Annotated in this window: 44 protein-coding genes, 3 tRNA genes, 1 rRNA gene, 1 pseudogene and 1 CRISPR repeat array (1 of these 50 cut by a window edge); of the genes and pseudogenes, 7 read left to right on the top strand and 42 right to left on the bottom strand. The window is 53.9% G+C overall.

The features are described from left to right. Positions 1-250: 250 nt before the first annotated feature. Both DW089_RS07485 and DW089_RS07490 read right to left on the bottom strand, forming a co-directional pair. Positions 251-1,099 (bottom strand): aldo/keto reductase, encoded by an 849-nt coding sequence (locus DW089_RS07485; protein ID WP_105327056.1) that lies wholly within the window; start codon positions 1,097-1,099, stop codon positions 251-253. Between the two features lie 14 nt (positions 1,100-1,113). Beyond that, entirely contained in the window at positions 1,114-1,965 is an 852-nt protein-coding gene (locus DW089_RS07490; protein ID WP_105327055.1) for an aldo/keto reductase, read from the bottom strand. A 207-nt stretch (positions 1,966-2,172) separates the two neighbouring features. Between DW089_RS07490 and DW089_RS07495 the strand changes: the two genes are divergently transcribed. From DW089_RS07495 to DW089_RS07505, 3 genes are all read left to right on the top strand, one after another. Continuing rightward, a complete protein-coding gene (locus DW089_RS07495; RefSeq protein ID WP_105327054.1) occupies positions 2,173-3,033 on the top strand; it encodes a LysR family transcriptional regulator in 861 nt (286 codons plus the stop codon). 261 nt (positions 3,034-3,294) lie between these two features. Then, entirely contained in the window at positions 3,295-5,202 is a 1,908-nt protein-coding gene (locus DW089_RS11640) for an acyl-CoA dehydrogenase family protein (RefSeq protein ID WP_105327053.1), read from the top strand. An 82-nt stretch (positions 5,203-5,284) separates the two neighbouring features. Beyond that, entirely contained in the window at positions 5,285-6,499 is a 1,215-nt protein-coding gene (locus DW089_RS07505; protein ID WP_105327052.1) for an FprA family A-type flavoprotein, read from the top strand. A gap of 152 nt (positions 6,500-6,651) precedes the next feature. On the opposite strand, the gene DW089_RS07510 is transcribed toward DW089_RS07505, so the two are convergent. The 5 genes from DW089_RS07510 to alr all read right to left on the bottom strand — a co-directional run bounded on the left by DW089_RS07510 (position 6,652) and on the right by alr (position 12,133). Next, entirely contained in the window at positions 6,652-8,076 is a 1,425-nt protein-coding gene (locus DW089_RS07510; protein ID WP_105327051.1) for an MmgE/PrpD family protein, read from the bottom strand. A 2-nt stretch (positions 8,077-8,078) separates the two neighbouring features. Continuing rightward, the gene (locus tag DW089_RS07515) at positions 8,079-8,447 is read right to left on the bottom strand and encodes a RidA family protein (RefSeq protein ID WP_105327050.1); all 369 of its coding nucleotides are present in this window, start codon (positions 8,445-8,447) and stop codon (positions 8,079-8,081) included. Between the two features lie 100 nt (positions 8,448-8,547). Continuing rightward, positions 8,548-9,789: a dicarboxylate/amino acid:cation symporter gene (locus DW089_RS07520; protein WP_118287027.1), complete on the bottom strand. Its 1,242-nt coding sequence runs from the start codon at positions 9,787-9,789 to the stop codon at positions 8,548-8,550. A gap of 11 nt (positions 9,790-9,800) precedes the next feature. Next, positions 9,801-10,940 carry a 2-methylaconitate cis-trans isomerase PrpF family protein gene (locus DW089_RS07525; RefSeq protein WP_105327048.1) on the bottom strand — a complete coding sequence of 380 codons (1,140 nt, stop codon included), beginning with the start codon at positions 10,938-10,940 and terminating at the stop codon, positions 9,801-9,803. Next, positions 10,937-12,133, bottom strand: coding sequence for an alanine racemase (alr, locus tag DW089_RS07530; RefSeq protein WP_105327047.1), 1,197 nt, complete (start codon positions 12,131-12,133; stop codon positions 10,937-10,939). Before alr ends, DW089_RS07525 begins: the two co-directional genes overlap by 4 nt. Before the next feature lie 151 nt (positions 12,134-12,284). On the opposite strand from alr, the gene DW089_RS07535 reads away from it, so the two are divergent. After that, entirely contained in the window at positions 12,285-13,238 is a 954-nt protein-coding gene (locus DW089_RS07535; protein ID WP_105327046.1) for a LysR family transcriptional regulator, read from the top strand. Positions 13,239-13,750: 512 nt separating this feature from the next. On the opposite strand, the gene DW089_RS07540 is transcribed toward DW089_RS07535, so the two are convergent. Genes DW089_RS07540 through DW089_RS07550 form a run of 3 tightly spaced genes read right to left on the bottom strand, consistent with a single transcriptional unit; the run spans position 13,751 to position 16,753 of the window. Continuing rightward, positions 13,751-14,380, bottom strand: a complete 630-nt coding sequence (locus DW089_RS07540) for a DUF1847 domain-containing protein (protein WP_105327045.1) — start codon at positions 14,378-14,380, stop codon at positions 13,751-13,753. A 9-nt stretch (positions 14,381-14,389) separates the two neighbouring features. Beyond that, positions 14,390-15,547, bottom strand: coding sequence for an aminotransferase class V-fold PLP-dependent enzyme (locus DW089_RS07545; protein ID WP_118287028.1), 1,158 nt, complete (start codon positions 15,545-15,547; stop codon positions 14,390-14,392). A 12-nt stretch (positions 15,548-15,559) separates the two neighbouring features. Next, positions 15,560-16,753, bottom strand: coding sequence for an aminotransferase class V-fold PLP-dependent enzyme (locus DW089_RS07550; RefSeq protein ID WP_105327043.1), 1,194 nt, complete (start codon positions 16,751-16,753; stop codon positions 15,560-15,562). Positions 16,754-16,920: 167 nt separating this feature from the next. On the opposite strand from DW089_RS07550, the gene DW089_RS07555 reads away from it, so the two are divergent. The 3 genes from DW089_RS07555 to DW089_RS07565 all read left to right on the top strand — a co-directional run bounded on the left by DW089_RS07555 (position 16,921) and on the right by DW089_RS07565 (position 19,492). Beyond that, positions 16,921-17,883, top strand: a complete 963-nt coding sequence (locus DW089_RS07555) for a LysR family transcriptional regulator (protein ID WP_105327042.1) — start codon at positions 16,921-16,923, stop codon at positions 17,881-17,883. A 66-nt stretch (positions 17,884-17,949) separates the two neighbouring features. Then, the gene (locus DW089_RS07560) at positions 17,950-18,480 is read left to right on the top strand and encodes a GNAT family N-acetyltransferase (protein ID WP_105327041.1); all 531 of its coding nucleotides are present in this window, start codon (positions 17,950-17,952) and stop codon (positions 18,478-18,480) included. Between the two features lie 427 nt (positions 18,481-18,907). Further along, on the top strand, positions 18,908-19,492 hold the full coding sequence (locus tag DW089_RS07565) for an HIRAN domain-containing protein (RefSeq protein ID WP_118287029.1): 585 nt from the start codon (positions 18,908-18,910) through the stop codon (positions 19,490-19,492). Between the two features lie 168 nt (positions 19,493-19,660). Here the strand turns inward: DW089_RS07565 and DW089_RS07570 are convergent, their stop codons facing one another. From DW089_RS07570 to rrf, 32 genes and pseudogenes are all read right to left on the bottom strand, one after another. Further along, the gene (locus DW089_RS07570; RefSeq protein WP_105327040.1) at positions 19,661-19,978 is read right to left on the bottom strand and encodes a transposase; all 318 of its coding nucleotides are present in this window, start codon (positions 19,976-19,978) and stop codon (positions 19,661-19,663) included. 80 nt (positions 19,979-20,058) lie between these two features. After that, positions 20,059-26,919: direct repeats of the CRISPR family, unit length 33 nt; unit sequence ATTTCAATCCACGCTCCCCTTGCGGGGAGCGAC. A 167-nt stretch (positions 26,920-27,086) separates the two neighbouring features. Next, positions 27,087-27,173, bottom strand: a pseudogene (locus DW089_RS11810) (CRISPR-associated protein Cas4); the annotation flags it as partial. 26 nt (positions 27,174-27,199) lie between these two features. Further along, on the bottom strand, positions 27,200-27,547 hold the full coding sequence (locus DW089_RS07580; RefSeq protein WP_105327039.1) for a type I CRISPR-associated protein Cas7: 348 nt from the start codon (positions 27,545-27,547) through the stop codon (positions 27,200-27,202). A gap of 747 nt (positions 27,548-28,294) precedes the next feature. Next, positions 28,295-28,370 (bottom strand) — tRNA-Val (locus tag DW089_RS07585). Between the two features lie 4 nt (positions 28,371-28,374). Then, positions 28,375-28,449 (bottom strand) — tRNA-Glu (locus DW089_RS07590). 9 nt (positions 28,450-28,458) lie between these two features. After that, positions 28,459-28,534, bottom strand: a tRNA-Lys gene (locus DW089_RS07595). A 97-nt stretch (positions 28,535-28,631) separates the two neighbouring features. Beyond that, positions 28,632-29,663 (bottom strand): glycosyltransferase family 9 protein, encoded by a 1,032-nt coding sequence (locus DW089_RS07600; protein ID WP_105327038.1) that lies wholly within the window; start codon positions 29,661-29,663, stop codon positions 28,632-28,634. Continuing rightward, positions 29,647-30,720 carry a lipopolysaccharide heptosyltransferase II gene (gene waaF / locus DW089_RS07605; protein ID WP_231086394.1) on the bottom strand — a complete coding sequence of 358 codons (1,074 nt, stop codon included), beginning with the start codon at positions 30,718-30,720 and terminating at the stop codon, positions 29,647-29,649. Before waaF ends, DW089_RS07600 begins: the two co-directional genes overlap by 17 nt. After that, on the bottom strand, positions 30,710-31,246 hold the full coding sequence (locus DW089_RS07610) for a D-glycero-beta-D-manno-heptose 1,7-bisphosphate 7-phosphatase (RefSeq protein ID WP_105327037.1): 537 nt from the start codon (positions 31,244-31,246) through the stop codon (positions 30,710-30,712). The genes waaF and DW089_RS07610 overlap by 11 nt, the downstream gene beginning before the upstream one ends. After that, the gene (gene rfaD / locus DW089_RS07615) at positions 31,243-32,211 is read right to left on the bottom strand and encodes an ADP-glyceromanno-heptose 6-epimerase (protein ID WP_105327036.1); all 969 of its coding nucleotides are present in this window, start codon (positions 32,209-32,211) and stop codon (positions 31,243-31,245) included. The genes DW089_RS07610 and rfaD overlap by 4 nt, the downstream gene beginning before the upstream one ends. Further along, a complete protein-coding gene (gene rfaE1 / locus DW089_RS07620; protein ID WP_105327035.1) occupies positions 32,208-33,686 on the bottom strand; it encodes a D-glycero-beta-D-manno-heptose-7-phosphate kinase in 1,479 nt (492 codons plus the stop codon). The genes rfaD and rfaE1 overlap by 4 nt, the downstream gene beginning before the upstream one ends. Next, positions 33,679-34,269 (bottom strand): D-sedoheptulose 7-phosphate isomerase, encoded by a 591-nt coding sequence (gene gmhA, locus DW089_RS07625; protein ID WP_105327034.1) that lies wholly within the window; start codon positions 34,267-34,269, stop codon positions 33,679-33,681. The genes rfaE1 and gmhA overlap by 8 nt, the downstream gene beginning before the upstream one ends. Further along, positions 34,250-35,869 (bottom strand): organic solvent tolerance protein OstA, encoded by a 1,620-nt coding sequence (locus DW089_RS07630; protein WP_105327033.1) that lies wholly within the window; start codon positions 35,867-35,869, stop codon positions 34,250-34,252. The genes gmhA and DW089_RS07630 overlap by 20 nt, the downstream gene beginning before the upstream one ends. Before the next feature lie 176 nt (positions 35,870-36,045). After that, positions 36,046-37,431, bottom strand: coding sequence for a hypothetical protein (locus tag DW089_RS07635; RefSeq protein WP_231086396.1), 1,386 nt, complete (start codon positions 37,429-37,431; stop codon positions 36,046-36,048). A gap of 48 nt (positions 37,432-37,479) precedes the next feature. Next, positions 37,480-38,406: a VirK/YbjX family protein gene (locus DW089_RS07640; protein WP_105327031.1), complete on the bottom strand. Its 927-nt coding sequence runs from the start codon at positions 38,404-38,406 to the stop codon at positions 37,480-37,482. A gap of 59 nt (positions 38,407-38,465) precedes the next feature. Beyond that, positions 38,466-39,116, bottom strand: a complete 651-nt coding sequence (locus DW089_RS07645) for a hypothetical protein (RefSeq protein WP_105327030.1) — start codon at positions 39,114-39,116, stop codon at positions 38,466-38,468. A 57-nt stretch (positions 39,117-39,173) separates the two neighbouring features. Next, positions 39,174-39,692: an SH3 domain-containing protein gene (locus DW089_RS07650; protein ID WP_105327029.1), complete on the bottom strand. Its 519-nt coding sequence runs from the start codon at positions 39,690-39,692 to the stop codon at positions 39,174-39,176. A gap of 74 nt (positions 39,693-39,766) precedes the next feature. Further along, on the bottom strand, positions 39,767-41,350 hold the full coding sequence (locus DW089_RS07655) for an SH3 domain-containing protein (RefSeq protein WP_105327028.1): 1,584 nt from the start codon (positions 41,348-41,350) through the stop codon (positions 39,767-39,769). 23 nt (positions 41,351-41,373) lie between these two features. Further along, complete coding sequence (locus tag DW089_RS07660) at positions 41,374-42,027, bottom strand: YigZ family protein (protein WP_105327027.1); 654 nt, start codon at positions 42,025-42,027, stop codon at positions 41,374-41,376. 145 nt (positions 42,028-42,172) lie between these two features. After that, on the bottom strand, positions 42,173-43,453 hold the full coding sequence (locus DW089_RS07665; protein ID WP_118287030.1) for an SH3 domain-containing protein: 1,281 nt from the start codon (positions 43,451-43,453) through the stop codon (positions 42,173-42,175). A gap of 149 nt (positions 43,454-43,602) precedes the next feature. Then, positions 43,603-44,811: a dicarboxylate/amino acid:cation symporter gene (locus DW089_RS07670; protein WP_105327025.1), complete on the bottom strand. Its 1,209-nt coding sequence runs from the start codon at positions 44,809-44,811 to the stop codon at positions 43,603-43,605. 193 nt (positions 44,812-45,004) lie between these two features. Continuing rightward, positions 45,005-46,279 (bottom strand): S-layer homology domain-containing protein, encoded by a 1,275-nt coding sequence (locus DW089_RS07675; protein WP_118287031.1) that lies wholly within the window; start codon positions 46,277-46,279, stop codon positions 45,005-45,007. A 256-nt stretch (positions 46,280-46,535) separates the two neighbouring features. Continuing rightward, a complete protein-coding gene (sufU, locus tag DW089_RS07680) occupies positions 46,536-46,967 on the bottom strand; it encodes a Fe-S cluster assembly sulfur transfer protein SufU (protein ID WP_370450906.1) in 432 nt (143 codons plus the stop codon). Between the two features lie 24 nt (positions 46,968-46,991). Further along, a complete protein-coding gene (locus tag DW089_RS07685) occupies positions 46,992-48,212 on the bottom strand; it encodes an aminotransferase class V-fold PLP-dependent enzyme (RefSeq protein ID WP_105327022.1) in 1,221 nt (406 codons plus the stop codon). After that, positions 48,175-49,299, bottom strand: coding sequence for a SufD family Fe-S cluster assembly protein (locus tag DW089_RS07690; protein WP_105327021.1), 1,125 nt, complete (start codon positions 49,297-49,299; stop codon positions 48,175-48,177). The genes DW089_RS07685 and DW089_RS07690 overlap by 38 nt, the downstream gene beginning before the upstream one ends. 13 nt (positions 49,300-49,312) lie before the next feature. Beyond that, positions 49,313-50,752, bottom strand: a complete 1,440-nt coding sequence (gene sufB, locus DW089_RS07695; RefSeq protein WP_105327020.1) for a Fe-S cluster assembly protein SufB — start codon at positions 50,750-50,752, stop codon at positions 49,313-49,315. 15 nt (positions 50,753-50,767) lie between these two features. Further along, complete coding sequence (gene sufC, locus DW089_RS07700; protein WP_105327019.1) at positions 50,768-51,505, bottom strand: Fe-S cluster assembly ATPase SufC; 738 nt, start codon at positions 51,503-51,505, stop codon at positions 50,768-50,770. A 372-nt stretch (positions 51,506-51,877) separates the two neighbouring features. After that, a complete protein-coding gene (locus tag DW089_RS07705) occupies positions 51,878-53,281 on the bottom strand; it encodes a GntP family permease (RefSeq protein WP_199614677.1) in 1,404 nt (467 codons plus the stop codon). Positions 53,282-53,493: 212 nt separating this feature from the next. Beyond that, positions 53,494-53,988, bottom strand: coding sequence for a nitroreductase family protein (locus tag DW089_RS07710; protein WP_105327018.1), 495 nt, complete (start codon positions 53,986-53,988; stop codon positions 53,494-53,496). Positions 53,989-54,052: 64 nt separating this feature from the next. Next, a complete protein-coding gene (locus tag DW089_RS07715) occupies positions 54,053-54,406 on the bottom strand; it encodes a VOC family protein (RefSeq protein WP_105327017.1) in 354 nt (117 codons plus the stop codon). A gap of 129 nt (positions 54,407-54,535) precedes the next feature. Then, on the bottom strand, positions 54,536-54,889 hold the full coding sequence (locus tag DW089_RS07720; RefSeq protein WP_105327016.1) for a glyoxalase/bleomycin resistance/dioxygenase family protein: 354 nt from the start codon (positions 54,887-54,889) through the stop codon (positions 54,536-54,538). Positions 54,890-55,943: 1,054 nt separating this feature from the next. Then, positions 55,944-56,044 (bottom strand): 5S ribosomal RNA (gene rrf, locus DW089_RS07725) (it continues 54 nt past the right edge of the window).

The raw sequence follows: 56,044 nt of genomic DNA on the forward strand, positions 1-56,044 counted from the left end.
GGCGTAGAGGTTTATATTATTAGGAACTGTCTACTTGACGGGGAGCACACCACAATGGGGAAGGCATTCATAACAATTGCTGGTCATCTTCTTATCTGCACTATACATTAGATTTTACTTGACCAGTAGGGGGCTGCGGACGCTTCCAGCAAAGCGTTGCGATCACGTCCAAATATCTTCACAAGTTACCAAGAAAGGGTACCTGCGGCTCTCGTGCCGCAGGTACCCTTTCTTTTTGCTGCCCTTTCCATCAGTCGTGGATGGTGACCTTCCCAATGTACAGAGCATTCTTGGGATCCATTTCGTCGTAGATGGTGCTCTTGCCGGTATCCAGGGCTTTAATCTGGGCCATGTCTTCATCGCTCAGGGCAAAGTCGAAGACCTGGAGGTTCTCCTGCATCCGTTCCAGATGCACGGATTTGGGAATCACCACAATATCCCGCTGGAGCAGCCAGCGCAGCATGACCTGGCCGGTGGTCTTGCCGTATTTGGCCCCGATGGCTTTCAATACGGGATTGGCAAAGACCTGGTTGTTGCCTTCGGCAAAGGGTGCCCAGGCTTCATGCTGGATGCCATTGGCCGCCATAAAGTCATGCTCGGCCCATTTCTGGTCCCACACGTTGGTTTCAATCTGGTTCACCTGGGGCTTTACGGCATTGCAGTTGAACAGGTCAGCCAGCCGTTCGTTCCAGAAACTGGTCACGCCGATGGCCCGGATGCGGCCTTCCTGGTACAGCCGTTCCATGGCTCTCCAGGCCCCATAGTAGTCCCCATAGGGCTTATGGATCAGGTACAGGTCCAAATAGTCCAGGCCCAGTTTCTTCAGGGAGGTGTCAAAGGCTTTCAGGGTGTTGTCGTACCCATGGTCCTGTACCCACAGTTTGGTGGTGATGAACAGGTCTTCCCGCTTTTTGCCGCTGTGCTTTAAGGCGGCGCCCACCTGCTCCTCGTTGCTATAGGCGGCTGCGGTATCGATCAATTGGTACCCGGCGCCCAGGGCTTCTTCCACAGCCTTTTGGGTAATTTCCGGCGGGGTCTGGTACACGCCATACCCCAGTTTCGGCATTTTGACTCCATTATTTAACGTAACAAATTCCATGTTTCTCGCTCCTTTCAGCGTTCAAACGGCAGGTGCATCTGCGCATATTTTTCTTCCGTGGCATTGTCCGGCTCGTAATAGCTCTTTTTCCCGTTCAGGGCAGCCATAGCTTCCAGTTCCTCCGGGGTCAGGGCAAAATCGAAAAGGGCGAAATTGTCCCGGATGTGGTCGGGATTCTTGGACCCGGGAATGGTGATGAAGCCCTTTTGGACCGCCCAGCGGAGAATGACCTGGGCAGCGCTTTTGTGCACCCGGTCGGCAATGGCCGTGATGACCGGTTCCTGCAAAAGCTCCGGGTCCCCGTGGCCCAGGGGATACCAGCCCATGAGTTTGGTACCCAGGGGCGCCAATACGTCCAGCACGTCCTGGCGGATTCTATAGGGATGGGTCTCTAACTGCACCACCTGGGGCTTCACCGCAGCCGCCTCCAACAGGCGCGTCAGCTTCTCCCCGTGGAAATTGGAAATGCCCAGGCTCCGGGCCTTCCCTTCCTGGTACGCCCGCTCCAGCTGCCGGTAGCCGGCAAGAAAATCCCCGGCGGGCTGATGGATGAACAGCAGGTCCACATAGGTGGTGCCCAGCCGTTTCAGGGTATCCTCTACCGCAGTGGGGCTATTGTACACAGTGGGCCACAATTTGGTGGAAAGAAACACGTCCTCCCGGCGGCAGATACCTTCCGCATAGGCTCTTTGGAGCCCCTCCCCCACTGCTTTTTCGTTCAAATAGGCGTTGGCCGTATCAATCAGCCGGTACCCGTTCTTTAAGGCGGTGTACACGGCCTGGGCGGTAACTTCCGGGGCCACCATAAAGGTCCCCAGGCCCAAAAGGGGCACCTTGACCCCATTGGACAATTCCGTATATTCCATAGCAATTTCTCCTTTCCCGGTTCTTCTGAAAATTCCTCTAAAATCCATCAGAAAAACAAATACATGTTATATTTTAGTAAACAACTGTAACATTCTTCTCACTTTTCTTATTTTAAAAGAAAAACTAAAAAAAATAAAATGTCAAAAAAAGGATTCCACTATATCATCGCTGAATAGTATCACTATCAAGGGGGAAAGGAGGACTATATGCTTGAGAGTTTTCTATTGGAACAATTCCTAGCCTTTGCCGATTGCGGAACCTTATCAGCTGCGGCAGAGAAGCTGCATACGTCCCAGCCGGCACTGTCCCGCTCCATGAAGAAGCTGGAACAGGAACTGGGTGTAGCCTTGTTTATCCGCCGCAAGAACCAGCTGCAGCTTAACGAAACCGGCCAATATGCCTTACTGTACGCCCGTGAGCTTCTTCGTGCCAACGAGGAATTTACCCATCGGGTGCAGCTGTATGACCGAAGCCTGCGGACTATAAATATTGGTTATGGCGCTCCGGTGCCACAAATGGTGCTGACGCCCTTGATCAACAGCCTGTTCGGAGGTATGCGCCTGTCAGCGGATATGAAGGATGACCGGGATTTTCTTAAACGGTTGTCGGACCATACGTACCAATTGGTAGTAACCCACAAGGCTTCGCCGGACAGCGGTGCTTTCCTTGCCAAGAAGTGCGGTCACGAAGATTTGTTCCTGTCGCTTCCGCCGGGGCATCCCCTGGCCTTTTCGCCGGAAATCCATTTGAAGGATCTGGATGGCCTGAACATCCTGCTCCTGTACCAAATTGGTTTCTGGGCTGCCATGACCAAGGATAAGACGCCCCACACCCATTACCTGCTGCAGGTCCAGCGGGAAGCCTTTCAGGAGCTGGCCCGTAATTCCGGCTACCCCAGCTTCAGTTCCAGCTACTATTTGAACCGAGGCGAAAAGCTCCCCGGGCAGATCAATATCCCCATCGCCGATCCAGAGTGCCATGTGGATTATTACCTGGTCTGCCTGAAAAAAGACCAGCACCGTTTTGAGCCACTGTTTGCGGAGGTTAACGAAAAAACCGTGTGGTAGCAGGCTGCTGCAGAGGTTCACTCCATTGTTTCCTGCGTTTTAGGAGTCCCTTGGGGGATACTTTACCAACAGCAAAATTGCCGCCTGATTTGTGGACAATTTTCTGATTATAGCCGTTGACAAATGTATTCAGCAAGTGTACTATTAAAGCGTAGAATAATTATTAATAAGTTTTAATTTTCGATTACTAGGTTGAGTTCATACCAAACCGCAAGGTTGGCAGGGACGGAGGATGTTTCCACTACAGAGGAGGTTACAGAGATGTTATTCACCACAACGAACGACCATGAAGAATTTCGTGCCCAAGTACGTGGTTTTGCTGAGGCAAAGATTAAACCCATTGCCTTCATGCTGGACAAGGAAAACAAATTCCCTGACGAAGAAGTTGCCGAAATGGGCAAACTGGGCTGGCTGGGTATTCCTTATCCGAAAGAATACGGCGGCATGGGCCTGGATTACATTGACTACGCCATTGCTGTTGAAGAATTGGCCAGAGTCGACGGCGGTGCCGGCGTAATCCTGTCCGCTCACGTTTCCCTGGGTTCCTACCCCATCTTCGCCTATGGCACGGAAGAACAAAAGAAAAAATATTTGACCCCGCTGGCATCCGGCAAGAAACTGGCTGCTTTCGGCCTGACCGAACCCAATGCCGGGTCCGATGCTGGTGAAACCGAAACCACTGCCGTATTCGATGGCCAGAACTGGATTTTGAACGGCAACAAGATTTTCATCACCAACGCCGGCAAAGCAGATACCTATGTAGTATTTGCCGTAACGGAACCTGGCAAAGGCACCAAGGGCATCAGCGCCTTCATCGTAGAAAAAGGCATGCCCGGTTTCACCTTCGGCGATCACTATGACAAACTGGGGATTCGTTCCTCCGCTACGGCAGAACTGATCTTCAACAATGTGAAACTGCCGAAAGAAAACCTGCTGGGCCGTCAGGGCAAAGGCTTCAACATTGCCATGGCTACCCTGGACGGCGGCCGTATCGGCATTGCTGCCCAGGCTTTGGGTATTGCCCAGGGCGCTTACGAAGCTGCTTTGAACTACTCCAAAGAAAGAATCCAATTCGGCGCTCCTATTTGCCAACAGGAAGGCGTATCCTTCAAGCTGGCTGACATGGCCACCAAGATCCGGGCTGCCCGTTTCCTGGTTTACAGCGCTGCTGAACTGAAGACCAACCACGAATCCTACGGCATGGAAGCTGCCATGGCCAAGATGTACGCTTCTGATGTGGCTGAACAAGTGACCACGGAAGCCCTGCAAATCTTCGGCGGCACTGGCTACCTGAAGGGCATGGACGTGGAACGCTTCTACAGAGATTCCAAGATTACCCAAATTTACGAAGGCACCAACGAAATTCAAAGAGTGGTTATTGCCTCCTACATTACGGACCGTATGTCCAACACCAAACACGCCGGCACCACCAAGGCCAACAACACCATTACCGGTGCCCGCAAGAAACAAATCTTCAAGGATGGTACTCCTGAAGAACAGGTCAATGCTTTGGTAGAAGCCCTGAAGGGCGACGGCTACGACTTCACCGTGGGCATTCCCATGGACACCCCCATTGTGGATGCAGAACGGGTAGTCAGCGCTGGTAAAGGCATTGGCTCCAAAGAAAACATGAAACTGATTTATGACCTGGCCAAAGCTGCCGGTGCTGCCGTAGGGTCCTCCCGGCCTGTAGCAGAAACCCTGCAATATGTTCCTATTGAACGGTATGTGGGCATGTCCGGCCAGAAGTTCAACGGCAACCTGTACATTGCCTGCGGTATTTCCGGTGCCGTACAGCATCTGAAAGGCATCAAGAATGCCACCACCATCGTAGCCATCAACACCAACGCCGGTGCTCCTATCTTCAAGAACTGCGACTATGGTATTGTAGGCGACGTGAATGTGATCCTGCCGCTGCTGGCCAAGGCTCTGGACAATGGTCAACCCAAGAAACCCGCTCCTCCTATGGTTAAGATGAAGAGACCTCTGATTATCAAAGAAGTTCCGGAAGGGCATTATGTCTGCAACGGCTGCGGCTACGAATATGATCCGGATCTGGGCGATCCTGATGCCGATATCAAACCGGGCACCAAGTTTGCAGATCTGCCGGAAGATTGGGTATGCCCGCTGTGCAACTCCGAAAAAGACAAGTTCGTGCCGGTAAAATAAGGCGTGTCAGCCCTTAACGATCAACTAGACGTGTCTGAGGAGGAGGGGCCTCTCCTCCCCACACCTGTGAAGGAGAATCAATATGGAATGTGTTAGAAAATTAACGAATGACTTATATTGGGTAGGTGCAGATGATCGCCGGCTGGAATTGTTTGAAAACATCCATCCCATTCCCCGGGGCGTCTCCTACAACTCTTATCTGCTGCTGGACGAAAAAACCGTCCTGTTCGATACGGCTGACTGGTCCGTATGCCGTCAGTTCCTGGACAACATTGAAGGCGTGCTAAAGGGCCGTCCTTTGGACTTCATGGTTGTCAACCACGTGGAACCCGACCATGCCGCTTCCCTCCAGGAAGTGCTGCTGCGTCACCCGGAAACCGTAGTCGTCAGCACCGAGCAAGCCTTTACCCTGCTGCACCAATTTGGCTACAAGGTTGAAAAACAAGATATCGTCAAGGAAGGCGATACCCGTACCTTCGGCAAACATACCATTGCCTTCGTAGAAGCTCCTATGGTCCACTGGCCGGAAGTTATGGTATCCTTCGATACCAAAGACGGCGTCCTGTTCTCCGCCGATGCCTTCGGTTCCTTCGGGGCCCTGGGCGGCCGGATTTTCAACGACGAAGTGAACTTCGACCGTGACTGGCTGGACGATGCCCGCCGCTACTACACCAACATTGTTGGCAAGTACGGCCCTCATGTACTGGACCTCTTGGGCAAAGCCAAGGCCCTGAAGCTGGACATCAAGATGATTGCCCCGCTGCATGGTCCGGTGTGGAGAAGCAACCTGGGCTACATCCTGGACAAATACGTACATTGGGCTTCCTATGAACCCGAAGAAAAAGGCGTTCTGCTGGTCTATGCTTCCATGTACGGCAACACTGAAAGCACCGCTTCCATTTTGGCCGCCAAACTGGCTGAAAAGGGCATGACAAACATTGCCATGTACGATGTGTCCAAGACCAATGTTTCCTACCTGATTTCCGACGCCTTCAAATACAGCCACATTGTACTGGCTTCCGTAACCTACAACCTGGGTATTTATCCCAAGATGCTGAACTTTCTGGAAGACATGAAGGCCCTGAACGTACAAAAACGGATCGTGGGCATCATCGAAAACGGTTCCTGGGCTTGTACTGTAGGCGGCTTGATGCAGGACTTCCTGGAAAACCAGATGAAAGCCATGACCGTGCTGCAAGATGGCGTAACCATCAACTCCAGCATGACCGCTGGCCAAAACCGTTCCATGGACGACCTGGTAAGTGCCCTGGTAAACTCCATCAACGGCAAAGAATAAATTCATTCACCCTCCCGTCAGACGGGGCCTCCTCCCCCGCTGACAGCCAAAGGACGCAGGCATTAAGCCTGCGTCCTTATATTTTTAAAGACCGTGTCCCTGCTTTGGCGAGGGCACGGTCTTTTGCGTCTATATTTTGTTTGGCTGTATATCTACAACAAAGGCAGCCGCTCCAGCTTGGGCAGGGCAAGAAGTTTCTCCGCCAACACCTGCGCCTGCGCCCCATACCGGACTGCCAACAGGCCGGAAGCTTTGGCCAGGGCGTCTTCTTGGGAAAGCGGATGCTGGAAGGAGCCTGCCGGGTCCTGGACCAACTGGCGAAAGGTCCTACCAGCTTCCAGGGTTACCTGCACCCAAGCGCTCCAATGGGCAGGATAAGCCGCTGTCAGCTCCGGATCCTCTTTTACCTGGATTTTGGTCATAAGCTGCTGCACCAAAGGCATTCTGATTTCTCTTTGCGTAAACAGGCTTTGGTCCACCCTTCCATACAATAAGGCACAGGCCACCGTATACGGCAGGGAAAACCGGGCTTCCAGCGGAGTTTGCGGCCGAAGGCAGCCCTCGCTGTAAGCGCATTGAGCATACCCGATTTGGTAAATCCCTACTTGCAGATCCCGGAGCTTTTGGCTCAGCACCTTGGGAGACACCGTTTCCGGCAGGTTTAGGGCCTGTAGGATTTCCCGGCGCAGGAGCTTAGCCGCATCAATACTGCTGTGGGCCGACCGGCAGCAGGGATAGGGTTTCATATCCATGTGCAGAATTTCCCAGGTTTCCCCCAGGTTTGCCGCCACCTGTTCCAAGCAACCTCCATCGCTCATGGCCTTGAGCAGCCCTCCATCCTGGGCCTCCAAGATATGGACAGGACCTGTCATCCCAGCCCGGGCAAAAAGGGCGCTGCGCAGGCCAGCTGCGGCCGCCTGTCCCGGGTTCAGCACTTTGGAATTGGTTCCATCACCCAAAAAAGCCCATACTCCGGTAGCCTGGGAACCAGCAAGTCCCAGAGCATTTGCGGTCTGCTCCGGGTTCAACTGAAGCAGGTGGGCACAAGCCGCGGCTGCGCCAAATACCCCGCAGGTCGAAGTGGCGTGCCAGCCCCTTTTCCGGTGTTCCGTGACGCCAAAGGCCCGGCCAATCCGAAAAGCAGTCTCATAACCTGCCACCACCGCAGTCAAAAGCTCCTTTCCCGAGCTTTGCAGCCGTTCGCCCAAGCTCCAGGCAGCCGGAATCAAACAGGCGGAACCATGGCATTTGGACGCCGGGTGTACGTCGTCCAGTTCAAGGGTGTGGGCCAGCATGGCATTCAGCAATGACGCAGACTCTACTGACCAGGTACGTCCTTCCGGTTCACCCCATAGATGCACCCCCTGGGCAGGGGGGCCCCCAGAAAGCATTTCCACAGCCTCTTTCAGGTGTTCCACCAAAGGGTCCCCGCTGGCCCCCACACTGACGCTGACCAGGTCCAAAACCCGGTACACCACGGCCTGCTGCACGTTTTGAGGCAGCTGCTCCCAGGTCAGCGCTGCGGTAAAGGCAGCCAACTGCGCCAGGGGCGCTTGCCTTTTCTCGTTTTCAGTCATCCTCAGACCTCTGCAATGGCTTCCACTTCAATCTGGGCCATATGATGGGTACGCCGCACTTCGTAGATGGCCCGGGCGGGCTTGTGTTCACCAAAAAATTCGGCATAGGCTGCATTGGCTTCGTCCCATTTGCTCATGTCGGTAATGAAAACCCGGCACATGACAATGTGGCTGCGGTCGGCTCCTGCTTCCTGCAAAATATGTTCGATACGCTCCAGGCTCATTTTCATTTCCGGACCCATGCCGCCTTCCGGCACCTGATGGGTAAAGGGGTCCACCGAGCTTTGGCCGGAAACATAGATCATGCCGTTGGAAATGATGGCGGCGGAATAATGGCCGCTGGAAGGATGCGGGGCTTTTACAATTTTCATGATTTCTCCTCCTTGGGATACTGCCCGGAAAAGGCTTAGCCCGTCATTCCGTCAGCTAAGCCTTTTTCAGGGTTGTTGGTTTATTGTTAAGGGTTGTTAGTTAAGCTTCTTCTCTAGCCATTTTGGCTGCCATGGCCTTTTCGTGTCTCTTTTCCACCCGGTCAATAAGTACCGTAGCAGAAACGTCGCCCAGGCAGTTCATGGAGGTGGTTCCCATATCAAAGAACCGGTAGAAACCGCCTACCATGACAACCAGATCCAGGGGCATACCAATGGCCGTGGCTACAATCATCAGGTTCATCAGGCCGCCGCCAGGAACACCGGAACCAGCACTGGTAACCAAAGCGGTCACAAATACCAGGTTCACAATCTGGCTGGTGGACAGGGGAATCCCCATGGCATTGGCACTAAACAGCAGCACTACGCCGCACAGGATACCTACCCCATCCTTGTTCACCGTTGCCCCCAAAGGAATCCCCAGGGAAGCCACCGGCTCTGCTACATTGAAATTCTTTGTGCACACGTCCAGGCTGACGGGAATTACCGCATTGCTGGAGCAGGTGCTGGCAGCGGTAGCAAAGGTAGGAAAGGCTTTGCGCAAAAAAGTAATGGGAGAAATACCCGTAAAGGCAAACAGCAGCAGGCAGTAGATCAAAATCAGATGGATAAAGCAGGCCGCATAGAAGGCTCCCAAAATCTGGGAAATGGTGACCAAAAGACCGGAACCATATTTGCCCAGGGCAGCAGCCATCAGGCAGAACACCCCAATGGGAGCCAGTTTCAAGGCGATGGTAATCAGGGACGTCATCAAATCCGCCATGGAGCAGAACCAGCTGCGGATGGGGTCCCGTTTTTCCGGCGGCAGCAGCACAATGGCCACCCCAATGAAGCAGGAAATAATCAGGACCTGCATCATATCCCCGCTAGTGAAGGACTTGAAAATATTGGTGGAGAACATATCCGTAAAGAATTTGTCCAACCCGGGCAGTTCGTTGATTTTCACCGAAGCAGCCATGGCTTCATAATGAACGCCGTTGCCCAGATTCAGGAATTTGGTTACGCCGATACCAATTACGGAAGCGCAAACCGTTGTAAATAAGTAAAATACCAGAAACCGCAGTCCCAAGCGCCCCAGCATTTCCGGGCTGTCCATGCTGCTGATGCCCTTAACCAGCATACAGACCACAATGGGAACCAGGAACATTTTCATCAGATTTAGCCAAATATCCCCGACAAAACCGATGGCAGCTGCGGGCTTGCCTACAATAATCCCCACAACGGAGCCCAGCAGCATTGCGATGACAATTTTGGTAATGTCATTCATTTTCTTTTTCTTTTCCATGATGCTCTCCTCTACTCTTCCCGAATATAGATATTGCCGTCCATAATCCGGCGGGCTGTGCGAATTACCCCGACCCGCTGGATTGTCTTGCCATCACTTTGGGCGCTGACTTCCATCACCCCAGAAGCGTGACCCAGCCGGATTTTTTCCGGTTTGGGCACGGCTACCAGTTCGCTGGCCAGGGTCCCGGGCAGCATCAGCGCCGTTGCCGTGGCCACTGTGACGGTAATGGGATAGGCCTTATGAATCTTGCCCAGGGAAATGGCCCGCACGCACAGGTCCATCTCGTCTTTGGCCACCGCTTTGCCGTCCAAGGAAATATAAGCCTGCGCCTCGCTTAAAATGCCGATATCCGGTGCCGCCGGGGTTTCCTTACGAGCGTCCTCCCAACGGCTGACCAGACCTAAGCGGACTGCCGCTTCTCCCCGGATGCGCTCCAATTGGTTCATAACGCCTGTATTGCTGTTGAGTTCCTGCTGTTCACTGCCGGTAAGTCCCAAATCCCTGGCCCGAACAAAAACCACCAAAGTGCCGCTATCCACGATGCTGACCGGAACTTGGCCGCAGCCGGGCACTGCAATTACATCTTTGGTCTGACCGGTGGGAAACAGTTTTCCCGTACAGGCCCCTGCTGGGTCCAGGAAAATTTCGTCCACCCGGGAGCCCGTTCCCGGCACGCCCTGAATTTCCGTGTCTCCATACATACAGGCATGGCCATTCTTGACCCGCACCCGTTCTTCCAGATACTTTTGGGTATTGGTATTGTAGATGCGGACGATGGTAATGGGTTCCACGGCAGGCACCAGGCCCTCGTCTACTGCATAGGGCCCCACCGCTGAGCCAATGTTGCCGCAGCTTACATTGTGGGCCACCTTGGGCTGGTCGATATCCACCTGGAAAAAGGTAAAATCCACGTCAGCCGCGGGCCGCTTGGAAGGGCTGATTACGGCAATTTTGGAAGTGGAAGATACCGTACCGCCCATGCCGTCGATCTGTTTCACATCTGGCGTGCCCATAACTTTCAGGAAGATTTCATCCCAGGTGCTTTCGTCCTGGGGCAGGTCCTCCCTGCGGAAAAATACCGCCTTGGACGTGCCACCCCGCATATAAACGCAGGGAATTTTGCGCTGTTCTTGGTTTAACGCTGTCATTTAGGGTCTCCTTGTACGTAAATGAGCTTATTTTCCCGGCCTACCGCCCACAGCTTCCCATGCCGGTAGTACTGCCGGTCAATATGGCGGGAAATGGTGACCCAGACCTTAGGAATATTGAGGTTCCAGTCTTTCATGTGCTGTTCCAGGGTAATTTCTTCTTCTCCCTGCCGGCCCAGGATAACAATTTCGTCCCCCGGTTTGGCCTCAGGAAAGTCTGTCAAATCCAAAATGGTATGTTCCAGGGACAGGCTGCTGGCCACCGGGCATTTTCTCCCATTTAACAGCACATAGCCCTGGGAAAGAGGCGCCTGGAAGCCATCTCCAATGCCCCCTGCCATAATCCCAATGCGCTTGGGAGCTGTCAACTGCACGGCACTGAAATTGGGTCCGAACTTGCCGCCCCACACCTCGTTTACATGAATCAGCCGGCTTTTCCAAGCCTTCAAGGGAGCGGTAAACTCCGGATGTCCCGGCCGTTTTTCCAAAGGCGAATAGCCCCACATGGCCCGCCCAGGACAAACCCCTGTAAACCGCAGTTCTGGCAGGGCAATGCCTGCCGGGGTATTGGCCAGCTGCCGGAAGGGAATGGCCTCAGCAGCCTTACCGATGGCATCCATAGCCTTTTGGAAGCGATCCCGCTGCCACAGGGCATACTGGTTATCTGCGTCAGGCCAGCCTACCTTGGCCATATGACTGTAGACCCCTTCTACGTGCAGCTGGGGCAGCTGCTGGATGCTGCGAAACAGTTCTGGGAATTTTTCCGCATTGACGCCCAGCCGGCCCCGGCCGGTATCCATGCCGATGAAGATATCCTGCTTCTTTTGGCCTGCGGCCTGGGCTACGGCCTTGGCTCCTTCCAAGGACAGTACTGTAGGAATCAGCCGATGCTCCACATATAAAGGGGCGGTTTCCTCCAGCAGGTTGCTGGCGAAAATCAAAATGGGCATTTTCACCCCCTGCTCCCGGAGCAAAATACCTTCTTCCACCGTACCCACGCCCAGATAATCAGCCCCGGCTTCTTCCAGCACCTTGGCACAGGCAATGATGCCGTGCCCATAGGCGTTTACCTTAATGGCCGGCATGATTTTGATATCCGGTCCCACCATGGCCTTATAATTTTTGAAATTTTGTTCCAAAGCATCTAAGTCGATTTCCAGCCAATTAACCCGTCTAGGTTCCCATTCTTCCATATCCGCTGCCTCCTTCAAGCTTTGTTTTCTGTTAATTCAATTTAATATCTTTTTGGTAATATAATCCAATACATATGTAATGCATAACCGATAACATTTATGTTATAATGTACGCAAATCAAGGGTTTTCGCCACTTAGGAGGCAGAAAAAATGTTTCGTCACAAAGATTATGTGGAGTGTATCTACAAAGAACGCAGCTTTGGCAAGGCCGCAGAAAAGCTCCATGTTTCTCAGCCTGCACTCAGTGCCATGATCAAGCGGTTGGAAAAGGAATTGGGGGCGCCCCTTTTTAACCGAAAAACCACACTCCTTACCTTGACTCCGTTTGGAGCAGAATATCTGAAAAGCGCCCGGGTAGTCACGGACCTGGAAAACCGTCTGCGCAATTTGGCCTATGGGCTCAACACCCTCCAGTACGGGGAACTGACCATCTGTGCATTCAGCCTCAGCATCCAGTACCGGGTTTCCCTATTGATAGCGGCGTTTAAGGCAAAATTTCCCCGGATTCAAGTCCGCCTTCTAAACAGCAATACCTTATATGGGAAGCAAATGGTAGATGCCTACGAAAGCGACCTGATGGTTTCCACCAAGCCCATGGATGCCCAAGCTTACGTGGGGGTGCCAGCCTATGAAGAGCACCTGATTCTGGCCGTACCGGCCCAGGACCCCATTAATGCCAAATACCAGGAATACCAGCTGACCCCCGATTCCCTGCGCCAGATTGCTTTACCCGCAGTGAAAGCCCTTTCCCTGGAAAAATTCTCCCAGGTACCGTTTATCCTGGCCAACAAGAACAACTACATCCGCACCTGTGCTAACCAGCTGTTTCAGGAAGTCCGGGTGAACCCAATCATTACCATGGAAACGGAATCCTCCTCCATCTGCCTGAATTTTGCCCAATTGGGGGTGGGAGCAACCATCTGCAGCGACCTGCTGCTGGAGCATCAGAATTTTCAAAAAGAGCTGTGCCTGTACAAATTAAAAAGTACCCTCTCCAGCCGCAAGGGCATGGTCTACTACCGAAGCGGTGCCTACGTAACCCCTGCCATGGAGCAATTCCTGACCCTGGCCCAAGAACAATACCAACGGGATAAAGGCTTGTAAGAACAAAAAGAGGGTGTGAAATAATATCCCCGAAAGGAAAAAATGGCTTGTGAGCTCAAAAAAGTTCGCAAGCCGTTTTTTGTTCTTTATAACTGTATCTAATAAACTTCCTCAGTCAGTCCTACGGACTGACAGCCCCTCCACGCTTGGATGGGCCAGTCTTAGTCCTATACCAGTCATATGCAAAATGGGTTTTGAGATGAAATCATAGTATGCAAATACTATTACTAACTTTCTCTGTCACTTGACAAGTAGCGCCCTAGAATGCTTCCTGAGTGGTTCGCCGTGCTCCGTTCTCCCTCACCCTCCGGGTTCGGCTCACGGACGGCTATCACATAGGTCGCATATTCCAAATGTCCTCGGGAAACTGATTGACATTTGGATGCGACCGTAAAGCGTGTAGGAAGTGGCGCCGCAGGCGACGATAGAAGTTTCATTATTTCACAGCCCCTTTTTTGTTTATAAAGTTTAGCTGTCTATTGCTTGCCCCACACTCAGCATCAGCAAAATTTTCAGGATTTCTTCCTGTGCGCAGCCTTTTCCTTTTGGGCCCACTGCTGCAAAAACAGCTCAGGGGCGTTATGAAAAGCATGGTCTTTGGCAATCAGGGTTACTACCGGACTGTGGGAATAATGGCTGAACAGGGCATCATGTCCTACGCAGAGCCCCACTATGAGATTCAGCTCTGTGCCAACCCCATTCAGGTATTCTGCCTGGGCTATGGGATTGCACATGGGTTTTTCCCGGGTATCTTCCACTCCTATGCACTTTCGGTCATAATGTCCCACCTTGCAGATTACACTTTCTACCGTAAAGCCTTGTTCCCGCAGATACCGGGCCAAAATACCGGCAGTATCTGCCAGCGAAATGCAAAAGGCAATTCCCAGTTTGGTAAAACCGCAATTCCGGGCAAAGCGTACCGTTTGCTGCACCCGGCTCTCCGTATGGTCCATACTGGAAATGGCTGCTGCCTGGGCCAGTTTTAAAGTTTCCGGATCCTTATATTCTTCTAAATACCCTTCCAGCTCCGGCCGCAGGCTGGGGCAGGAAGAAGGATAGTCCCCTTCCTGGCCTAATTTTTTCGCACAATTTCTGACTCCGCAATAGGCACAAAAGAATTCCTCTGCCATATTTTTGTTCATTTTGGCTCCTTAGGATAACTTGGCAATTTCATGCAGTGCCTGGGAAACCCGATCCATCTGCTCCTGGGTATTATAGAAATGCAGTCCCATGCGAATGTAGCCCTGACGTACGGTAGCACGCACTTTATGGTCCAGCAGCACTTGTTCAACGGCCTTAGGATCTGCGCCTTCAGGATACCAGATGAACAGCAGCCCAGACCGATTCTTCTCTGGAATATCCAGAACCTTCAGCGGCAAATCTGCAAGCTTTCCCCGCAGATAATTTTCCATCGCATGAATATGGGCTTCTACATTTTCGATTCCCAGCTCATTGATCAGGCTGACCCCATTGGCCAGACTTTCAATAATACCAAAGGAATACATACCGCCTTCCAGCCGGCTGGCATCGGGCTGCCACTGGATTTGGTCATAATGCCGCAGGGGGAACGGACGGCCGCCGTTGGTCAAGCTCTGCAGCGATCCCGTATACGGCTTCAGGATTTGGCTTAATTCCTTGGCGCAGTAGACATAGCCCCCTCCTTTGGTGCCTAAGCAACCTTTATGGGCGCCGCCGGCCACGTAGCTGATATGCCACTGCCGAGGCCGCATGGTAAGCCGGCCCATGGACTGGATCGCGTCTATGGCCAGAATAATTCCCCGCTTGTGGCATTCCTCTCCCAAAGTTTTCAGGTCAATGGCATACCCGCTGCAAAAATAGGTAGAAGCAGTGGAAACAATTTTGGTATGTTCATCCATCATAGCCACAATATTGGCAATGGGAACTACCCCATTTTCACTTTTGGCAAAACGGATTTCTACACCCTTTTGTTCAATACCCAACCAAGGGATAGCATTGGAAGCGTGTTCTTCTTCCGTAATGACCACATTATCTTCTTTGGCAAAGGGGAAGGAATTGGCCAGTTTGGTCATTCCATCGCCGGTCCCATGGGTAAAAGCAATCTCAGAAGGCTCCACCTGCATCAGCTGAGCCATTTCTTTCCGGGCCCGTACCAAAATATCGGGGAAATAGGTCCCTGCATTGGTTCCGTAAGGAATCACGTAGCCTTCAATGAATTTTTTCCAGGCTTCCCGTACCCGCATCGGCGGCATGGACGTCAGGGAAATATCCAAATAGGCTACATCTCCCAAAAAGCCGTATTCTTTAGCAATCAGCGCTTGATTCAGCATGGCAATTCCCTCCTAAGCAAGAATCTTTTTTAAGCCGGCCAGCAAAGCATCAATATCTTCCTTGCTGGTAAAATAATGAACAGAACTTCTCACAACGCCATTAACACCCAAAGGCCGAATGGCCAAAAGCGCTCCCTGTGCGCCGGAGGCTACACACACATTGGCTTCTTTACCCAGCCGGGACGCAATTTCCGAGCAGCTGTGGCCCCGTACATTCCAAGAAATTACCCCTGCCAGCTTTTGGGCATCATGGGTTCCGTACAGCTCCACTTCGGGAATCGCCAACAGCCCATCAATCATGTACTGGGTCAATTCAGCAATGCGTTTTTGGATATTGTCCGTGCCAATTTCTGCAAGGGTATCCACTGCCACGCCCAGGCCAATCATCCCAGCCGTATTCAGTACCCCGGCCTCAAATTTATAGGGAGCTTCATTGAGTACCATGGTCTTTTCATCTACCAAGCGTCCGGCCCGGCTGCCAATATCCAACGGCTTCAGCATAGGGGTCAATTCCTTTTTGATATAAAGAGCTCCGGTGCCCTGCGGCCCCATCATACTCTTTCTGCCGCAGATGGACATGAAATCACAGCCGGATTTCTGTACATCCATGGTCAGCCGGCCGCCAGCCTGGGCTGAATCCACCATGTAAAAAGCGCCCGCTTCCCGAGCAATCGCACCAATTTCTTCTACAGGGGTAATAGTGCCAAAAATATTTGACACATAAGTTACGTTAATCAACTTGGTTTTTGGCGTTACCAGGGCCCGGATGGCGTCTGGCTTTACGAAGCCTTCTTTAGTCGCCTGGGCGAATTTGACTACAACGCCCCGATCCTGAACCAGGCGCAGCCAGGGCATGATGTTGGATTGATGCTCCACTGTAGTCAAGATAATTTCGTCCCCTGCTTCCCAGGGTCCGCCATAGGCTACCATATTGATGGCTTCCGTGGTGTTTTTGGTAAAGCAGATTTCTTCGGGGGCCTTGGCATTAATGAATTTGGCCAATTTGGCTCTGGCTTCGTTCACCTTAGCCGCTGCTTCCACAGAGGCAGGAAATTCTCCAACTCCGTAATTCAAAGGGTATTTTTGCCCATATTCTTCCATTGCCGCCCAAACCCGGGTGGAAGAAGGTACGACAGATGCATTGTCCAAATAATGGACCGTGTCCATAAAAGGAATCAATTTCCTCATTTCCTGTGGTGATAACATAACAAAAGCCTCCCTTAACTAAATCAATTTGTATCATATTCTCTGCTTTCATTATAAGAACGAGGAGCAGTTAATTCCAATATAAATTAAAATATCGATTCCATTGATTAGAATCAATAGTATAATAAAGACAACTGCATAAATGAAATACACAAGGAGGGGCTGCCATGTTTCGCAACGCTAATTATATCTACACCGTCTACCAGGAACGGAATTTCAGCCGGGCTGCAGAAAAGCTTTTTATTTCCCAATCCTCCCTCAGCCTGACCATCAAAAAAGCCGAGGAGAGAATCGGTGCGCCGATTTTTAACCGTTCCGTCTCGCCCATTGGACTCACCGAATTTGGCAAAAAGTATATTGCTGCGGTGGAAGAAATGAGGCGCATCCAAAATCGCCTGGAAAATGATATCTACGAAATCAATCATCTAAAACAGGGACACTTGTCAGTAGGCGCCGGCAATTTTCATTCCACCTACCTGCTGCCCCTGGCCCTTTCGCCCTTCCGGGAAGCGTACCCCAAGGTACTGGTAGATATGCATGAAAGTACCACCCAAGAACTGCTAAAAAAGTTGGACCGGGGAGAGATTGATCTATTGTTTTCCAATAAGCATCTGCCAGAAAAACAATATCGCAAGTTTGTCATCTGTCATGAGTTTACGGTACTGGTCGTGCCTGAAAAATACTGTACCTGTCCGGAAATCCGTCAACAGGCCCGTACCCGGGAAGAACTTTCCCGTTATCCCGTGCAGCAACTGGAAAATCACCTGCTGCCGCCAGTCTTCTTAACTAACTTCCAGCAAACTCCCTTTGTGCTACTGCGGCCCGGCAACAACAGCCGGCAGCGGGCAGATACCCTTTTTCTGGAAGCAGGTTTTCAACCCTCTGTGGTACTGGAACTGGACCAGGCTTCCACTGCCTACCGGCTGGCCGCTTCAGGCCTAGGGGCCGCCATCGTCAGCAATCTGATGGTCCGCACCATGGAGCCGCCCCAGCACTGCTGCTTCTTTCCCCTGGAAGTTCCCCATACTGAGCAATACATCAGTGTCTACTTTCCCAAAGAAGCCATTATGACCAAGGCCATGGAAGAATTTATCAAGATTGCTCGAATCGCCATTCCAGCAGTCCTGTAAAAAAGCTTGCGGGGCTTTCCTTCCTCCGCTATACTGGAAAAAATGATGCAAAAGGAGGGCAAAGCTATGATTCGTAAAGCCCTGGAAAAGGATGTTCCGGCGGCAGCTGCGAACTACCGGGAGCTGCTGACCTATGAAAAAGAAAATGGTACCAATTCCAACTGGGTGCTGGACCTGTACCCCACCCGGGAAACGGCAGAGAAGGCCTGGCAGGCTGGTACGCTGTACGTTCTGGAGGAGGACGGGGAGATCTGCGGCAGCGTGATTCTAAACCAGCTCCAGCCGGCAGAATATGGACCTGCGCCTTGGCATATTCCTGCGGCTCCGGAGGAAGTGCTGGTGATCCACACCCTATGCATTCCGCCCAGCCGGGCAGGGCACGGGTATGGAAAGCAGTTCGTCCAGTTTGCCCTCGCCCTTGCGGCCCAACAGGGCTGCAAGGCGGTCCGTCTGGATACCTGGGCGGGCAACAAGCCGGCGGCTGCCCTGTACACCAAAATGGGCTTTGCCTATGTGGGACGGGCCAACGTCCTGCTTCAAGGGGTCATTCCCGAAGAACAGATTTTCTTTGATCATGCAGTGGAAGCAGAAAGCTAGAGGCTTCTGCAAGCAGGGCTGTGAAAAAATGGCGTGCGAACTTGTTTGGGTTCGCATGCCATTTTTTTGTTCATTATAGCCGCATCCAAACATCCCACAAGTTTTCCCATGAAGGTTTGGTCCATAAGGCCCATACGGCAGCTGCTTGGAATACGGCGAACCGCTCGGGGATACCCCGCACCACTTCACTTCAGGTTTGCAGACCGCACGACCTTTTAAAGGCTCCTACCTTTAGGGGGGAGCTGGCAGACACGTTAGTGGCTGACTGAGCGGGGATTCCCGGCACCACTTCACTTCAGGGCCGCTGACCGCACCCACTTTTTTTCCAAAACCGCTCTTCTGGGAGTTTTTCCCCCCACCCTTCCTGCTATACTGAAAGTAGAAAGGAAGAGAAGTATAGAAGAGAAGGCTAAAGGAGGAAGGACCTATGACCAAGTTATATTGTACCCTGACGGGCTTTAACCACTACTTTGGAAACGAGTTTCTCAAGCGGCACATGAAGGTCCAGCTGATCAAGGAGCCGGACAACAAGTACGACAAAGAAGCCATCCGGTGCGAGCTGGAGCCCCTGGGCAAAATCGGCTATGTGGCCAACAGCGTGGGCACCATTCTGGGAAATTGCTGGAGCGGCGGCCGGCTGTACGACAAGATTGGGGACAAGACGGAAGCCACGGTGGAGCTGATACTAGACCGGGGCGCCGTACTGGCGGTAGAAGCTGCTGAGCCGGAAAAGCCAGCAGCTGAACCGAAGCCGGAAGAAACCACTGCACAAACCGCAGCTGCAGAGGAAACCCTGGAAGAAAAGCAGCTTGGGCAAATGCGCCAGCAGCTGCTGCAGGACCGGGAAAAACTGGAGAAGACCCTGCAAAGAGTGCATGAAGAGCAGGAGGAGCAAGCTTCCCGGGAAGAACGGTTCCACCAGGAACTGCACCGCCGGAACCGCCAAATAGCAGAACTCCGGGAGCAGCTCCAACTGTTGGAACGGAAGAACCAGTTGCTGGAGGAGAAGTGACCGTTTGCAGCTTGGGGCATAAAAAATACTGGATGCTAAAGAACATCCAGTATTTTTTATGCCCCAAAATTCGTACAAGGTACAATGGACCCCCGCATGCCAGCCGCTACAGGAAGGCCAGCACACTTTACCCTAGACAGTTCGCTTGGCCGCCAGATAGCCAGACCGTCAGTCCTTGGCATCCTTTTGGGGAATTTTGGGAACGACTTCTCCCGCCTTGCGAAAACAGTCCTGAAGGAAGTCCCGCTCAAGCGTCAGCTGGTCACTCTTTTGCTTCAGCTCCTTCTTCTTTCTTTGAACGTCCTTACGCCCAGAATCTGCCTCAAAAGCACGATGCGCATTTTGCAGAAAAGCCTGCTTCCATTTCCGAACCAGCTCCGAATCCAGATGATTTTCGGAACAAATAACAGCAAAATCCTTGTCACCCTGAAGGATTGATAAGACGATTTTGGCCTTAAATTCAGCAGAATAGTTATGGCTTTCCATGGCAGCGGCCTCCGTTCTTGTTACCTATACTATAGCATATACATTTAAAATTTTCAGGCCTGGTCCGAATTCCTGGGCCCATTGTAATCCACGCTCCCTTTACGGGGAGCGACCCCTCCTGCTGATTCAAGACTTTGTCTATTACATATTTCAATCCACGCTCCCCTTACGGGGAGCGACTCAGGGTCTGGTCTACTTTTCTGACCACGGGGAGATTTCAATCCACGCTCCCCTTACGGGGAGCGACTCAGGGTCTGGTCTACTTTTCTGACCACGGGGAGATTTCAATCCACGCTCCCCTTGTGGGGAGCGACCAGCAGGAAGCATGCAGCAGGAAAAGTGCTACAGATTTCAATCCACGCTCCCCTTGTGGGGAGCGACAGGGTCCTTAAATTGCGCCGTGGTAGGTACCCCGATTTCAATCCACGCTCCCCTTGCGGGGAGCGACCTCGCTCTCAGGCATATGGCTCCAGCTTACCTCATTTCAATCCACGCTCCCCTTGCGGGGAGCGACGGCAGATTGTTACCAATGTTGCCGTTTCCACCAATTTCAATCCACGCTCCCCTTGCGGGGAGCGACTACTGAAGTGATTGCGGACCGGGTGGAACTGATTATTTCAATCCACGCTCCCCTTGCGGGGAGCGACCTGCCTATTGCCACCTTAACGTTCAGCGGGTCCAATTTCAATCCACGCTCCCCTTGCGGGGAGCGACCCCAGCGGGCCCGGGAGATGAACCTGTTCAAGGTATTTCAATCCACGCTCCCCTTGCGGGGAGCGACCTACCACCTGGGAGGCATACGTCCTGCCCAGGCAATTTCAATCCACGCTCCCCTTGCGGGGAGCGACGCCCTGCAAGAAACCGGACCTGGACAACATCCTATTTCAATCCACGCTCCCCTTGCGGGGAGCGACACTACTGGGTGACCCACTATGTCAATGGACTTCCTATTTCAATCCACGCTCCCCTTGCGGGGAGCGACCATGCTAGGCCAGTAGACGCGCCTTTCCAGCCCGTATTTCAATCCACGCTCCCCTTGCGGGGAGCGACAGTCGTAGCTGCTGAATTGGGCACGTGCTACCAATTTCAATCCACGCTCCCCTTGCGGGGAGCGACACGGGAGCAAATATTTTTATTGCGAATGCAGGACATTTCAATCCACGCTCCCCTTGCGGGGAGCGACATGACGGAAATATTCATGGCGTGGTCCAAGTAGATTTCAATCCACGCTCCCCTTGCGGGGAGCGACATAGCTTGCCTGATTGCCATCGTCAGAAACTTAATTTCAATCCACGCTCCCCTTGCGGGGAGCGACCGTATAAAACTGTAACATTAGATACAGAATTTGGATTTCAATCCACGCTCCCCTTGCGGGGAGCGACCGGATACGCCTATGCTGTAGATGCCGCCCATGGGATTTCAATCCACGCTCCCCTTGCGGGGAGCGACGTGCTACGACAGCACCAAGACTGATGCCCTGGTGATTTCAATCCACGCTCCCCTTGCGGGGAGCGACGAGCCTTTCGAGCAGGACTTGATTGGGCAGATGTATTTCAATCCACGCTCCCCTTGCGGGGAGCGACGCCATTGTTTGTTCCTCCCACCCTTGATAATCGGATTTCAATCCACGCTCCCCTTGCGGGGAGCGACGGAAATCGCTTTCGTGTATCCTTCATGTCGGAAATTTCAATCCACGCTCCCCTTGCGGGGAGCGACTCTTGCATACTTTGATGACTATGGCATCGAGCTTATTTCAATCCACGCTCCCCTTGCGGGGAGCGACGGGAGTTGGGACCATTGATTCAGATTACCGTGGAATTTCAATCCACGCTCCCCTTGCGGGGAGCGACTTCACGGCGGTCAAGAAAAAATGGGCGGCAACGGATTTCAATCCACGCTCCCCTTGCGGGGAGCGACGTGGCAATATTGGCACCCCGGTTTAACCTCCTCATTTCAATCCACGCTCCCCTTGCGGGGAGCGACAGCATATAAGATCTGCAATAAAAGATGGCATGATATTTCAATCCACGCTCCCCTTGCGGGGAGCGACATGGATTAAACCCACACCCACGGTCTCCATTAAAATTTCAATCCACGCTCCCCTTGCGGGGAGCGACTCGTGGTCCTGGACGACCAGGCGCACGGCAGCTGATTTCAATCCACGCTCCCCTTGCGGGGAGCGACCCGGAGGCGACATCCAGACGGCAAGCACTGCGCTGATATTTCAATCCACGCTCCCCTTGCGGGGAGCGACCCGAAGGAAACACTTCCGGCGGTGGTATCACCATCGGATTTCAATCCACGCTCCCCTTGCGGGGAGCGACCAGAGCGCGGGAAATCATGAAATCCGGGAAACTATTTCAATCCACGCTCCCCTTGCGGGGAGCGACAAGAGAATCAATGAAAAGGATGAATCTCTTCCTCATTTCAATCCACGCTCCCCTTGCGGGGAGCGACTGCTGAAGCAAGTCAGTAATAGCCTGACGGAGTCGGAATTTCAATCCACGCTCCCCTTGCGGGGAGCGACTCGGCGGAAATCACTTCCACCACGGGAGCATCGGTATTTCAATCCACGCTCCCCTTGCGGGGAGCGACGAGCCGCAACCATTTCCTCCACATCCGACTTGTATTTCAATCCACGCTCCCCTTGCGGGGAGCGACGGGCTTCGTCCAGGGCTTTCGTTTGCTCCATGGTATTTCAATCCACGCTCCCCTTGCGGGGAGCGACGCTTTGGAAGTTCAAGACGGTTCAGGACGAAGGATTTCAATCCACGCTCCCCTTGCGGGGAGCGATTGCTTGACGCGGACGAGGAACGTATCGACGACCTGATTTCAATCCACGCTCCCCTTGCGGGGAGCGACTACCTGGGGCGGCACGACCATGGACAATGGCCCGCATTTCAATCCACGCTCCCCTTGCGGGGAGCGACGAAGCAGAAAGGAGAGGATTTACTTGACATCAGTAATTTCAATCCACGCTCCCCTTGCGGGGAGCGACGCAATGCTATCCAGCAGCGCATCTACCTGATCAAAATTTCAATCCACGCTCCCCTTGCGGGGAGCGACATTCTTGTCCATTTCTTGTTTCCAGATAGTAGAATTTCAATCCACGCTCCCCTTGCGGGGAGCGACGGAACTTTCGAAGCAGATCCAACGTATTCTATGGATTTCAATCCACGCTCCCCTTGCGGGGAGCGACCTAACTCAGATGAAGATGAAGGGAGAAATGGAATATTTCAATCCACGCTCCCCTTGCGGGGAGCGACCACGGGTACGGGATACATTCCTGCGGATGTACCAATTTCAATCCACGCTCCCCTTGCGGGGAGCGACCATGGGGTGCAAGGCTTTAAGCCCTGTAAGACTAATTTCAATCCACGCTCCCCTTGCGGGGAGCGACGGAATAAAACCGCAGAAATAGCCGGCAACAATTTATTTCAATCCACGCTCCCCTTGCGGGGAGCGACTGTTATTGGTCAGCCCTCTTTCGTACATCTCATCATTTCAATCCACGCTCCCCTTGCGGGGAGCGACTTCCCGATCCCGCCATACTTCCTCCGGCACCGGATTTCAATCCACGCTCCCCTTGCGGGGAGCGACCGCCGGTGCCAATGCGTCCGTAGTCGTCAACCAATTTCAATCCACGCTCCCCTTGCGGGGAGCGACCGCTGCCGTCCGTCCTGGACGTCGAGGCGCTGATATTTCAATCCACGCTCCCCTTGCGGGGAGCGACCCCCGATGGACGCGAGGCGTTAAATGCCAGCCTATTTCAATCCACGCTCCCCTTGCGGGGAGCGACAAAGATTTCACAAGATAGGGGGTATGGTTCGTAATTTCAATCCACGCTCCCCTTGCGGGGAGCGACGGCCCTTATTTATTATTATGAGGTGATCGCGTGATTTCAATCCACGCTCCCCTTGCGGGGAGCGACAAGATCATTCCAAAAAGCAGCAGGGGGACAAAAAATTTCAATCCACGCTCCCCTTGCGGGGAGCGACTGTTGACAGCAATTCTTTGTGGCACCGCGACAGATTTCAATCCACGCTCCCCTTGCGGGGAGCGACTCGCCTGTATGGTCATCGATGTAACCGGATATTATTTCAATCCACGCTCCCCTTGCGGGGAGCGACTAATCTGAGCAAAGAGGGAGTGCAGATTGATGGATTTCAATCCACGCTCCCCTTGCGGGGAGCGACTAACGGTCATCGGCGATCACACCTGCTTTTTGCAATTTCAATCCACGCTCCCCTTGCGGGGAGCGACCACGGCTGACAAGGCCGTTGCAGACGGCAACGGATTTCAATCCACGCTCCCCTTGCGGGGAGCGACCGGGAATCCGGAAGACGATGATCTGAGCGCAGAAATTTCAATCCACGCTCCCCTTGCGGGGAGCGACTTCAATACCGGGAATTTCGGTCGGATCTGCTACATTTCAATCCACGCTCCCCTTGCGGGGAGCGACGAGTTCTTTGTTCCAGTCATGTTTTTTATACCTCAATTTCAATCCACGCTCCCCTTGCGGGGAGCGACTCCCTTTATATGAGAACCTGCAATGGTCTTTCATATTTCAATCCACGCTCCCCTTGCGGGGAGCGACCGAAGTTCCCACACACATGGATACCGATTGTATGAATTTCAATCCACGCTCCCCTTGCGGGGAGCGACCTTCTCATTCTGACATCAGCATGATACCCTTCCGATTTCAATCCACGCTCCCCTTGCGGGGAGCGACGAAGCTACAGAAGGGCTTAATGAGTTAGCCGCAATTTCAATCCACGCTCCCCTTGCGGGGAGCGACCTGAAGGGCGTCGGAGGCGTGAGCCTTACCAGGATTTCAATCCACGCTCCCCTTGCGGGGAGCGACCCGGATGATGACCGGGAGTGGAGCCTGAAACCATTTCAATCCACGCTCCCCTTGCGGGGAGCGACGGCTTTGCCTCCGGGGGCTACATCAGCGGACCGGATTTCAATCCACGCTCCCCTTGCGGGGAGCGACTGGACGCCTCCGGCCCTGGACTCTTATCTTGATGATTTCAATCCACGCTCCCCTTGCGGGGAGCGACGATGTTCGCATAGACTACGTTTCGGGTCACCATAAATTTCAATCCACGCTCCCCTTGCGGGGAGCGACTGTACTCATTGATAAGGTGCGCTCCATCAACTTTATTTCAATCCACGCTCCCCTTGCGGGGAGCGACCGGTGCAGTAAATGTTGCCCTCCCGGTAGCCGGAATTTCAATCCACGCTCCCCTTGCGGGGAGCGACAGTCCTGTGACCCCGGCGGCGGCGTACATGGTAATTTCAATCCACGCTCCCCTTGCGGGGAGCGACCATCAAAGGCGGAGGGCGGGGACTGAGATACACCATTTCAATCCACGCTCCCCTTGCGGGGAGCGACGGATGAAAAATTCGGATTGCGTATCGTTCCGTGTATTTCAATCCACGCTCCCCTTGCGGGGAGCGACGATATTGATAACGGCGGCACGATTTACCAGCACGGATTTCAATCCACGCTCCCCTTGCGGGGAGCGACCAGTCCCGGCGTTCCGCGTCGTCCACATGGGCAACATTTCAATCCACGCTCCCCTTGCGGGGAGCGACCTCACTTCCTTGTTTCCTACAAAATTCCTACATTTTATTTCAATCCACGCTCCCCTTGCGGGGAGCGACGGTTAATGCCATCAAACAAAAGGGCACTCTGGATATTTCAATCCACGCTCCCCTTGCGGGGAGCGACGACAGATTGTTATGGATCTGGGAGATGCCTACAAATTTCAATCCACGCTCCCCTTGCGGGGAGCGACATGCGGCGGCCTTCCACCGTCGCAACCGCCGGAGATTTCAATCCACGCTCCCCTTGCGGGGAGCGACGACTCTGAATAGGACAATGGCTTACAACTGCAAGATTTCAATCCACGCTCCCCTTGCGGGGAGCGACTAACTGCATCCCCTTGCGCATTGCCTGCAAACCGATTTCAATCCACGCTCCCCTTGCGGGGAGCGACGACAGCAGCGAAATCTATAATCGTTTTCCGGTGATTTCAATCCACGCTCCCCTTGCGGGGAGCGACTTTGGTTCGGGGCCATCGTCAAGGAGCAGGGCGGATTTCAATCCACGCTCCCCTTGCGGGGAGCGACAAATGGATACATAAAACTTAAAAATTTTTTTTATATTTCAATCCACGCTCCCCTTGCGGGGAGCGACATCTGAGGGCAGACACCATGCCGGGAACGATGGTGATTTCAATCCACGCTCCCCTTGCGGGGAGCGACGCCAGCAGGTTAAAATATCAACGGTCCGAATACGGATTTCAATCCACGCTCCCCTTGCGGGGAGCGACCCTCCGTATCGGGGAAGCCCTTGCCCTCACGTGGATTTCAATCCACGCTCCCCTTGCGGGGAGCGACGATAACATATGACTATTACCGCTGAAGATTTAAAATTTCAATCCACGCTCCCCTTGCGGGGAGCGACGATCTATCCGGGCGGCTTCGGTCACCACCCGGGTATTTCAATCCACGCTCCCCTTGCGGGGAGCGACCGCCGAAAAGGACGCCTCGGTCACTGCCCCCAATTTCAATCCACGCTCCCCTTGCGGGGAGCGACGATGGACTGGACAACTACAGGACTTACTGTCGAATTTCAATCCACGCTCCCCTTGCGGGGAGCGACCAAGCTGGTCACAGTAAGGTAGGTGACCAGCCATATTTCAATCCACGCTCCCCTTGCGGGGAGCGACCTGTTCAAACGTGCACAGCCCGCGGTCTTCCGCGCATTTCAATCCACGCTCCCCTTGCGGGGAGCGACTCGGGGGTGATTCTTACTTCTACGGCCCTGGGGATTTCAATCCACGCTCCCCTTGCGGGGAGCGACCCCTTTATTTGGTCTGCCACATCATGCAGATAGTATTTCAATCCACGCTCCCCTTGCGGGGAGCGACTGTCAAACAAAAAAACACTGAATCCCTGCGGGATTCAACCTACAATTTTGCGAATCTCATAAAGCAAGTCCTTTGGAGCACGCAAAATCATTATTAAAACTTATGGGAGCTTTTGGTTCGCATAACCGGATTAATTTTCCAACTGGATTATATCCAGCCTTAATTCCAATATGGATAAGTGCCCATTGTCGCCTGCAAAATGCAAAGTGCCGAATTCCTGACAATAAGAGATATCTATTTTTATTATATGCCATTTTATCACGTATGGTGATGTGTCGATTTATGCTTTTACTTTTTCTTGCTCAACCATTTCCGTACAGTGTACCCCTGCCGGCCAAGCTGCGGTATCTACTATTACAGCATAATCTTCAAACGCGCGTGCAACTTTCTGGGCATCCTTCTTTTCTACCTGCACACAGTTAAACAGTTTATAGGCTTGTACATTACCCATCACAGAATCATGCTTGAATACATACAATTTCTGCACAGCCATATTGCCTCTGGCAGCAGAATGGTCATTTTCAAACAAATTGACCAAAGCGTCCCAAAGCAGCTTTAAGTCGGCTTCCGAAAAACCGGTAGATTTTTGTGCCAGGTTGGCAGAAATATAGCCATCTAGCCGATACAAACCCTAAGGATTACATGTAGATTTTCTTTGTTCTTTCCAGTTCTAAGTTTAAATCTATTGTAGCATAGACTATGTAGAAAAATACTCCCTCTTAAATTACATCTGCTTAACATTAAAAGAAAACCAAAATTTTGTCTATTACGTCAGGGTGATCCAAGTTTTGCAATACAAATCAGCTCAGTACTTCTACATTGGTCCTAGCTAGATGCATTTTGTTGGTTTGATGGGGTGTTGTATTCCCCTTATAAAAGCAATCTTTTCTTCACTTTGCAGAATCTAATCCACAGGTGCTTATTTACACTAGCAGCCAAGTGATTTATTAATATTATTATCTTATCATAAAGCATATACTATTTCCCCATCAGTTTTCCTGCATTTTTACTTAATGTTTCAGCTGCTGGGATTTGCTTAGCTTCAAACGGTATAGATTGAAAATGACTCTGCCCCTTTTTTGTCCATTAGCCTCTCAGCACCAGAATCCTAAATCTTTCTGTCTCTATACAGCCGCCAGAAAGGAGTGCTGCAGCAGCCCCACATTTCCTTCTAGCGGCTTCTTTTACCTCCGTTAGTACAAATTACTTAGGGTCCAGCTGCGACCGTTCAAACGCCTTTTAAGGGCACACCAGAACGTCAAAAAGGACATGGAAAATTTCCATGTCCTTAGGATATTTCTTGTAAATTTATTAAATACTTTTTTAGGTAAATAAAAAAGACGATACAGCGTTGCGCGTATATCGTCTTCTTTTGTGGTGGGCGATGACAGGATCGAACTGCCGACATTCTGCTTGTAAGGCAGACGCTCTCCCAGCTGAGCTAATCGCCCGTGATGGTGACCGGAGGGGGAATCGAACCCCCGATACCGCCGTGAAAGGGCGGTGTCTTAACCGCTTGACCATCCGGCCAAAAAAAAGTGGTGATCCGCCAGAGGATCGAACTCTGGACACCCTGATTAAGAGTCAGGTGCTCTACCAGCTGAGCTAGCGGACCACGTCCTGCAACCGGTTGTCTCAACCGATTACTTTGATATCTTACACGATTTCAAAGGATTTTGCAAGTACTTTTTTCAACTTTTTTGGTTTTTTCCCTATTTTTTTTCGTCCAGCCAGTGATGGGCCGCCTGGAGCACCTGCTGCACGGTCAAATCCCGCATACAGCGCATATCGTCGCAGTGGTGTTTCATGCCGTTCCGGCACCCGTCGCAGGGCGGGATGGCCCGGACGATGGTGGCCTTATCCGTATAGGGGCCGTACAGTTCCGGGTGGCTGGGGCCGTACATGGCCACAATGGGCACCTTTTGGCTGATGGCCACGTGCATGGGGCCGCTGTCGTTGGTGATGATCAGGCTGCACCGGCTCATAGCTGCGGCCAGGGCTCCCAGGGAGAATTTCCCCGTCGCCACCATGGGGCGGCTGTGCATAAAGGAAATGGCTTCCTGGACCATGGTTTCGTCCATGGGGCCGCCGAAGAATACCGTCCGGTACCCTTCCTGGGCCAGGGTATCCGCCACCTGGGCAAACCGTTCCGGTGCCCAGCGTTTGGTGACCACGGCGCTGCCGATGTTAAAGCCCACTACCTTTTCTTTCGGCTTCAGGTCCTGCTGGTCCCAAAACTCTGCCGCCCTGGCCTGCTGCTCCGGACCGGGGAAGACTTCCAGGCCGTTATGGACCAGGGGTTTCACCCCCAGCCGGGTCAGCACGTCCAGATACATATCTGCGGCGTGGAGGGTCCGGTTCAGCTTCAGATAGGGGTGAAAGAAGGGCCGGAACAAAAAGTGGGAGGCCCCCACCTTCACCGGCACCGACGCCATGGCATCAATAAAGGAGCACCGCTCGTTGGGGTGCAGGTTGATCAGGATATCGAAGTGGGCGGCCGAGATTTTTCTGCTCATGGCCCACAGGGCGGACAAATGGTCGTCCTTCCCTTTTTTGTCGATGGTCCAGACCTGGTCGATATTGGGGTTATGGTCCACCACTTCCCGCAGCTTCTGGTCCACCAGGTAGGTGATTTCCGCTCCGGGAGCGGCCTGCCGCAGGGCATGGAGGAAGGGCGTGGTCAGCACCAGGTCTCCCAGGTGCATCAGGAAGGTCACGATAATTTTTTTATTGGCGAGTTCCATGGTCTCCTCCCTTCAGCTTGTCTTCAAACAGGGCATACACCTGCTCCGGCGTAACGGCCGCCATGCATTCCCAATGATTGCACTGCTTTTTCAGGCAGCCGGCACAGGAAACCGGGCTGACCAGCACTGTGGCGTCCGGGTCCCCATAGGGGCCCGTCCGGTCCGGCCGGGTAGGTCCGTAGACTGCCACCAGTTTTTTTCCGTAGGCGGCAGCAATGTGCAGAGGCCCCGTATCCCCGCTCATGTAGAACAGGGCGCCCTTGATCAGGGCTCCCAGCTCCCGAAGGCCCGTACTGCCAATCAGATTGATGACCTTGGGGTTATAGCGGGTTTCTTCCTGGATCCGTTCTCCCAGGGCTGCATCTCCCTGGCCGCCGGCCAGCACCACCCAATAGCCGTGGTCCATAAACAGCTGGGCCAGCTTCCCGTAGGATTCCGCCGGCCAGCGTTTGGTGACCCAGCGGGCACCAGGCACCAGCACCACATAGGGCAGCTGGGTTTCCGCCCGGACACCGGCCCGGATCAGCCGGTTCCGCATCAGCAGGCATTCTTCCTTGAGTTCCGGCATGGGATAGCGGACCTGGTCCACCTTGGCTCCCAGGTACCGGGCTACGTCCAGGTACCGCTCAATCACGTGGTCGTGGGCATGGGGCCCGGTAATGGCCCGGGACACCAGGCCGCTGCCTTCGCGCATTTCGCAGTAGCCGATTTTTTCCGGGGCCCCGGTCAGGTATGCCATCACGGCGCTTTTAAACAGGCCCTGAAGGTCAATCACCAGGTCAAAATGCCTGGCCTGGAGCATGGCCCGGGTTTCCTTCAGGCACTGCCATTTGGCGTGCCAGCTCATACGGCCAAAAGCCGCCTTGTCAAAGTAGAGAATCTCGTCAATGACAGGCGGTTCTGGGATAAAGGCTCCGAACTGGGGGTGGACCAGCCAGGTAATCTTGGCCTCGGGGTACGCAGACCGCAGGGCCGCCGCAAAGGGCAGGGCATGGATTACGTCCCCCAGGGAGCTCATTTTGATGATCAAAATATTTTTATAGTCTTTAACAGTCACAGTGCACCTTCTGTCTGCGCAGCACCAGCCGGACAAAGGTCAGCAGATTTTTCCCGGTAAACCGGTAGCCGGGCACTCCCGCCGCCAGGGCCGCTTCCACATCGGAGGCCTTGTCCCCGATCAAAAAGGAGGCGTGCCGGTCAATGGGATGCTCTTCCATGGCCTGGAGCAGCATACCCGGTTCGGGCTTCCTACAGCCGCAGGCCACGGTCAGCTCCGGAATCACCCCTTTGGTGGGATGATGGGGACAGTGGTAGAAGCCGTCGATTTTCCCACCGGCCTTGGCCAGTTCCGCGTTCATATGGGCATGGAACTGGTCCATCTGCTCCTTGGTATAAAAGCCCCGGGCAATGCCGCTTTGGTTGGTCACCACGTAGATGGCGTACCCCAGGCTGCGGAGCAAGGCCACGGCTTCCCGTGCCCCCTCCACCCATTCCAGCTCTTCCGGCCGGTAGATATAGCCCTTGTCCACGTCCAGGACTCCGTCCCGGTCAAAGAACACTGCTTTTTCCAGTTCCGTACTCATGCCTTATAATACCCATCCGATTCTTCCAGCAGCTGGCAGTATTCCTTTACGGCAGTGTTGAAGTCCGTAAAGCCGCCATCGTAGCCGGCCGCCAAAAGGCGGGTGTCGTCGGCCTGGGTGTAGCTCTGGTATTTGCCCTTCAGGCCTTCGGGGAACGGAATGTATTCCAGCTCGCCGCTGCCGAAGAATTCCAGTACGGCATGGGCCATATCGTTAAAGGTATGGGCATGGCCCGTACCCAGGTTGTACACGCCCTTCAGTTCCGGATGCTGCCAGAAATAGAATAGCACCTTCACCACGTCTTTTACGTACACAAAGTCCCGGGTCTGCTCACCGGGGCCGTAGCCGTCGTAGCTGCCAAACAGCTTCACCTTGTGGTCCTGCTTCCATTCCAGGAACATTTGGCGTACCAGGGAAGCCATCTTGCCCTTGTGGTTTTCCTGAGGTCCGTACACGTTGAAATAACGGAAGCCGGCAATCTGGCTGTCCGCCTTGTCAAAGTAGCGACGGGCATAGTTGTCGAAGAACAGCTTGGAGAAGGCATACACGTTCAGGGCTTCTTCGCAGGCCGGTTCCTCCCGGAACCCGTTTTTGCCGCTGCCGTAGGTGGAAGCGGAAGAAGCGTACAGGAACTGGATTTTCCGGTCCAGGGCAAAGTGCATCAGGGTCTTGGTGTACTCAAAGTTGTTTTCCATCATGTATTTGCCGTTATATTCCATGGTATCGGAGCAGGCCCCTTCATGGAAAATCACGTCAATGGGCGTATGGTTGAATTCCCCTGCTTTGATTTTTTGCAGGAAATCGATTTTGTCCAGATAATCCATGACCTTCAGGCCCTGGATGTTCTTGAACTTCACCATGTTGGTCAGGTTGTCCACCACCAAGATGTCGTCCCGGCCCAGGTCGTTCAAGCCTTTTACAATGTTGCTGCCGATAAAGCCGGCACCGCCGGTCACAATAATCATATTTTACCCTCCTTCACCAGGGCGGCAATCTTGGCAATTACCCCCGTGGTGGAATAGCCTTCCTTAAAGGGAAGGATCCGGACCTGGCCGGCGTATTCCCGCCCGGCCACCTGTTCCGGTGTATAGTCGCCGCCTTTGACCAGAATGTCCGGCCGAATCCGGGCAATCAAGTTGGTAGGCGTATCTTCGCTGAAAAATACTACGGCATCCACGCAGGCAAGGGCTGCCAGAAGCCGAGCCCGGTCATTTTCCTTGTTGAGAGGCCGGGTTTCTCCCTTGAGCCGCTTCACCGAGTCGTCGGTGTTCACCCCTACAATCAGGTGACGGCCCAGCTGAGCGGCCTGCTCCAGGTACTGGACATGACCTGCATGGAGGATATCAAAGCACCCGTTGGTAAAGACCACGGTTTCCCCGGCGGTCTTCCAGGTCCGGGCCAGGCTTTCGATTTCGTCCCAGCTTAACGGCCGGTAATCCTGGCCTTCCCGTTCTTCACAGGCAAGGACTTCCTTCAGCAGCTCTTCCCGGTGCACCGGATAGGTGCCCACCTTGGATACCACAATGCCGGCTGCCTTGTTGGACAGGTTCAGGGCTTCTGCCAGAGGCAGCTTACCCGCCGCTGCAGCCAGCAGCACCGCCGCCACCGTATCCCCGGCCCCAGACACATCAAACACGTCCCGGGCCGTAGCGGCTTCGGTAATCACTTCGTTTTTATTGATCAGGGACACGCCCTTTTCCGAGCGGGTCACCACCACATTGCTGATTTGGAACTGGTCCCGGGCCTTGGCGGCCAGCCGGACCAGGGGTTCTGTTTCGTTGGGCACCACTTCCCCGGCAGCTTCGCACATTTCCTTTACGTTGGGGGTAATGAAGTCGCAGCCGGTGTACTTATGCCAGTCGGAGCCTTTGGGGTCCACCAGCACGGGCACCTGGAACACATGGGCCGTATCGATGACCTGGCGGCAGAAATGGTCGGAGCACACGCCCTTGGCGTAGTCGGAGAGAATCACCCCGTTCAGGCCTTCCTGGAGCTTCTGGGTCAGCCATTCCAGCAGCAGCCGCTCCTCTTCCGGCACCAGGTCTCCGGGCTCCTCAAAGTCCAGCCGCAGCATCTGCTGCCGGGCTCCGATGATCCGCAGTTTGGTAATAGTTTTCCGTTCCGGCATGGGCAAAAGCCCGCCGTAGTCGATGCCCGCCTGAGCCAGCTTCTTCTCCAGCTCTTTCCGGTGGCTGTCGGCGCCGGTGACCCCGGCCATATAGACCTGGACCCCCAGGCCCGCCAGGTTGGCGGCCACGTTGCCGGCGCCCCCCAAAACGGCTTCCATTTTCCGCACCCGGTTCACGGGCACGGGCGCTTCCGGGGAAATGCGCTTCACTTCTCCATAAATATATTGGTCCAGCATCACATCGCCCAAAACGGCGATTTTCAGTTTCTGGATATCTTCAGTCAAAAATTGGGTGCTTTGGGTATTACGCATAACTTTCCACCAGCTCACAGAGAATATGGCCCATGATTTCATGGATTTCCTGGCCCCGGGCGGTGTTTTCCGCAGGCACATTCAGGAGCACGTCGCAGAGCTCCGCCATCTTGCCCCCGTCCTTGCAGGTAAAGCCAATGACCTTCATGTGCTTTTCCCGGGCCTTGGCAATGGCCTCCAGCACATTCTTGCTGTTGCCGGAGGTGGAAATTCCCACCAGCACGTCCCCTTCCCGGCCCAGGCCTTCTACCTGCCGGGAAAAAATCTTGTCGTAGCCGTAATCGTTGCCCACCGCCGTCAAAATGGACGTATCCGTAGTGAGCGCCAGGGCGGCCATCCCCGGCCGTTCCTTTTGGAAGCGGCCCACAATTTCCGCAGCCCAATGCTGGGCATCCGCAGCCGAACCGCCGTTGCCGCAGAACATCACTTTGCCGCCGGCAGCCAGGGCCATAGAAACCATCCCGGCTGCGTCTTCCAGGTTCCGGAGCAGGCGCTTGCTGCCCATGACCTTATGGACCAGTTTCTCATGTTCCAGGAAGCGGGCACTGATCAGTTCTTGTGCATTACCAACGGAAGAGGTCATATTTCACACTCCATTCATTGTCATTATTGTATTTCTTATCCCGGTATTCCAGTTCCAGCCGGAAGCAGCAGAAATCGTGGCTCCACCGGTAGATGTATTCGTAAATCTGGCTCTTGCCTTCATCGTAGCGGAGCAGCCAGGTCAGCCGGTCGTTGGGCCCCAACTGCTTGATGATGCCCCACTGGAGTTCCTTGGCCATATCCGGGTCGTTGTAGGCGAAGACGGAGCTGTGTTCCTTCTGATAGTAGTAGCCCAGCCAGGTGTTCCAGCCGCCGCTAAAGCTCTTGCCCAGGGTGGCAGAATACAGCATGGTCTTTTTGGTTTCGTCGTTGATGCTTTCTTTGACCCACTTGTGGCCCATGCCCAGGTTCAGGGACAGGGGATTAGCTTCATGGGTCAGGTAGATGGGATCGTGGGTCAGGAACACCCCGTATTCCGTATGCCAGCTTTCCTTCCAGTTGTCCTTCCACAGGCCATGGCTATAGTAGGCGGAATAGTTCAGCGGCCATTTGTCGTTGAATTTATGGCTCTTGTAGCCAATCAAGACGTCCCGTTTCTTTCGGATCCAGTTGTTGTCCGAGTCTTCCGTATGGCCGTCCTGGATGCGCACGTAGAAGTTCCGTTCGTCCTGAACGTCGTAGTACAGGGGCCGCCAGCCAATCTTGGAGTAGTACTTCAGTTCAGCGGTGGCCACGTTCTTGTCGCTGAGGGGAACGTTGAAATTGTAGCGGATTTCCGTGCCATGGTCCTTGGTGTAGCCGATATGGGGAATCAGGCTCTGGCCCTGGTCATCATCGCCAAAGCGGTTGATCCAGCGGTCCCGGGAATACACATGGACGCCTTTGATATACACCTTTACGTTATAGGCAATAATCTTGTCCTTGGGGTAGATGATGACCTTTTCGGCCTTTACATCTACGCAGGGCGGGTGCTTGACTGCCGGGCAGCGGGTGGTTTCCCCGCCATCGGTAAGTTCCACCCGGTCCGGGTACACTTCCCCGATGTTGGCCCGGTAGATATCCTTGCCGTTGGTGCCGGAAATATCCTTGATGGTACCGGTTTTGTCCAGGAAGTTGTAGTGGCCCCATTTGCCGTTGGTGACGCTGGTGCTGCCCCCGCTGGAGTTCACAATGCGGCCCCCGGTCAAGAGGTACACATCCCCGGTTTTGGAGTTGCCGGTGGCTTCCGTGGTATACAGTTTCTGGTTGCCCTGATACAGGCGCACGTTGCCGGTGGCCTTAAAATCCCCGCTTTCGGAGTTGTAGGTCACCTGATCCCCGTAGATGGTAATGGGCAGGGTGGATTCGCTGGCCACCTTTTCGCCCCGTTCTTCCCGTTCCTTTTGCTCCGTTACGGTTTCCTGGCCTGCCAGGGTTACTTTTTCCGTCTGGGCATCCGGCTGATCCTGCAGGCGGCGGGAACGTTCCTGCACTGCGGCGCTTGCCTGAACGTCATCGATGGTCTGCTGGGGCTGGTAGCCGGGGCCGTCCTTGGAACTGAGCTTGCCCCCGTCGTAGCCATAATCCATAATGGCTGCCGATGCCATACCGGGCAGTGCCAATGCCATTGTAATGCCTAAGGCCAATGCCTTTTTCTTCATAAGTTAGGTACCTCCGCCGGATTGTAGATTTCTGTACTGCTTTATGCCCACTTTTCCCAGTCCTCCCCGGACCGGAAAAAAGTCATATTCCCTTATATTATAACACAAAAAGGTCTTTCTCTTTCCTACTTTATGGAAAGAGAAAGACCTTTACCAAATGCCTTGTACAAAGTGCCTTACAGGGTTGCCGGGGTATAGGCACTGCCGTCGTCCGTGTCAGTGCCGGTTTGGCTGGCAGCTTCCTGCTTCCGGGCAGCAGCCAAAGCGGCTTCCGTTTCAGCGTCGGCCTTGTCGCCGGTGCCGCTGGTATTTACGGAACCGATTTGAACATCTTCCATGGGTTCATCCAGGGAAGCATCCTGGCTAGGAGCCGGAGTTTGAGCCGGAGTCTGGGCTGTTGCCGCAGTAGTGGTGCTGGCAGCCGGGGCCGTAGCAGCAGGCTGGGTTTCAGCAGCGGGTTCTGCAGCCGGTTCTGCGGCTGGTTCAGCGGCTGGTTCAGCAGCCGGTTCCGTTTGGGCTTCTGCCTTAGCAGCCGGCTGGGCAGCCGTACCCGGTTTTACCAGGGTGCTGGTAGCTTCCGGATTTTCCGCAGCGGTGGTCAGCTGCTGGCCACTGGCCGTATTGCCGGCCAAAATCACGCCATTAATGGTGGTGTCCTGTTCTACCTGGACGTAGGTATTGGAACCCGCAGGAATGGTCACGGAGGAACCCTTCACAAAAGCGCCGCCTACAATGCCCACCGGTCCAAAGAGGACCATGCCTCCAATAGAAGCACCGGCTGCACCGGCTGCGGTTTTGGCCTGCTGTTTGGCCAGATCACCGACCGTAACGGGAACGGCTTCCCCGTTAACGGCTACCACATGGGAGAAGTCCAGGTCAATCCGGGCATCCCGGCCAAAAATCCGGGGCTGCACCACTTTTTGGATTTTGCCCACACCTTTGGCGCCTTTGGGCAATACCAGGGCTTCGCCCACGTACACGTTGTCGTCCACCACAAAGTCCACAGCATCGCCGGCCTGGGCCGTTTTGCTGCTGATGTCGCTCATGAATTTCACTTTAATCAGGGAATCCTTGGGCAGTACCACAGGGCTGGAAGTCAGGCTTCCAGAGGGGAAAGCGGCCTTGGTCAGGCGGGCTACCCGGCTAAGCACCGTATCCTGGGGGTACTGGGTGCCAAAAATACTGGTTTCCAGATTGCCAATCCGGTTGATGGCACCTTCCGTGCCCATCCGGTCAGAGAACTGCCATTCAATGACGTTCAGTACGGCGGCCAGGGAAAGCTGCCCATTGTTGGGGTCCCCTTCCACCCGGTTGTACAGCCGGTCCACCCGGCTCATGACGGAACCGCTGGTTTCCTGACCGTACAGTTCCTTTTCCAATTTATCCACACGGGAAACCAAAGAGCCGGTTTGTTCCGCTCCGTCCATAAAGGTTTCCACTTGCTCCAGTTTGCCCGAGACGGTGTTCGCGGTCTCAAGATCTGCGGCCATAGCCGGGGCCAGGCAGGTCAGGCAAAGGAGTGCCGTTACAACAAGACTGATTACTTTTTTCAATCCAGACACCTCCGTGGGGTAATAGTACTTCTGCAATACACTTTATTTTACCATAAATCAGAGCTTTTCGATAGTCTGGGGCGCCAGCCAGGGCTTTAGCTGCTCCGCCATCGTCACTTCCATGGCGTCCAGCATTTCATAACGCCGCCGGTGGTTGGCCCGCTTGGAGGGCTTCAGCTCCGACAGATCCCGGCGCACTTCCTCCAGGGGAATCCGGTAGAACCGGCGATCGCCGCTGGGGCTGCCGCCGCACTCTGCCCAGAAGTCCCCAAAGTTGGTTTTCAGCTTCCGGTCCATGCGCACGTGGTTCATGGCGTAGTAGCCCTGGTTGGTCACGGCGTAGATTTCCTGGCAGTGCCACAGCTTGGCCAGGGTCCGCAGCCCATAGAAAATCAGGTTCTTGGTCCGGTAGCCAAAGTACTTCTTGGTCATGGCCTTGACCGCATCGTTGCCCAGGCTGGTGCCCTGAAGGGCCCCTACAAAGGCGCAGGTTTTGCCCCCAGCCGGGTCCGGTCCCAGCCAGAACATAATCTGGTAGAAATCCACCCCGCCCCAATGGAGCACCAGGGACAGGCAGCCTTCCTTCCGCTGGCCTGGGTGGAACAGCAGGTCCAGGGTCAGGGGTTCCTCCTGGAAGGTATCCTGCCACAGGGTAATTTTCCCGTGGTCGGTGTAGATTTTGGTCAACAGTTCCGGTTTGCCGATTTGCTGGAGGGCCAGGATATGGTGGCGGATGAGCGCCGCCCGTTCCGTAAACGTGGCCCCCTTATAGAAAAAGGCCCGGGTTGCCTGTTCCAGCAGACAGGGCATGCCGGCAAAGACTTTTTCCCGCACCGGGTCACTATGGAAGAAGTGCTGGAGCGCGGTAATTTCTCCGCTGTGCCCCAGGCAGCGTAGCAGGAAAACCCAGTAGCGCTTCCGCTCTTTCAGGTGAACACAGTTGTAGCAGGCATGGCCCACAGTTTTTAGTTCATTCCAATCCATTAAAACACCTTTCTTTCAGTAAAAAAGGGCGGCCATTGCTGACCGCCCCCTTGCTGCGCTTAGTTGTTTTTCAAGGCCTTTTTCAGTTCTCTCCGGCACAGTTTGCCGAATTCCTTGTGAGGCCAATCAGAACGCGGGCTGATGGCGCCGGATTCCATTTCCTGGGTGTAGGACCAATGGTCATCCTTGAACTTGCCTGTCTTGTTGTTCAGGGTAGCAAAACGGCCTTCGAAATCCAGGTCCGTTACCGGTTCCCGGCGGAAGGACTGTTCCGTTACGTCAAATTTGTCCACGGCCATGACGATAACCACATCGGCACCGCTGGCTTCAGCTACGGCCTGAAGGCCGGCTTTGGTGAACAGGTTGTCCTGCTGCTGCAGGGCGACTTTCCGTACCACATCGCTGTCTACCATGTCGTAGGCAGGATACTGGAACAGTTTGGCCAATTCGTTGCTGAATACAATGGGTTTCATGCCCTGGTTGTCTTCTACATCTTCACCGATCATCAAGGGTACCACGGCCAATTTCAGGGATTGAACCTTGGGGGTGGTATCTTCTGCTGCCTGGCCTTTGTCCGCCGTTTGTGCGGTATTTTCCGCAGCGGGTTTAGCCGGAGTAAAGGTAAATGTTGCCGCATCCGCTTTGCCTACCGGTAAGGACAGTACAAAACCGAAGCATACGGCAGCCAAAACTTGCCACAATTTTTTCATGTGATGGAACCTCCTAGTTGTGATTTCTCTTATTTTAGCATAACAAAAGGTGCTTGGCTAGATTTCTTCGCAATAGTCAGAGGCCACCCAGCCGATTTCGCCGTTGTCCCGTCTGACCTTGGTCCAGTTGATGCCGCCGCCTTCCTGGGCATCCAGGATGATGACCACTTCATCCTTTTCGAAATAATCCAGGACGTCCCCGTTTTCACTGGGGTCCCCTCTCATCCGCACTTCTGTGCCGGTAATCCGGCCTTTCCGGTCGGCAGCAAAGGTGGCAGAAGGTACGGTTCCGGTATCCGCAACCCGGCAGTATTCCCCGGCAACCCAGCCGGTAACGCCGTTTTTCCGGGTAACCTGGTACCATTTCCGGCCGCCCCGTACATCACTTTGCAGTACGGTCACCGCTTCGCCGTCTTCAAAATAGCCCAGAATATCCGTGTTGGTACCTGCGCCGCTGCGCATCCGGACTTCCGTGCCAATAATGGTTCCAGGAGCCGCTGCGTCCACCCGTTCCATGGGGAACGTGAGACCCAGGGCACAGCACAGGGCTGCCAAAATTCTTCCAACTTTATTCATGGTGGTCTCGTCACCTCTCTTTGGTTTATGGCTAGACTATATAGTCTGATTGTAACACAGCCAGCCCGCTTTGGCTAGTTTTGTTGACAGTACTGGGCCGCTACCCAGCCAATAGAGCCGTCAGAGCGTTTCACCTTGTACCACTTCATACCGTCTCCGTCGCCCACTTCCATAATGGTGACTTCTTCGCCCTTGGTATAGTAGCCCAAGATGTCTGCAGAAGTGCTGGCGCCGCCCCGGATCCGCACGTCGGTACCGGTAATCACGGCCTTGGTGGAAGCGCTGGAGCTGGCAGCAGAGCCCGTATTTCCGGCAGAAACCTCCGGAATCTGGGCCCCTTCCGCAGGCTGGCAGTATTCAGAAGCAATGTAGCCATTGGTGCCGTCGCCCCGGGCCACCTGGTACCAGGTTAGGCCGCTGCCCTGGGCTTTGCCCTTGATGTACACCACTTCACCCTTGGTGAAGTAGCCCAGTACGTTGGCGTCCAGGCTGGCGCCCTCCCGGAACCGTACATCGGTGCCGGTGACGTAGCCCTGGTTGCCGGTAAGTACCGGTGCCTGGAAAGCAGGTTCAGCCGGAGCCGCAGGAGCCGGTGCCGGAGCAGGAGCTGCGGGCTGAGCTGCGGGCTTAGCCGCAGGCGCCGGGGTCTGGGCAGCCGGAGCTGGTTTCACTTCATCCAGGGCCGGTGCGGCCTTTACTGCCGTTCTGGCTGCACCGGCAGCGGTCTTGGCCGTTTCCTTGGCAGTGGTCTTAGCCGCAGCCACCGTAGTCTTGGCGGCCGCTTTCTTTTCTGCTGCAGCTTTTTCCGCAGCCGTTTTCTTGGCCGCCGCTTCTTTGGCAGCCTTTTCCGCAGCTGCTTTTTCTGCTGCGGCCTTCTTGGCAGCTTCCTTAGCGGCTTTCTCTGCCGCTGCCTTTTCGGCTGCGGCCTTTTCTTCAGCCGCTTTCTTGGTTGCCGCCGTTTCAGCCGCAGCCTGGCTGGCCGTCTTTTCCACGGTCTTTTCCGTGGCGGCAGCTGCGGTAACCGGAGCCGTCACCGACGGAGTGCCCGCAGGATTATCCGGCAGGGCTGCCGACAGGTTCACTTCGATTTCCCCTTCGTTCTTATCCAGCACGGAACCGGCATGGTAGACCCCGATAATGCTCCCATCCTGGTCCACATAGTACGTATCCGGCAGGGTCTTCTGCTTGGCCGGGTCCACGTCGTACAGGTACTGGAGGCTGTTTTCGGAACGGTTGGCCAGCTGCTGCTGGTTGTAGTAATAGCTGAGCTGCCGCTGGGCCCCGGTTTTCCGGTCAAAGGTCATACCCTGGGTTTCTTCCACGCCCATGTTGGGGGTCATGACCACCGTCAGGCTGATCAGATCCGGGTCGGATTTGTGCACATCGTAATGCACCTTGCCCCCGCCCAGGGTAGAGGCCTCGCTGACGTAGGACGCTACCTGGCTGCTCAGGGCGCTGTTGATTTTTTCATCGGCGGCACTGCTGCCCCCGGAAACCTCCGGGCATTCCACCGTTACCTGTTTCTCCGTCCGGGTAATGGTTTTTACCGGCAGGGACGCGGCCCAAATAGGGGTCGTAAAGCCCAGCACGGCACAGCTCAGCAGTACTGCACAGGTTTTCTTGAAACTGATTGGTTTTCCTATTTTTCTCCGTGTCATAATTATCCTTCCATTTCACACTTCTACTCGGCTGGCTTCTGGTCCAGATCCACCGGCTGCTCTGCAAAAAAGCTGCCTGCCTGGGTCAGTTCCACTTCCCGGCTGAGATTTTCCGTCAGCCAGGCTTCGGCTTCCAGTTTTTGGTCTTCCGGCAGGGTCACATGAATGTGCACGCTGCTGTCATATTCCACTTGGCCCACCGCAAACAGGGTCTGCCGGTACAGCTGGTTCAGCACCCGCCCGGCATCTTCCATGGACCAGTCAAACACATAATCTCCCATGGGAATCCTTTGGGCCAGTCCGGCTTCGTCCACCGCCTGGACCACGGCCTTCCCGTAGGTGCGGGTCAGTCCCCCGGCTCCCAGCTTGATGCCCCCGAAATACCGGGTCACCACCGCCGCCACATCGTACAGCTCCCGGCGCCGCAGCACCTCCAGCATGGGCGAACCGGCGGTACCGCTGGGCTCTCCATCATCGCTGGACCGTTCCACCCGGCCGTCCTGGCCTACAATATAGGCAGAACAGTTATGGGAAGCGTCCCAGTATTGCTTTTTCATTTGTTTCACAAAGGCCTGGGCTTCCTCCTCGGTTTCCACCCGCTGCAAATGGCAGAAAAACCGGGATTTTTCCACCACCAGTTCGCTGGTGACCGGCTTTTGAATGATGTATTTCCCCATAAGCTTTCCTTTCAAAAACTTGCAATGTATTCTTATATTATACGATATTCCTGGGTGAAATTTCCAGTGGCGTATTGGTGACATTGTTTTGGACAGGAAAAAAGGGCAGCTCCCCCAGGAACTGCCCTCGTTTTTTCTATTGCTTTTACCGGACGGTAGCCATTTCCGTCATCTGGTTCACCAGCGGATTGCCGCTGCCGCCCAACAGGTCCACCTGGCTGACCACCACCTGCATCACCCGGTTTTTCACCACCCCGCTGGCGGTGGGCTGGCCGTAGGAAGCCAGGGAATGGATCATGTAGGGCGTTCCCTGATAATTCCCCAGCACCAGCATTACGTGGTAGGGGGTAAACAAAATGGAACCCGGCGCTGCGCTGCCGATGACGGCCATTTTCTGGTCGTGGCTCAGCCCCCGGAGATTTCTGCCGCCCAGGGCTCTGGCCTGTTCGTCCCCATTCCGGGGCAGTTCAATGCCCACGGTCCGGTACACGTCCTGGGCCAGGGAGGAGCAGTCCACGCTGTTTTCCATGCCGCCCCAGCCGTAGGGAGCCCCCAGATGTTTAAAGGCCATGGTCACAATATTGTTGGCCGTATAGGGCAGATACCCCTGATGGAGATTGGGGCCGTAGGACGCCTTTACCGGGTCAATCTGGAGATAGCCTTTGGCGTCCCGGGTGGGCAGCAGCAATTTGCCGCCCTGGGTGGGAATCACAGCCCCCATTTGGTACAGCTGGGGCTTGCTCCCCGCCGTCAGGCTCAGCAGCCGTCCCGTTACCACGGCAGGAGCCGCCGGCTGGGCGTAGGTCTGCCAGGTTTTGGCGTCCGTAACTGCCACCTTGTTGGTGGGCACCCAGCCCCGGTAGTGGGGGGTCCGGACAAAAATAAAGTTGCCCTGGGGATTGGTGTGGTAGATGCGCACCGGCGTAGCAGGGTCCACCGCCGTTTCCTGCCAGCTGTCAAAATGCCGGTCGGAAGGGTCGGAAAAAGCCCGACTCAGGGTGGGGAACGTTTTCAGGTCCACCCGGTCCACCAGCACCCCATACCGCACCTTGTTGCTGGGGCGGATATTGGCTTTGGCATCGCTTTTCAGCTTGCTGGCCGCAGCGCTGCCAAGAGGAGCTCCCTGGACGTACAGGTCGTCTTCCATGCCCAGGGCGTTCACGTATTGGGTCAGCTGGCTGCCGGAGATGGTATCCCCCAGGCCGGTAATGGTATCACCAAAAATGGTTTTCTCCATTTGCTGGTTCAGGGCCTTGATCCGGGCCGGGGAAGCTAGCACCGTATTGCCGCTTTGGGTGGTCCAGGCCGCAGGGGTACACAGGGCTGCCGGGGTGCCGGGCATGGAAGCCGCCAGGGCCACCTGGGCAGAAATACAAAGGGCGCCGGTGAAAACAGCCGCCCGGGAAAGCAGTTGGGAAAAATGCATGAATAAAACCTCCTTTTACAATCCTTTTTATTATACCCACTCCCCCGCCCTCCTGGCAAATAAACAGAAAGCAAAGCGGCGCAAAAAATGCGGGGCAGCCTGCGCCGTCCCGCATTCGTTCTGCTCTATTTCCAAAAGCCAGGCTTTCCTTAGAAATCTCCCAGCTCCCGTTTCCGTTCGCTGGCATCTACGCAGCAGGAAACCATAATGTCGCCGGTAATGTTCACCGTAGTCCGGGGCATATCCAGAATCCGGTCGATACCGGCAATCAGGGCACTGCCTTCCAGGGGCAGCCCAATGGCCGTCAGGATCATGGTCAGCATAATGTAGCCGGCCCCGGGCACCCCTGCCGTCCCAATGGACGCCAAGGTCCCGGTGATGATAATGGTCACGTACTGGGCGGTGGTCAGCTCCACCCCGTAGATCTGGGCCACAAACAGGGCGCAGACCCCCTGGTAGATGGCCGTGCCGTCCATGTTGATGGTAGCCCCCAGCGGCAGTACGAAACTGGAGATTTCCGGATTTACTCCCAGATTCTCGGCGCACTGCATACTGACAGGCAGGGTCCCGTTGGAGGAGCAGCCCGTAAAGGCCACCAGCTGGGCCGGCAGAATGGTTCTAAAGAAGGTACCCAGGGGCAGTTTGGTCAGGAGCTTGATCAGGCCCCCGTACACCACTGCTGCGTGCAGGGCGCAGCCCAGGTACACCGCCACAATCACCTTGGCCAAAGGCAGCAGCACGTCCGGTCCGTTGGCCGCCACCACCGGGCAGATCAGCCCGAAAACACCAATAGGAGCCAGCTGCATGATGTAGTGGACAATCTTGTAGCAGACTTCCGTAATGCCGTCCAGGGTCTTTAAAAGGGTGTCCGCCCGCTCCCCTACGGAAACGATGCCGATGCCGGTAAATACCGACAGGACGATAATTTGCAGCATATTGGCCTTCAGCATGGCATCAATGGGGTTGGTGGGAAAAATATCGATGATGACCTTCATCAGGGGCGGTGCCTGTTTGGCAGCCGCTTTCACCCCTTCTCCCGGCAGGCTGAGCCCGGCCCCAGGCTGGAAAATAATCCCCAGCATAATGCCCAGGCAGATGGCAAAGGCCGTGGTACCCAGGTACATGATCACCGTCTTGGCCCCAATCCGGCCAATTTTCTTGATGTCCCCCAGCCCGGCCACGCCCAGCACCAGAGAGGAGAATACCAGGGGCACAATGATCATCTTGATCATGTTCATAAAGATGGCGCCCAAAGGCGCAATCCAGGTGGTGGCAAAGGGCAGTCCACTCTGCCCCAGTCCCAGGCCAGCCGCCACGCCCAAAATCAGGCCCGCCAAAATCTTTGTTGTAAGTCCCATACAAATCCACCCCTTTCCAACTGAATAATGATTGCTTTACTATATTTCTATTTTAGCAAGTTCTTTTGTAACAAACAAGAAATATGTTACAACCTTTTTAATTGTTGGAAAAACCCAGGAGAAAATATAAAAAACGAGACAATTCCCGAAGAAATTGTCTCGCGTTGCGGCAGGCTGTTCAAGCTGCCTAAAATTAGAAGGTAACCACCATTTGGGACCACAGGGTGCGGGCGTGTTTGCCGTTTTCGTCCCCGCCTTTGCCTTTCAGGTCGTAGTAGTCCACTTCGGCTACAAGGTTCTTGGCCAGGGTCACATTACCGCCCACTTTCCAGCCTTTGAATCCGTAGGTGGGGAAAGCGTCCCAAGCGCCGTCCATGGTATGGGCGATAACCGTAGGAGCTGCCTGGTCGTAGTAGGTTGCCAGCAGGCCCCAGCTGCCCGGGGTATCGCTTTCTGCCCCGCCGTAGGTGATGTGGGCTACAAAGCCGTCATCATCAGCGTTTGCCTTGTCAATATCGTCGTTATTGCCCTTCAGGTACATACCGCCGAAGTTGACCTTGCCAGCGGTGTAATCAGCGCCGACGGTCCAGATTTCGTCGTCGGTGCCGTCCATGCCCATGGAGTGCACGTCCTTGGCTTTCAGATAGCTGCCGGCCAGGTGCAGGTTGCCCCAATCGCCACCCAGTTCGCCAAAGGCAAATTTGCCGGCGCCTTCTTCCAGGTTTTCATCTCCGTTCAGCTTGGTCCAGCTATAATCGCTGGCGCTGGCCATTTTGCCGTAAGCGCCGGTTACGTAGGCTTTGCCGAAGTTGTAGGTGGCTCTTACGCCATCCACTTGGGAATCGTAGATATTGCCGTCAGCCAGGAATTCATCGTAGCGGCCGGCTTTTACCTGCAAACCGCCCAAACGGCCTTCCAGGAAAGCTCTTTGGAAATCGGTGTCATCATCCCCGGATTCGTTTTTGCCACCGAAGTATTGATGATTTTCCAACATGGAAACATAATGCCAGTTGTCGTTGACTTCGCCGGTAAGCCAGATACGGGTACGCAGGTCGGATTCGGAGTTACCGCTGTCATCGCCTTTGAAAACAGCGCCGCTGTTGTTGGCATAGCTGATTTGGGCTTCCCCAGTAATCTGAACCATATCAGCATTCTTTTCCAGTTTAGCGACTCTAACTCCCAAATTATCCAGTTCATCAGCAAACTCGCTGACCAGTCTGTCGTCAGCGCCAATAGCGCCTTTGGCCAGAGCCTTGGCCACAATCTGGGCCATTTCATACCGGGTCATGGTGCGGTCGCCCTTGAAGCTGCCGTCGGGATAGCCATCCACAATACCGGCTGCCGCCAGTTTGGCTACAGCTCCGTAAGCCCAATGGCCTGCGGGAAGATCAGAAAAAGGATTGGCGGCAAAAGCCGTTGCGCTGACTCCCAGAGCCATGGCCAGAGCCATTACCAGTTGTTTGTTCATACTTGCTTCCTCCTTAGGACGCAGCAAAAGGTCCTTGGGCAAGAGTTTCCTTGTTTCCTCTGCGGGACTTTTCTGCGCTTTTTTAGATTAGCCTATACTAACTACTTTTGGCAATTCATTAGTATATATGAACTCGTGTGTAATTGCAACCCTTTTATGGCAAACTGGTGAATTTTTTTCATCAGTTACAAAAAAAGCACCCCTGCCCCATCTCGTACAGATGGAGCAGCGGCGCTGCAATACTGCTTGGAAACGCTTATTTGCCTTCTTCCAGGGCATCTTTCAGGGTATGCCAGGCCAGAACAGCGCATTTTACCCTGGCAGGCATATTGGAGATGTTCTTCAAAGAAATGGCATCTTCCAAATCCTCCAGCTTGTCGTCATCGGTTTCTTCCCGCTTGATCATGGCCAGGAACAGGTCAATCAGGCGCAGGGCTTCCTTGACGCTTTTGCCTTTGATCAGGTCGATCATCATGTCGGCAGAAGCCTGGCTGATGGCACAGCCATGGCCCGTGTAGGCGGCGTTCTTCACAATGCCGTTTTCAATGTCGGCCTGGAGGGTAATGTCATCGCCGCAGCTGGGGTTATGCCCATGTTCTTGCAGGGTATGGGGATTCAGTTCATGCTTATTGCTTTGGTTTTGGTTGTGTTCCAAGATAATATCGGAATACAACTGATTCATATCCAATTCGTTATCCATAGTTTCACCTACTCAGTCCTTGAAGCCCATCTGCTTGCGCACCAGCGGCAGTTTGGACAGGAAGTAATCTACTTCTTCAATGGTATTGTAAATGTAGAAGCTGACCCGGTTGGACGCTTCACAGTGCAGATGTGCCCCCAGGGGCTGTGCACAGTGGTGGCCGCTGCGAATGGCAATGCCGTAGCTGTCCAGAATGGTGGCTGCATCGTGGGGATGGACGCCATCGATGGTAAAGGCAATGACCCCTACCTTTTCTTCCGGATTGCTGCTGCCGATCAGATGGATGAAGGGCAGCTTTTTCATGCCTTCCAGGCAGTGCTTGGTCAGTTCGTATTCGTGCTGTTCAATGGCGTCAAAGCCGATGTCTTCCAGGTAGTCAATGGCTGCATGGAGGGCAACAGCCCCTTCCACATTTTCCGTGCCGGCTTCAAATTTGAAGGGCAGTTCGTTGAAGGTGGTGGTCTGTTCCTGCACGTATTCAATCATGTCGCCGCCGCTGAGGAAGGGTTCCATATCGTTCAGCAGCGCTTCTTTCCCGTACAGCACGCCGGTGCCGGCAGAGCCCAGCATCTTGTGGCCGGAGAAGACGTAGAAGTCGCAGTCCCATTTCTGCACGTCGGATTTCATATGGGGTGCAGCCTGGGCACCGTCCAGAACTACCACAGCACCTACGCTGTGGGCCTTTTGAATGACCTTTTCAATGGGGCGCTTCATGCCGAGAACGTTGCTGACGGCGGCAAAGGCCACGATTTTGGTCTTGTCGTCAATCTTGGCCAGATCTTCGTCAGTGAAATGGCCCTCGTCGTCCAGGTACATATATTCCAGCTTGGCGCCGGTTACCCGGCAGACTCTCTGCCAGGGCACCAGGTTGGAATGGTGTTCGGAAATGGGGAGTACAATCTTGTCCCCTGCCTTCAGGTGGGTTTCCCCGTAGCTCCGAGCCACCAGGTTCAGGGCCTCGGTAGAGTTCCGAACGAAGATCACTTCCCGGCTGGATTTGGCATTGATAAAGCGGCGCACCGCTTCCCGGGCGTTATCGTACAGCTCGGAGGCTTCAATGCTCAGCACGTGGGCGCCCCGGTGGGGATTGCCGTTGTGATGCTCCAGCAGGTCCACCATGGCGTGGATCACCTGATAGGGTTTTTGGGTGGTAGCAGCATTGTCCAGATAGACAAGCTGATGGCCATTATGCATTTTAGTCAAGATTGGGAAATCTTTGCGTACATTTATCATTGCAATTTCCTTTCTGGTGGCAGAACTGCATTTTGGTCCGTACAGCCTGGAGCGCCTTGTTTTCCAGATCTTCATCGCCCAGCTGGTCGATAACCGGCCGGATGTTGGATTCTACGATAATCAATTGGGCACCGGCTTCGTTAAAGCCGCGGCTCATGAGATAGAACAGCATGTCCTTATCCAATTGGCCGGAGCTGGAAGCATGGTTGCCAACCACATCGTCTTCCTTGCACAGCAGCAGCGGCACGGAAATGGAGTGCACGCCCTTGTTCAGCAGCAGGCAGACATCGGATTCGTTGCCCACAGCCTTTTTGCCGCCCCGGAGGAAGTCGATGGTTCCCCGGAAGTACTTCTTGGAAGTCCCCATCAGGGCACCGGTGGTCAGAATGTCCGTATTGGTCTTGCAGCCCTTGGTGGGTACCCAGTAGGAGTAGTCAAACAGCTGGTCGTCGCTGCCCAGGTACATGGAAGCACTGGTAAAATCGGCTTCATCATAGTCCAGGTTGCTGCGCACGTAGATCAGGTTCTGCTTGCCGCCCACTTCGGAGCTGACGAATTTCACTTTGGCCCGGGTGCTTTCCTGGCTCAGGCGCTGGTCAATATGCCGCACCCCTTCCCCATGGATCTGCACCTTGCTGATGGTCACCTTGGCATCTTCTTCTGCCTCAATGTATTGCAGCAGGTTCACGTAGCCGCCTTCAGCATCGCCGTCAAACAATTCGAAGACGTGCAGTTCGCTGCCCTTTTGGGCGTCGATTTTCAGCTGGCCTACCAGCCGGGGATTTTCTTCCGTCACTTCATAATGGAGCCAAACGGAAACTTTTTCACCAGCAGGAACGGTAATGGAGCAGTTCACATTGCCCCCTGCCAGTGCTTCAGCCAGGGACTCCTTGCTGGAACCTTGGTAATCTCCCAGGTCCGGCAATTGGTTTCCGGCGTACGCTTTTACTTCTGCCTTACCTTCCTGGCGGGTGGACAGTTCCACCGGCTTTAAGGCTGCAGCCGGTTCAGCGTCCAGTTCCAGGTGGTTCACCTTCATCCAGCGGAATGTGGGACGAGGGAGTTCGTTGAAATATTCTTTTTGCATGGTCTCCCCTCCCTTACATGGAACCCTTGAGTTCCAGATTGATCAAGTTGTTCATTTCCACAGCGTATTCCAGCGGCAGGGCCTTGGATACAGGTTCTACGAAGCCCCGTACCAGCATGGCTCTGGCTTCATCTTCGCTGAGGCCGCGGCTCATCAGGTAGAAGATGGCTTCATCGGAAATACGGCCGATCTTGGCTTCATGGCCCAGATCCACGTTATCGTTTTTGATGACGATGGCCGGAATGGTATCGGATTGGGAAATTTCATCCAACATCAGGGATTCACAGCTGACGTTGGACTTGGAGCCTTCGGCCTTCTCGTTGATGACCACAGAGCCCCGGTAGATACAAACCCCGCCGTCCTTGGAAATGGACTTGGAGTTGATGTTGCTGGTGGTATGGGGTGCATTGTGGACCACCTTGGACCCGGTATCCAGGTACTGCCCCTTGCCGGCAAAGGTTACACCGGTAAATTCGCAGTGGGCCCCTTCCCCGTTGAGGATGCTCATGGGGTACAGGCAGGAGGTATGGGAACCAAAGGAACCGGTGACCCAGTTGATGGTGCCGTTCTTGCCCACGATGCAGCGCTTGGTGTTCATGTTGTACATATTCTTGGACCAGTTCTCAATGGTGGAATAGGTCAGGGTGGCGTCGTCGCCTACGAACAGTTCCACTGCACCGGCGTGGAGGTTGGCCACGTTGTACTTAGGAGCGGAGCAGCCTTCGATGAAGTGCACCTTGGCGCCCTTTTCCACAATAATCATGGTATGTTCGAACTGGCCGGCCCCAGGAGCGTTCAGACGGAAGTAGCTCTGCAGGGGGATGGACACGTCCACCCCGGCCGGTACGTACACAAAGGAACCGCCGGACCAAACAGCCCCGTGCAGAGCTGCAAACTTGTGGTCCGTAGGAGGAATCAGCTTCATGAAATGGGCCCGTACAATATCTTCGTACTGTTTCAGTGCCGTATCAAAGTCGGTGTAGACCACGCCTTGCTTTACCAGTTCATCCTGGATGCTGTGGTACACCACTTCGGAGTCGTACTGGGCGCCAACCCCTGCCAGAGAGGTCTTTTCTGCTTCGGGAATACCCAGCCGGTCAAAGGTATCTTTGATTTCGTCCGGCACATCGTTCCAGCTGGCTTTCATCTGGGTATTGGGCCGTACGTAGGTAATGATGTTGCTCATGTCCAGGCCGCTGATATCCGGTCCCCAGATGGGGTACGGAATCTGGTTGTAGATTTCCAGGGATTTCAGCCGGAAGTCCAGCATCCACTTGGGTTCCTGTTTCTTCTCAGAAATCTCCCGGACGATGTCGGGGGTCAGGCCAGCATCGGTGCGGTAGGAGTAATCAAAATCATTTCTAAAGTTATACATATTGCCCAGGTCGTCCAAGGAGTTGATCACTTTTTCCTGATCCAACTTGGCTTCCTCGGCCTTCTTTTCTTCAGTCATAGTTTTCACCGCCCATTATTTCTTATAAGCGTCATAGCCGTTGGCTTCGATTTCCTGAATCAGGGAAGCGTCACCGGTCTTGACGATGCGGCCGTTGATCAGCACGTGCACCACATCCGGGTGGAGTTTTTGCAGGATTTCGCTATGGTGGGTGATGATCAGCAGGGAGTTGGTTTCATTGTGGTACTGGTTCACTGCCTTGGATACAATCCGGACAGCGTCCACGTCCAGGCCGGAGTCGATTTCGTCCAGCATGGTCAGTTTGGGTTCCAGCATGCACATTTGCAGAATTTCGTTCTTTTTCCGTTCGCCGCCGGAGAAGCCATCGTTCACATAGCGTTCCGCGTAGGAACGGTCCATGGCCAGTTCGTCCATTTCCTTGTGCAGCTTCTTTCTAAAGGGCATGATCCGCTGCTTTTCACCGCTGATGGTGCTTTTGGCATTACGGATAAAGTTTTCTACGGAAATCCCCTGTACGGAGATAGGAGCCTGGAAAGCCATGAAAATGCCAGCCTTGGCTCTTTCGTTTACCGGTTCATGGGTAATTTCCTTGCCTTCAAAATAGATATGACCATCGGTAACCACATATTTGGGGTTGCCCATGACAGTATTGAATAACGTTGATTTGCCGGCGCCGTTGGAGCCCATAATGACATGGGTTTCGCCGGTATTGATGACCAAATCCAGGCCTTTCAGGATTTCTTTTCCTTCAACAGCCACCTTCAATCCTTCCACGCGCAATAGTTCACTCATTTTAATCTCTCCTACCCACAGGCCCTTCAATGCTCTGTGTTTCTGAATTTATACCACTTTCCTATAAAACGTTCTGCCCGCCTAGACGGCCAGCCCCTAACCTTTGGCTGGTACGGAAGGCAAACGAACCAATCGGCTTTGGAGGTGACTTTCTACTGTAACCGAAAAATATTCACCTCATTGCATTTCCTATTATAATCGATTTGTCCTTCACTTACAAGATATCCTACTCCAGTTGGGGGGAATTTTTTTTGTAAATTTTATAGCACTTTTGCCTAAGAAAAGAAATCTTCGTTTTTCTCCTGCTTTCCGGCACAAAAAAACAAGGCCGTGAATAGTCACAGCCTTGCCTGAAACGATTTGGGTGCTGCCTCAGCGCATAATCAGGTAAATGATGTATACGTTGATCATGGCAGCAATACCGGTCACCAGGGTGCCCATGGTTTGTGCCCGGTAGCCGTCTTCCACTTCCATGTCGCCAAAGTTGGTAACAACCCAGAAGTAGGAGTCGTTGGCGTGGGATACGGTCATGGCACCAGCGCCGATGGCAATTACCGTAATGGCAGCCAGGGTGGGAGTTGCCAGGCCCAGGGTTCCCATCAGCGGAGCCATAATGCCGGCGGTAGTGGTCAGAGCTACCGTGGAGGAGCCCTGTGCCGTCTTCAGGATGGCGGACAGAATGAAGGGGAAGAAAATGCCCAGGCTGGCCAGGGTGGTGGAATTCTGTTTAATAAAGTTCACCATGTCGGTGGAAGCAATGACCTTACCCAGTACGCCGCCGGCAGCGGTGATGAACAGGATGGGACCAACCACCTGCAAGGTTTCGTTGGTAATGTCATAGAAAGCCTGTTTCTTGTTTTCTACAGTACTTTGGAACAGCAGGATAATGCCCAGGATAACGCCTACGCTGATGGCGATGATGGGCGTACCCAGGAAGGTAACGATAGCAGGTTTGCTGCCTGCCATAGCCATGGCGGAAGAAATACCCATCAGGAGAATGGGCACTACAATGGGGGCGAAGCTCATGAAAGCGCTGGGCAGCTGGCCATAGCTCTTAATCAGTTCTTCGTAGCTTTGTTCCGCATCGGCGCCGCCTTCTTCGGTCATTTCCCGTTCTTCCTTGGTTTTTACCCGCTTGCCAATATAGTTGGAGTAGCAATAGGCAGCAATCATCGGCAGAATGGAAGCGCAGACGCCCATGATGATGATCAGCATCAGGTTGGGTTCCATGTTCATGCCGTCATAAATGGTGTTGGCTGCGGCAATGGGGCCCGGAGTAGGAGGAATGAAGCAGTGGGAAATGTACAGGCCCATGGACATGGCCACGGCGGTACCTACGCCGGAAGCATGGGTACGGCGTACCAGAGCCCGGCGGATGGGGTTCAGGATAACGAACCCGCTGTCGCAGAATACGGGGATGGAAACAATCCAGCCCATAATCAGCACGGCCAGGGAGGTATTGTTCTTACCCACCAGCTTGACCACGCAATCGGCCATCTTCAGGGCTGCGCCGGTCTTTTCCAGCAGGGAACCTACCAATGCACCCATGATGATAACAATACCGATGCTGGTGAACGTACCGGCGAACCCGGCGCTGACCACATCAGCGATACCCAGAACCTTACCTGTCTTTACCAAGGGAATTCCGCCTACCAGGCCGAAGATAACGGAAATGCCCAGGATTGCCAGGAACGGATGGATCTTGAATTTTGCAATGGCTGCGATCATAACGATAATAGCAATAACAAATGCGAAAATAAGAGGTAATCCAGTCACGTAAAACACGCTCCTTTTTTGTACGTTGATGAGAATCGGCCATTCTCATTGCGTGTAATAGTATACAATAATTCGGCAGAAATAGAAACAAAGAAAAATTCACACAATTTTTGCAATGGTCTTTTTCCAGTCCTGACGCCCCGGGCCTGCAATAACCCCCGGAAAACGCAGCAAAGACGCCTTCCCGCCAGGGGAAAGCGCCTTCTATAGGACTATTTCAATTCTCTGATCCAATCCGCATGGAACGGATGCACCGGCTGGGGCTGCTCCTTGGGATAGCCCACGGCCACCATGGCAAAAGGAGCTTCTTCCGGCGGCAGCTGGAGGATTTTAGCCACTGCTGCCATCCGCTCCGGGCGGGGGTACACCCCCAGCCAAACAGCGCCTAGCCCCTGCTGCACCGCGGCCAGCAGCAGATTCTCCACGGCAGCGCTGGTATCAACGGGAGCATACTCCGGCAGCTGGCAATCCTTGCGAAAAGCCGGCACCAGAATAACCGGAGCCTGGGCCGCAAACCCGGCAAAAGGGCTGGCTGCGGCCAAGCGCTCTTTCAGGTCCTGCCTGCGCACCACCGTAAAGCGCCAGGGCTGCTGATTGCAGGCAGACGGCGCGGCCATAGCAGCCCGGAGCAAAGCCGTTACCGCTTCTGCAGAAACAGGTTTAGCACTGTAACTTCTCACACTTCTGCGTTCCATAATCAAATCCATACCATTCCCACTCCTTATAGACGGCAAAAACGGTTTCCCCGGAGAGAAACCGTTGCAAATTGACTTAATTGCAAATATGGATGGCAAAACCGGCAAAATCTTGTTTCAAATAAACAAAGTTGATTTTCCCGTTCTCATCCCGGCGCATGCCTTCTTCGTAGAATTCAATGCCCTTGGCAGACAAATCCGCCATAGCAGCTTCCACATCATCAGTAGAGAGACCAATATGACCCTTGGTCCCCCATTTGGGATATTTCATCACTTCGAAAGCATTGCCTACAAATACCCGCAGGTCATTATCCGCACCCTTTTCCATATTGAACAGCGCGCACAGCACCTTCACCAACTGATTGGCTTCTTCCGCATTCTCACAGTTGATGCCCACGTGTTTCAGGCGATAGGAAATCGTTTTACTCATAGAAACTCCTCCTCGTATATAAACCGCTTTAGAAAGTATGTTTGTATTATACCCTATGGAGGCCAGGGATACCATAGAATACATCGGAAGCAAAAAATGATTTTCCCAAACAGCCGTCCTGCACAAAAGTTATTCCGTCAAATGGAAAGAAAAACCGCCGATTTCCCCTTCCAGGTACACCACACTGATCTTTCCATCTGCCCGCCGCCGAATGCTGTCCTGGTCAAAGGTCACCCCTTTGTCCGCCAAATCCGCCATAGCAGCCTCCACGTCCTCTGTCTGAAGGGCAATGTGGCCATGAGCGCCCCGTCCCGGCTCCTTGAACACTTCAAAAACGCTGCCCACAAAGATACGGGAAGCATTTTCAGAGCCCTTATGCAGATTGAATAGGCAGCACAAGAGCGGTACCAACTTACGGGCTTCCGCTTCGTTGGCACAGTTAATGCCAATATGCTTCAAACGATAGGTAATGGGTGTAGTCATGGGTCATATCCTCTTTCCTTGCTTGTAAAGCAGGCGATTATACGAATTTACCGGCTTCCGGACCGCAAATGGTAGAAAATCACATACAACAGCCCAAGAAGTAGGAAAGCAGGTGCAGTTCCAAACGGGATGAGGAACCGTACCTGCCTTCCAAGAAGTGGGAGAATCTATAGGTTAACTCCCTAAAAGAGAAAACCATCAGCGTACAAAAGGAACCCTGCTGTCCAGGCAATCCCTGGGCAGCACAGCAAAGATGTGGAGAAAACTAAGAAAAATATACTAACACTATTAGGTTCCCTTGGTGTACTAATCATAGCAAGAAAATAAACGTTTTCCAATTATACGAAAGTATATATTTTTCCCTTCAGGCCGGAAAAAAGGGGAATTTTCAAAAAAAAAAATTGGATTTCTTCCCACTGCTAAGATGAACCAGTAAAGAAAAGGAAGTCGGTTAGAAAAAGTGGGTTTTATGAGTCCGATTCTAAGAAGTTGAAATGCAGTAAAACTTGTGAGATAATAGCCCCATCTGCGCCTTTGGAATCCATATGCTAGGCGCATCTTCCCCGTTTCAGCTGTTCCACAGCTGAAACGGAGAAGACAAGTGGGCGGAGAAGGCAGCGACCGGTGGCCGAAAAAACTGATAGAGTTACAAAACTTCCTCAGCCAGCCTATGGGCTGACAGCCCCTGCACGCTTGCAGGGGCCGGTCTGAGGCCTATACTGGTCATGTGCTAAACGGGGTTCTGAGAAAAGGATAATGGTAGGTCAATAAATTTCCACATCCAACCCCATCTAGAACTTGACCAGCAGCGGCATAGAACGCTTCCTGCAAACGTGTAGGAAGTGGCGCCGCAAGGCGACGATAGAAGTTCATTATTTCACACCCGCAGCATCCCACTGGCCCGCACCTCCAGTTAATCACGGGCAGTACGTTTAACCGCCGCCCCCAGATAATCGACAACCCAGCCCCATCCCCGGGCTCTCCCCGGGAAGGTCTGGGTTATTGTTTTTCACATAAGAAAAGACCCGAGTGAATCATCACTCGGGTCTTGCCTAACCGGCAGCTTCCTATCCTCCCGGACCGTTTCCAGTCGAGTACTTTCGGCGTATGAAGGCTTAACTACTGTGTTCGGCATGGGAACAGGTGGATCCCTTC

The sequence above is a fragment of the Acidaminococcus sp. AM05-11 genome, assembly GCF_003472805.1.
Classification (GTDB): Bacteria; Bacillota; Negativicutes; order Acidaminococcales; family Acidaminococcaceae; genus Acidaminococcus; species Acidaminococcus hominis.

Bases quoted from the DNA above. Each gene is read 5' to 3' on its own strand.
- DW089_RS07550 (WP_105327043.1), bottom strand. From the start codon at position 16,753: ATGTTATCACCACAGGAAATGAGGAAATTGATTCCTTTTATGGACACG.
- DW089_RS07540 (WP_105327045.1), bottom strand. From the start codon at position 14,380: ATGAACAAAAATATGGCAGAGGAATTCTTTTGTGCCTATTGCGGAGTC.
- DW089_RS07555 (WP_105327042.1), top strand. From the start codon at position 16,921: ATGTTTCGCAACGCTAATTATATCTACACCGTCTACCAGGAACGGAAT.
- DW089_RS07640 (WP_105327031.1), bottom strand. From the start codon at position 38,406: ATGGATTGGAATGAACTAAAAACTGTGGGCCATGCCTGCTACAACTGT.
- sufC (WP_105327019.1), bottom strand. From the start codon at position 51,505: ATGAGTGAACTATTGCGCGTGGAAGGATTGAAGGTGGCTGTTGAAGGA.
- DW089_RS07660 (WP_105327027.1), bottom strand. From the start codon at position 42,027: ATGGGGAAATACATCATTCAAAAGCCGGTCACCAGCGAACTGGTGGTG.
- DW089_RS07720 (WP_105327016.1), bottom strand. From the start codon at position 54,889: ATGACTACACCCATTACCTATCGTTTGAAGCATATTGGCATTAACTGT.
- DW089_RS07570 (WP_105327040.1), bottom strand. From the start codon at position 19,978: ATGGAAAGCCATAACTATTCTGCTGAATTTAAGGCCAAAATCGTCTTA.
- DW089_RS07520 (WP_118287027.1), bottom strand. From the start codon at position 9,789: ATGGAAAAGAAAAAGAAAATGAATGACATTACCAAAATTGTCATCGCA.
- DW089_RS07675 (WP_118287031.1), bottom strand. From the start codon at position 46,279: ATGAACAAACAACTGGTAATGGCTCTGGCCATGGCTCTGGGAGTCAGC.
- DW089_RS07515 (WP_105327050.1), bottom strand. From the start codon at position 8,447: ATGAAAATTGTAAAAGCCCCGCATCCTTCCAGCGGCCATTATTCCGCC.
- DW089_RS07600 (WP_105327038.1), bottom strand. From the start codon at position 29,663: ATGGAACTCGCCAATAAAAAAATTATCGTGACCTTCCTGATGCACCTG.
- DW089_RS07495 (WP_105327054.1), top strand. From the start codon at position 2,173: ATGCTTGAGAGTTTTCTATTGGAACAATTCCTAGCCTTTGCCGATTGC.
- DW089_RS07690 (WP_105327021.1), bottom strand. From the start codon at position 49,299: ATGCAAAAAGAATATTTCAACGAACTCCCTCGTCCCACATTCCGCTGG.
- DW089_RS07610 (WP_105327037.1), bottom strand. From the start codon at position 31,246: ATGAGTACGGAACTGGAAAAAGCAGTGTTCTTTGACCGGGACGGAGTC.
- DW089_RS11640 (WP_105327053.1), top strand. From the start codon at position 3,295: ATGTTATTCACCACAACGAACGACCATGAAGAATTTCGTGCCCAAGTA.
- DW089_RS07650 (WP_105327029.1), bottom strand. From the start codon at position 39,692: ATGAATAAAGTTGGAAGAATTTTGGCAGCCCTGTGCTGTGCCCTGGGT.
- DW089_RS07670 (WP_105327025.1), bottom strand. From the start codon at position 44,811: ATGGGACTTACAACAAAGATTTTGGCGGGCCTGATTTTGGGCGTGGCG.
- DW089_RS07710 (WP_105327018.1), bottom strand. From the start codon at position 53,988: ATGGATTTGATTATGGAACGCAGAAGTGTGAGAAGTTACAGTGCTAAA.
- alr (WP_105327047.1), bottom strand. From the start codon at position 12,133: ATGGAAGAATGGGAACCTAGACGGGTTAATTGGCTGGAAATCGACTTA.
- DW089_RS07505 (WP_105327052.1), top strand. From the start codon at position 5,285: ATGGAATGTGTTAGAAAATTAACGAATGACTTATATTGGGTAGGTGCA.
- DW089_RS07485 (WP_105327056.1), bottom strand. From the start codon at position 1,099: ATGGAATTTGTTACGTTAAATAATGGAGTCAAAATGCCGAAACTGGGG.
- DW089_RS07535 (WP_105327046.1), top strand. From the start codon at position 12,285: ATGTTTCGTCACAAAGATTATGTGGAGTGTATCTACAAAGAACGCAGC.
- DW089_RS07510 (WP_105327051.1), bottom strand. From the start codon at position 8,076: ATGACTGAAAACGAGAAAAGGCAAGCGCCCCTGGCGCAGTTGGCTGCC.
- DW089_RS07525 (WP_105327048.1), bottom strand. From the start codon at position 10,940: ATGACAGCGTTAAACCAAGAACAGCGCAAAATTCCCTGCGTTTATATG.
- DW089_RS07685 (WP_105327022.1), bottom strand. From the start codon at position 48,212: ATGATAAATGTACGCAAAGATTTCCCAATCTTGACTAAAATGCATAAT.
- rfaE1 (WP_105327035.1), bottom strand. From the start codon at position 33,686: ATGCGTAATACCCAAAGCACCCAATTTTTGACTGAAGATATCCAGAAA.
- sufB (WP_105327020.1), bottom strand. From the start codon at position 50,752: ATGACTGAAGAAAAGAAGGCCGAGGAAGCCAAGTTGGATCAGGAAAAA.
- DW089_RS07665 (WP_118287030.1), bottom strand. From the start codon at position 43,453: ATGCATTTTTCCCAACTGCTTTCCCGGGCGGCTGTTTTCACCGGCGCC.
- DW089_RS07645 (WP_105327030.1), bottom strand. From the start codon at position 39,116: ATGAAAAAATTGTGGCAAGTTTTGGCTGCCGTATGCTTCGGTTTTGTA.
- gmhA (WP_105327034.1), bottom strand. From the start codon at position 34,269: ATGACCTCTTCCGTTGGTAATGCACAAGAACTGATCAGTGCCCGCTTC.
- DW089_RS07715 (WP_105327017.1), bottom strand. From the start codon at position 54,406: ATGAGTAAAACGATTTCCTATCGCCTGAAACACGTGGGCATCAACTGT.
- DW089_RS07560 (WP_105327041.1), top strand. From the start codon at position 17,950: ATGATTCGTAAAGCCCTGGAAAAGGATGTTCCGGCGGCAGCTGCGAAC.
- rfaD (WP_105327036.1), bottom strand. From the start codon at position 32,211: ATGATTATTGTGACCGGCGGTGCCGGCTTTATCGGCAGCAACATTGTA.
- DW089_RS07490 (WP_105327055.1), bottom strand. From the start codon at position 1,965: ATGGAATATACGGAATTGTCCAATGGGGTCAAGGTGCCCCTTTTGGGC.
- DW089_RS07655 (WP_105327028.1), bottom strand. From the start codon at position 41,350: ATGACACGGAGAAAAATAGGAAAACCAATCAGTTTCAAGAAAACCTGT.
- DW089_RS07565 (WP_118287029.1), top strand. From the start codon at position 18,908: ATGACCAAGTTATATTGTACCCTGACGGGCTTTAACCACTACTTTGGA.
- DW089_RS07545 (WP_118287028.1), bottom strand. From the start codon at position 15,547: ATGCTGAATCAAGCGCTGATTGCTAAAGAATACGGCTTTTTGGGAGAT.
- DW089_RS07630 (WP_105327033.1), bottom strand. From the start codon at position 35,869: ATGAAGAAAAAGGCATTGGCCTTAGGCATTACAATGGCATTGGCACTG.